This is a genomic window from Anoxybacillus suryakundensis (genome assembly GCF_001418025.1).
GTDB lineage: Bacteria > Bacillota > Bacilli > Bacillales > Anoxybacillaceae > Anoxybacillus > Anoxybacillus tengchongensis.
This window is the reverse complement of record NZ_LIOK01000017.1, coordinates 1-52066: the sequence shown is the minus strand read 5'-3', so window position 1 is coordinate 52066 and position 52066 is coordinate 1. Positions and strand designations below refer to the sequence as shown.

52 protein-coding genes are annotated in these 52066 nt (G+C 40.6%); 22 read left to right on the top strand and 30 right to left on the bottom strand.

Annotation, left to right across the window (positions count from 1 at the left end; genetic code table 11):
* Positions 1-401: 401 nt before the first annotated feature.
* The 4 genes from ASC42_RS11065 to ASC42_RS11050 all read right to left on the bottom strand — a co-directional run bounded on the left by ASC42_RS11065 (position 402) and on the right by ASC42_RS11050 (position 2774).
* The gene (locus ASC42_RS11065; protein ID WP_055441800.1) at positions 402-590 is read right to left on the bottom strand and encodes a YgaP family membrane protein; all 189 of its coding nucleotides are present in this window, start codon (positions 588-590) and stop codon (positions 402-404) included.
* A gap of 68 nt (positions 591-658) precedes the next feature.
* Entirely contained in the window at positions 659-1264 is a 606-nt protein-coding gene (locus tag ASC42_RS11060) for a Crp/Fnr family transcriptional regulator (protein ID WP_280790535.1), read from the bottom strand.
* An 87-nt stretch (positions 1265-1351) separates the two neighbouring features.
* Positions 1352-2446 (bottom strand): KamA family radical SAM protein, encoded by a 1095-nt coding sequence (locus tag ASC42_RS11055; RefSeq protein WP_055441806.1) that lies wholly within the window; start codon positions 2444-2446, stop codon positions 1352-1354.
* Position 2447: 1 nt separating this feature from the next.
* Positions 2448-2774 (bottom strand): alpha-helical endospore appendage domain-containing protein, encoded by a 327-nt coding sequence (locus ASC42_RS11050; protein ID WP_055441798.1) that lies wholly within the window; start codon positions 2772-2774, stop codon positions 2448-2450.
* 138 nt (positions 2775-2912) lie between these two features.
* On the opposite strand from ASC42_RS11050, the gene ASC42_RS11045 reads away from it, so the two are divergent.
* Entirely contained in the window at positions 2913-5591 is a 2679-nt protein-coding gene (locus tag ASC42_RS11045) for a YheC/YheD family endospore coat-associated protein (RefSeq protein ID WP_055441797.1), read from the top strand.
* A gap of 27 nt (positions 5592-5618) precedes the next feature.
* Here ASC42_RS11045 and ASC42_RS11040 read toward each other — a convergent pair whose 3' ends face one another.
* Entirely contained in the window at positions 5619-7061 is a 1443-nt protein-coding gene (locus ASC42_RS11040; protein WP_055441796.1) for a protein adenylyltransferase SelO, read from the bottom strand.
* 285 nt (positions 7062-7346) lie between these two features.
* Between ASC42_RS11040 and ASC42_RS11035 the strand changes: the two genes are divergently transcribed.
* Positions 7347-10484, top strand: a complete 3138-nt coding sequence (locus tag ASC42_RS11035) for a DUF3427 domain-containing protein (protein ID WP_055441795.1) — start codon at positions 7347-7349, stop codon at positions 10482-10484.
* On the opposite strand, the gene ASC42_RS11030 is transcribed toward ASC42_RS11035, so the two are convergent.
* The 6 genes from ASC42_RS11030 to ASC42_RS11005 form a co-directional block, all read right to left on the bottom strand.
* A complete protein-coding gene (locus ASC42_RS11030) occupies positions 10461-10865 on the bottom strand; it encodes a (deoxy)nucleoside triphosphate pyrophosphohydrolase (protein WP_055441794.1) in 405 nt (134 codons plus the stop codon). The genes ASC42_RS11035 and ASC42_RS11030 overlap by 24 nt on opposite strands.
* Positions 10866-10950: 85 nt before the next feature.
* On the bottom strand, positions 10951-12312 hold the full coding sequence (gene rlmD, locus ASC42_RS11025) for a 23S rRNA (uracil(1939)-C(5))-methyltransferase RlmD (RefSeq protein WP_055441793.1): 1362 nt from the start codon (positions 12310-12312) through the stop codon (positions 10951-10953).
* 11 nt (positions 12313-12323) lie between these two features.
* Positions 12324-13190, bottom strand: coding sequence for a DNA-3-methyladenine glycosylase family protein (locus ASC42_RS11020; RefSeq protein ID WP_055441792.1), 867 nt, complete (start codon positions 13188-13190; stop codon positions 12324-12326).
* A gap of 56 nt (positions 13191-13246) precedes the next feature.
* Positions 13247-14017, bottom strand: a complete 771-nt coding sequence (gene pdaA / locus ASC42_RS11015; protein ID WP_141653527.1) for a delta-lactam-biosynthetic de-N-acetylase — start codon at positions 14015-14017, stop codon at positions 13247-13249.
* Positions 14018-14114: 97 nt separating this feature from the next.
* Positions 14115-15638 (bottom strand): fumarate hydratase, encoded by a 1524-nt coding sequence (locus ASC42_RS11010; RefSeq protein WP_055441805.1) that lies wholly within the window; start codon positions 15636-15638, stop codon positions 14115-14117.
* A 92-nt stretch (positions 15639-15730) separates the two neighbouring features.
* On the bottom strand, positions 15731-15925 hold the full coding sequence (locus tag ASC42_RS11005; RefSeq protein WP_032101026.1) for an SE1561 family protein: 195 nt from the start codon (positions 15923-15925) through the stop codon (positions 15731-15733).
* A 113-nt stretch (positions 15926-16038) separates the two neighbouring features.
* Between ASC42_RS11005 and yfkAB the strand changes: the two genes are divergently transcribed.
* Entirely contained in the window at positions 16039-17163 is a 1125-nt protein-coding gene (gene yfkAB / locus ASC42_RS11000; protein ID WP_055441790.1) for a radical SAM/CxCxxxxC motif protein YfkAB, read from the top strand.
* Positions 17164-17198: 35 nt separating this feature from the next.
* Here yfkAB and ASC42_RS10995 read toward each other — a convergent pair whose 3' ends face one another.
* Both ASC42_RS10995 and cax read right to left on the bottom strand, forming a co-directional pair.
* A complete protein-coding gene (locus tag ASC42_RS10995; protein ID WP_055441789.1) occupies positions 17199-17975 on the bottom strand; it encodes a YfkD famly protein in 777 nt (258 codons plus the stop codon).
* Positions 17976-18075: 100 nt separating this feature from the next.
* A complete protein-coding gene (gene cax, locus ASC42_RS10990; RefSeq protein WP_055441788.1) occupies positions 18076-19104 on the bottom strand; it encodes a calcium/proton exchanger in 1029 nt (342 codons plus the stop codon).
* A gap of 160 nt (positions 19105-19264) precedes the next feature.
* Here cax and ASC42_RS10985 point away from each other — a divergent pair, with 160 nt between their 5' ends.
* Both ASC42_RS10985 and ASC42_RS10980 read left to right on the top strand, forming a co-directional pair.
* Positions 19265-20437, top strand: a complete 1173-nt coding sequence (locus tag ASC42_RS10985; RefSeq protein ID WP_055441787.1) for an MFS transporter — start codon at positions 19265-19267, stop codon at positions 20435-20437.
* Positions 20438-20502: 65 nt separating this feature from the next.
* A complete protein-coding gene (locus ASC42_RS10980) occupies positions 20503-20649 on the top strand; it encodes a BH0509 family protein (RefSeq protein WP_032101078.1) in 147 nt (48 codons plus the stop codon).
* Between the two features lie 206 nt (positions 20650-20855).
* Here ASC42_RS10980 and ASC42_RS10975 read toward each other — a convergent pair whose 3' ends face one another.
* The 3 genes from ASC42_RS10975 to ASC42_RS10965 are packed head-to-tail and all read right to left on the bottom strand — an operon-like array spanning position 20856 to position 22457.
* Positions 20856-21689, bottom strand: coding sequence for a YihY/virulence factor BrkB family protein (locus ASC42_RS10975; RefSeq protein WP_055441786.1), 834 nt, complete (start codon positions 21687-21689; stop codon positions 20856-20858).
* A 20-nt stretch (positions 21690-21709) separates the two neighbouring features.
* The gene (locus tag ASC42_RS10970; RefSeq protein WP_032101020.1) at positions 21710-21973 is read right to left on the bottom strand and encodes a hypothetical protein; all 264 of its coding nucleotides are present in this window, start codon (positions 21971-21973) and stop codon (positions 21710-21712) included.
* Positions 21974-21986: 13 nt separating this feature from the next.
* Positions 21987-22457, bottom strand: coding sequence for a low molecular weight protein-tyrosine-phosphatase (locus ASC42_RS10965; protein WP_055441785.1), 471 nt, complete (start codon positions 22455-22457; stop codon positions 21987-21989).
* Positions 22458-22514: 57 nt separating this feature from the next.
* Here ASC42_RS10965 and ASC42_RS10960 point away from each other — a divergent pair, with 57 nt between their 5' ends.
* Positions 22515-22733, top strand: coding sequence for a DUF1128 domain-containing protein (locus ASC42_RS10960; RefSeq protein ID WP_032101018.1), 219 nt, complete (start codon positions 22515-22517; stop codon positions 22731-22733).
* On the opposite strand, the gene ASC42_RS10955 is transcribed toward ASC42_RS10960, so the two are convergent.
* On the bottom strand, positions 22728-23705 hold the full coding sequence (locus ASC42_RS10955) for an HD-GYP domain-containing protein (protein WP_055441783.1): 978 nt from the start codon (positions 23703-23705) through the stop codon (positions 22728-22730). The genes ASC42_RS10960 and ASC42_RS10955 overlap by 6 nt on opposite strands.
* Positions 23706-23886: 181 nt before the next feature.
* On the opposite strand from ASC42_RS10955, the gene ASC42_RS10950 reads away from it, so the two are divergent.
* The 7 genes from ASC42_RS10950 to ASC42_RS10920 are packed head-to-tail and all read left to right on the top strand — an operon-like array spanning position 23887 to position 29363.
* The gene (locus ASC42_RS10950) at positions 23887-24594 is read left to right on the top strand and encodes a phosphoadenylyl-sulfate reductase (protein WP_055441782.1); all 708 of its coding nucleotides are present in this window, start codon (positions 23887-23889) and stop codon (positions 24592-24594) included.
* A gap of 17 nt (positions 24595-24611) precedes the next feature.
* Positions 24612-25658, top strand: a complete 1047-nt coding sequence (locus tag ASC42_RS10945; RefSeq protein ID WP_082435725.1) for a sulfate permease — start codon at positions 24612-24614, stop codon at positions 25656-25658.
* Positions 25659-25702: 44 nt separating this feature from the next.
* The gene (sat, locus tag ASC42_RS10940) at positions 25703-26779 is read left to right on the top strand and encodes a sulfate adenylyltransferase (RefSeq protein WP_055441781.1); all 1077 of its coding nucleotides are present in this window, start codon (positions 25703-25705) and stop codon (positions 26777-26779) included.
* Entirely contained in the window at positions 26779-27366 is a 588-nt protein-coding gene (cysC, locus tag ASC42_RS10935; protein ID WP_055441780.1) for an adenylyl-sulfate kinase, read from the top strand. Before sat ends, cysC begins: the two co-directional genes overlap by 1 nt.
* 9 nt (positions 27367-27375) lie before the next feature.
* Positions 27376-28149 (top strand): uroporphyrinogen-III C-methyltransferase, encoded by a 774-nt coding sequence (cobA, locus tag ASC42_RS10930; protein ID WP_055441779.1) that lies wholly within the window; start codon positions 27376-27378, stop codon positions 28147-28149.
* A 4-nt stretch (positions 28150-28153) separates the two neighbouring features.
* Positions 28154-28861, top strand: coding sequence for a sirohydrochlorin chelatase (locus ASC42_RS10925; protein ID WP_055441778.1), 708 nt, complete (start codon positions 28154-28156; stop codon positions 28859-28861).
* Positions 28862-28865: 4 nt separating this feature from the next.
* Positions 28866-29363, top strand: coding sequence for an NAD(P)-dependent oxidoreductase (locus ASC42_RS10920; RefSeq protein ID WP_055441777.1), 498 nt, complete (start codon positions 28866-28868; stop codon positions 29361-29363).
* A 25-nt stretch (positions 29364-29388) separates the two neighbouring features.
* Here the strand turns inward: ASC42_RS10920 and ASC42_RS10915 are convergent, their stop codons facing one another.
* A complete protein-coding gene (locus ASC42_RS10915; protein ID WP_245191197.1) occupies positions 29389-30120 on the bottom strand; it encodes a DUF4397 domain-containing protein in 732 nt (243 codons plus the stop codon).
* 113 nt (positions 30121-30233) lie between these two features.
* On the opposite strand from ASC42_RS10915, the gene ASC42_RS10910 reads away from it, so the two are divergent.
* Positions 30234-30512, top strand: coding sequence for an acylphosphatase (locus ASC42_RS10910; RefSeq protein WP_032101009.1), 279 nt, complete (start codon positions 30234-30236; stop codon positions 30510-30512).
* 15 nt (positions 30513-30527) lie between these two features.
* On the opposite strand, the gene ASC42_RS10905 is transcribed toward ASC42_RS10910, so the two are convergent.
* From ASC42_RS10905 to ASC42_RS10890, 4 genes are all read right to left on the bottom strand, one after another.
* The gene (locus tag ASC42_RS10905) at positions 30528-30674 is read right to left on the bottom strand and encodes a FeoB-associated Cys-rich membrane protein (RefSeq protein ID WP_055441775.1); all 147 of its coding nucleotides are present in this window, start codon (positions 30672-30674) and stop codon (positions 30528-30530) included.
* A gap of 14 nt (positions 30675-30688) precedes the next feature.
* Positions 30689-32692, bottom strand: coding sequence for a ferrous iron transport protein B (feoB, locus tag ASC42_RS10900; protein WP_055441774.1), 2004 nt, complete (start codon positions 32690-32692; stop codon positions 30689-30691).
* Positions 32689-32919, bottom strand: a complete 231-nt coding sequence (locus ASC42_RS10895) for a FeoA family protein (RefSeq protein WP_032101006.1) — start codon at positions 32917-32919, stop codon at positions 32689-32691. Before ASC42_RS10895 ends, feoB begins: the two co-directional genes overlap by 4 nt.
* A gap of 97 nt (positions 32920-33016) precedes the next feature.
* Positions 33017-33733, bottom strand: coding sequence for an arginase family protein (locus ASC42_RS10890; RefSeq protein WP_055441773.1), 717 nt, complete (start codon positions 33731-33733; stop codon positions 33017-33019).
* A 179-nt stretch (positions 33734-33912) separates the two neighbouring features.
* Here ASC42_RS10890 and cdr point away from each other — a divergent pair, with 179 nt between their 5' ends.
* Entirely contained in the window at positions 33913-36354 is a 2442-nt protein-coding gene (gene cdr, locus ASC42_RS10885; protein ID WP_055441772.1) for a CoA-disulfide reductase, read from the top strand.
* 127 nt (positions 36355-36481) lie between these two features.
* On the opposite strand, the gene ASC42_RS10880 is transcribed toward cdr, so the two are convergent.
* Positions 36482-37171, bottom strand: coding sequence for a TerC family protein (locus ASC42_RS10880; RefSeq protein WP_055441771.1), 690 nt, complete (start codon positions 37169-37171; stop codon positions 36482-36484).
* Positions 37172-37396: 225 nt separating this feature from the next.
* On the opposite strand from ASC42_RS10880, the gene ASC42_RS10875 reads away from it, so the two are divergent.
* From ASC42_RS10875 to ASC42_RS10865, 3 genes are all read left to right on the top strand, one after another.
* Positions 37397-37846 (top strand): C40 family peptidase, encoded by a 450-nt coding sequence (locus tag ASC42_RS10875; protein WP_055441770.1) that lies wholly within the window; start codon positions 37397-37399, stop codon positions 37844-37846.
* A 166-nt stretch (positions 37847-38012) separates the two neighbouring features.
* Positions 38013-40139, top strand: a complete 2127-nt coding sequence (locus tag ASC42_RS10870; RefSeq protein WP_055441803.1) for a bifunctional diguanylate cyclase/phosphodiesterase — start codon at positions 38013-38015, stop codon at positions 40137-40139.
* Between the two features lie 16 nt (positions 40140-40155).
* Positions 40156-42054, top strand: a complete 1899-nt coding sequence (locus tag ASC42_RS10865) for a protoglobin domain-containing protein (RefSeq protein WP_055441769.1) — start codon at positions 40156-40158, stop codon at positions 42052-42054.
* 49 nt (positions 42055-42103) lie between these two features.
* Here the strand turns inward: ASC42_RS10865 and ASC42_RS10860 are convergent, their stop codons facing one another.
* Together ASC42_RS10860 and ASC42_RS10855 are read right to left on the bottom strand one after the other, a co-directional pair.
* Entirely contained in the window at positions 42104-43585 is a 1482-nt protein-coding gene (locus ASC42_RS10860) for a methyl-accepting chemotaxis protein (protein WP_055441768.1), read from the bottom strand.
* A gap of 116 nt (positions 43586-43701) precedes the next feature.
* On the bottom strand, positions 43702-44763 hold the full coding sequence (locus tag ASC42_RS10855; RefSeq protein WP_055441767.1) for a nitric oxide synthase oxygenase: 1062 nt from the start codon (positions 44761-44763) through the stop codon (positions 43702-43704).
* 227 nt (positions 44764-44990) lie between these two features.
* On the opposite strand from ASC42_RS10855, the gene ASC42_RS10850 reads away from it, so the two are divergent.
* On the top strand, positions 44991-45302 hold the full coding sequence (locus ASC42_RS10850) for a hypothetical protein (RefSeq protein WP_055441766.1): 312 nt from the start codon (positions 44991-44993) through the stop codon (positions 45300-45302).
* 18 nt (positions 45303-45320) lie between these two features.
* On the opposite strand, the gene ASC42_RS10845 is transcribed toward ASC42_RS10850, so the two are convergent.
* The 3 genes from ASC42_RS10845 to ASC42_RS10835 all read right to left on the bottom strand — a co-directional run bounded on the left by ASC42_RS10845 (position 45321) and on the right by ASC42_RS10835 (position 47710).
* Positions 45321-46478 carry an immunoglobulin-like domain-containing protein gene (locus ASC42_RS10845; RefSeq protein WP_055441765.1) on the bottom strand — a complete coding sequence of 386 codons (1158 nt, stop codon included), beginning with the start codon at positions 46476-46478 and terminating at the stop codon, positions 45321-45323.
* The gene (locus ASC42_RS10840; protein ID WP_082435724.1) at positions 46465-46950 is read right to left on the bottom strand and encodes a sigma-70 family RNA polymerase sigma factor; all 486 of its coding nucleotides are present in this window, start codon (positions 46948-46950) and stop codon (positions 46465-46467) included. Before ASC42_RS10840 ends, ASC42_RS10845 begins: the two co-directional genes overlap by 14 nt.
* A gap of 115 nt (positions 46951-47065) precedes the next feature.
* The gene (locus tag ASC42_RS10835; RefSeq protein ID WP_141653525.1) at positions 47066-47710 is read right to left on the bottom strand and encodes a peroxiredoxin; all 645 of its coding nucleotides are present in this window, start codon (positions 47708-47710) and stop codon (positions 47066-47068) included.
* 172 nt (positions 47711-47882) lie between these two features.
* Here ASC42_RS10835 and ASC42_RS10830 point away from each other — a divergent pair, with 172 nt between their 5' ends.
* Together ASC42_RS10830 and ASC42_RS10825 are read left to right on the top strand one after the other, a co-directional pair.
* Complete coding sequence (locus tag ASC42_RS10830) at positions 47883-48935, top strand: 4Fe-4S dicluster domain-containing protein (protein WP_032100996.1); 1053 nt, start codon at positions 47883-47885, stop codon at positions 48933-48935.
* Complete coding sequence (locus ASC42_RS10825; protein ID WP_055441763.1) at positions 48913-49593, top strand: formate dehydrogenase subunit gamma; 681 nt, start codon at positions 48913-48915, stop codon at positions 49591-49593. The genes ASC42_RS10830 and ASC42_RS10825 overlap by 23 nt, the downstream gene beginning before the upstream one ends.
* A 17-nt stretch (positions 49594-49610) precedes the next feature.
* Here ASC42_RS10825 and ASC42_RS10820 read toward each other — a convergent pair whose 3' ends face one another.
* Positions 49611-50465, bottom strand: a complete 855-nt coding sequence (locus ASC42_RS10820; protein WP_245191194.1) for a transcriptional regulator — start codon at positions 50463-50465, stop codon at positions 49611-49613.
* Positions 50466-50496: 31 nt separating this feature from the next.
* Positions 50497-51708: an MDR family MFS transporter gene (locus ASC42_RS10815; protein WP_055441762.1), complete on the bottom strand. Its 1212-nt coding sequence runs from the start codon at positions 51706-51708 to the stop codon at positions 50497-50499.
* Between the two features lie 114 nt (positions 51709-51822).
* On the opposite strand from ASC42_RS10815, the gene ASC42_RS10810 reads away from it, so the two are divergent.
* Positions 51823-52066, top strand: a 244-nt coding sequence (locus ASC42_RS10810) for a DUF6444 domain-containing protein (RefSeq protein ID WP_245191193.1), incomplete at its 3' end; no start/stop codon positions are given.

The following is a 52066-nucleotide window of genomic DNA, read 5'->3' as shown; positions in this document are numbered from 1 at the left end:
TGAAGTTGAGCATGCAAAAACAAAAGTAAATACGCTTTTGTGGTTAATTTTTTCGTATATTTATCTTGTTTCATCTCTTCAATTCTTTGTGTAAATTTAACAGAATTGAGAGGAGTGACCCATTTACCAAATGAAGAAAATAGTGTATCCTTGTCCATAGGCTTCATCCTTTATATTGGATTTGGACAGGGACCACCTGTACCATCCATTATAAAGGATTTTTTTATGGACTTTTTTCAATTCGGAATTTTCAAATTAAATTAATGCAACGCTAGTGATCGTCAATATATAACAAACGAAATTTACCTTTAACAAAAATATTTTATGTTCTATTAATAAGCGAGCATCTATGGGCGGCTTTTTTCAGTTCAACGAAAAAATAGCCCAAGCATTTGCCTAGGCTATTTTTTCGTTGTGTTGATTCGAAACGGTACATAGAGCGGACAAAATCTTATAAATGCCGTAGCGATAAGAACGATTCCTAAAATGCCAACATATTTGATATTTCCTTCGAGGAAAAATAATCCTAATAACGCAATACCTAATATGAAACGAATCATGCGATCAACTGAACCAACATTGGCTTTCATTTTCTCTTCCTCCCCTCACCTTTCTATCTTTATCATAGAGGAAAAAAGCGAATCGCTCCGTGATAAAATCACATTGTCGCAAATTTGTCACATAGTCTCTCTTTGTCCACAATCTTTACTTTTCCACGCGCGAGTTGAACATATCCTTCTCGCTCGAGCTGTTTTAAAATGCGGCTGACAACTTCACGCGCTGTTCCAAGCTCGATCGCAATGTGCTCATGCGTCATCTCGATCATATTTGTTTTATTTTTCTTGCATCTGTCAAGCAAAAATTCAATGAGACGCTTATCCATTTTTTCAAATACGATATGCTCGATCATTTGCATCATCGCCATAAACCGATTCATCATCATATCATAAACAAACGTTTGTAGCTGTGTGTTTGTTGCCATCATCGTTGCAAACGTATCTTTTGGAACGATTATCGCTTCCGCATCTTCTTCCACAATTGCAGTCGCTGGAAAAGGTGAATGCGACAATACACTTGAAATGGTCAACACGCATGACTCTCCACGACAAACACGATATAAATTGACTTCTTTTCCGTTTTCTCCAATCTTTGCTACTCGGATGACGCCAGAAACGATGAATGCTACATGTTCACACATATCCCCCTCCCGAAAAACAACGGTTCCTTTCGGGAGCTTTACGTTTATGTATAAGTTATCGTACAAAAATGGAAACAATATTTCTCCCCTCTCCTTTCTTAATAATATTACAACGTATCAACCGCCCTTTCCATAAGAAAAGGGACGGTTTTTTTACTTAACATACTGATCACTTCCTGGTAAATCGTCAAACCATGTCGCATCATCTGGACAATCAAGAATAAAAAACTTTCCGTCATGTCCATACCGACTTTGATGGTATTTTAAATACGCCTTGTTATTCTCAATCGCCAATATTTCAATTTTTCCTGAAGCATGGCTCATGACAAGTTTTACTCGTTTTCCTAGTCCTGATGTTTTTGCCTTTGCTTCTTCAACAATGCGATACACCTCATGTAATGGAAGCACAAACGATTTATTTCCTGCCACAGGACGATTAACAAAAAAGTAATACGGTGTGACCCCCATCCATGACAGTTCATCTAAAAGATGCGCCAACACATCAGGATCATCGTTAATTCCTTTTAAAACAGGGGTTTGATTCACAATGATCGCTCCAGCATCATGCAATGCTTCAAATGCTTTTTTCGCCTCTTTTGTTAATTCCCGTGGATGGTCGACATGAGCCATCACATATATGCGTTTGTTAATAGTTGAAAATTTTCGGATCGTACGTAGCAGTTCTTCATCTTCATAAATTCGCATCGGATGAAATAGAGGCATCTTCGTGCCGATACGAATAATTTGAACGTGTTCAATGTTTCGGAGAGATTCAATAATAGTGGCAAGTTTTTTCGTAGAAAGTGCGAGTGGATCTCCTCCGGTAAGAAGTACGTTATTAATATGCGGCGTTTTTTCAATATAATCTATACCTTCACGAACATCGAGTAACGCCTCCTTCACATCATCGCGAAATAACCGTTTCCGAAAACAGTAACGACAATACGCTCCACATACTTCGGAAACGAGCAATAACGCTGTTGTTGCGTATTTATGTTGACAACCCGGTACAACATAGTTACTTTTCTCATCTGAAGCATCCCATGTTCCATATTCATCTAATTCTTCTGCCATCGGTATAACAATACGACGAATCGGATCATGCGGATCGGACCAGTCAATTAAACTTAAATAATAGTCATTTATCCGAAACACGTACGTTTGAGCAACTTTTTTTAGTGCCTCCTTTTCACCTTCCGAAAGTTGAGAAAGACGGTCGATGTTTGTTATATACTTTGGTTTATACATATCATCCTTCATCGTCATCCTCCTCTTCATATCCCATGACGTCTAACACATTTTCTTGCTTAAACTGCAACAACATTTCTTCTTTAATCACATTTCGTAATACACTATTAACACTACGGTTCACTTTTAATAAATCATCGATGACATGTTCCTTCATTTTTCGCCGTTGTAATGCCTCCAGAGCAAATTGAATTTTCTCTCCTTCTGCATTTAAAATGTGGGCTAAACTTAGCTCTTCTAAAGCGATTGACATAAGCAATAAATCAAACGCATCATCTCGGTCAACATGAATTTCCGGTTTAATATGTGGGACATTTGGAAAGCCCATCGCTTTCCCCTCCTTTTCTCGCACTTACTTTCATCGTATGACTCATATCTCTTTTTGTTTCAACAAATGACTTGCCTAAACAATAAAATGGCAACAAACATATGTTGTAAAGAAAACAACGAAATAGGAGTGAAAAAGATGATTGTAAAGTTAAAAAAACAATCGTACGTGCCTACAAATGTTTGTTATTTATCAAAACGAATATATGAGCAACTCAATTTACAGCCAACAACGATGTATCACATCGCATTTGGACAAACGAGCGAGCGAGCATATATTCATCCAACCGATGACGATGCATTTATTATTCATCATGCGCTTTTTCCTCATTGTTCGATAGAATACAAACTTCACATATGGAAAACAAATGGTACGTTGCACGTTGGCCCAATGGTAGGAGTGTTTTTAAACACTGCCTATATTGCTGACTTTTCCACCGACTATGTCGAACCGTTTATCCACAATCACGCAATCGCAAGCGAACACGCACATTGTTTAAGTTACTTTTTCAGCATTTTTGATATTGATTGGGAGAAACAAACGATTAACGGCTATGTATACGTGAACGGCCAATTCGAACGACGATCATTTCCTTTCCCTCACGTCATATACGACCGCGGCGCCTCATTTCAGCCAGAACAAAAGCCGCTCGTCCAACATATCCGTACAACTATGCGCAGTAATCCTAACATCAAATTGATTAATGAGCTTGATTATTTGGGAAAATGGGAAGTGTATGAACGTTTACGTAATGTCCCTACTATTCGTCACCATTTGCCAGAGACGGTCAAATATAAAACATTTACAGACGTGTTAACAATGATCGATCAACACAACTATGTGTTCGTCAAATCGTTTTATGGAAGCCGTGCGAGAGAAGTGATGTCAATTAGAAAAAAACGCGATACATTTGAAGTGATGTTCGTGCAAAACGACGAACTAATGATTGAACAAATGGGGATTGAACAGTTAAAAGAACATGTACAATCATTTACAAAGCATAAGCCTTTTCTTGTACAACAAGGCGTCTCGCTTATGACGTTTCAACAACGTCCATTCGATATTCGCATACTTATGTTAAAAAATGGGGAAGGGCGTTGGGAACCGATTTACGACCTTATTAACTTAGCAGAAGAACACTCATCTATTACAACCGTCCGCGACAATCACGAATATGATTTCAAAACGATTTACTCTTCACTTTGTGAAACGTATCGTTCCGTCCCATCCATTACACGTTTGCATACATTTGCTAAACATGTCTGTGAAGCCATTGAAAAAAAATTCGGATACTTTGCGGAAATTGGTTTAGATGTAGGAATCGATGAAGCAGGACATATATGGCTCATTGAAGCAAACTCAAAACCGGAGAAATATCCCGGGCCAAATTTGCCGTTGTATGCAAAACAACCTGCACGCTCTTTTTTAACAACGCTCGATTACGCCACATATATCACTATACCACATGAACAACAATCGTCTGCTACGCTAAAACGAGGAAACTACAGCCATATGACGCTACCAAAACATATGCACGCACAACTAGCCAATCCTGAACATACGCACGTAAAAATCGGCGCTTTTTCTTTTGTAGCGAAATGTGAAGCAAATGATTTCACCGATATCGTTGAACTGCCTGCACATGTGTTTGAACAGTTTGATGGGCTACTCGATATCGAAACAAATATAAAAATCAAAGGGAATACCGTACATCTCGGCCCTGTCATAGCGATGTTTATTAGCAACGGCCAAATTCGCAAATTGAAGCGGCAACAACCGAAATTTCGCCAAGTGGAATACGCATACGCGAATAAAAAAGCGAAAACGATTCTCTACTTTTTCTCTGTTCACGATGTTAACTTCATTCATCAAAAAATTTACGGAACATTTTTTCATGAACAAGAAAACATATGGAAACAGCGGGCATTCCCGCTCCCTGACGTATTATACGATCGCGGCGGTGGCGTTTTACAAAAACAAATAGTGCAATCAGACTACATTCGCCAACAGCTGCAAGCAATCAATGGCATAAAAAAAATAAATCCACAACATTATTTTGACAAATGGGAAACACATAAAAAGTTACAAAAGATTGGAGACATGCAACGATATTTACCAAAAGCTACACTTTATAAAGATATCAAAACCGTCCAACATATGTTTCATTCATGCGATACCCTTTATTTAAAAGATTGTCACGGCAGTAACGGACACGGTGTCGTTCGCATCGTAAAACAGAGCGAACAAAATTTTATATATAGCTACGTCAAAGATCGGCAGCTATATGAAGCGAACGTCACAAGCTGGGAAGCGCTTCACGAAGCGATTGCCTCTTTTTTTCATCATAAAAAGATCATCGTTCAACAAGCAATCGATGTCATCACATGGAACGAAAGAAATATCGATTTGCGCGCTACCGTACAACGAACGCCGGACGGCAAACTTGATATTACGTCATACCCTGTTCGCATTGGCGGTCATCGTTCCCCAATTACAAGTTCGCAAACAGGATCGGAAATTTACCGATTCGAATATTTTTTCAAAACATACTTTCACTATACGGACGAACAAATCGAAACATGGAAACGAAAGATAGACGAATTTTTACTTACGTGCTACAGAAGCATTGAGCGCATATACGGGACGTTTGGTGAAATCGGCATCGACTTTGCGATCGATAAACAAGGGAAACTATGGTTTATTGAATGTAATGCAAAACCTGGATACGATTGTATGTATAAGTCCTATGATCGCGAAACGATTGAACGAACGTTTTTCAATCCACTCGCATACGCGAAACATATCGCGGGATTTTAAAAAAGCTCAAGCGCCACTTGAGCTTTTTTACGTCCCACAAAACGTCCGATACGGTCGATCAGACGGTGCAGGGGGCTTGGCGTATTCTTCTTGCTCTTTCGTGTAGGCATAAGGGGCGGAAAGTGCATAAAGTAACCGTTCCATGACCGTATTGTCCCCATACTCGACCGCTGCCGCAAGCGCTTCTTCCACCCGATAGTTGCGCGGAATAATCGCAGGGTTGTGTTGCCGCATCCGTTCATACACTTTATCTTTCGTGATGTCTTGACGAGCGATTCTTTGTTGCCAACGTATATACCAGTCGAGCAATGCTTGTTCGCAAAAATGCCATTCATCTAGCGTCAGCGCGCGAAACGTATTCGTATAGTCGAGGCGATATGTGTACATCAAATGAAGAAGCTCCCCAATGAGTTTTTTATCTTCCTCTTCTTCCGTGCAAAGTCCGAGCTTTGCGCGCATCCCTTGTAGCCAATACGTTTCATACCATGCTGGGAATTGTTCAATAATTTCTTGCGCAAGTTCGATGGCTTTTTCTTCTTCTTCGTGTAAAAGCGGCAAAAGACTTTCTGCAAGGCGGGCGATGTTCCATCCAGCCATATACGGCTGATTGCCGTACGCATATCGTCCTTGCGTATCAATCGAACTAAACACCGTCTTCGGATCGTACACATCCATAAATGCGCACGGTCCGTAATCAATCGTCTCGCCGCTAATCGTCATATTATCTGTATTCATCACCCCATGAACAAATCCAACCAATTGCCAATTCGCCACAAGCGCCGCCTGCTTTTTCATCACTTCTTCAAGTAAAAAAACATAGCGGTTGGATGCATGTTCACCGTTCGGATAATGGCGCTTTATCGCATAATCGGCTAATTGTTGCAATTCCTCTTTCGATAAAAAACGAGCCGCATATTGAAACGTCCCGACACGCAAATGACTCGCTGCCACGCGCGTCAAAACCGCACCTGGAAGTTCTGTTTCTCGAATCACAACTTCCCCTGTTGTCACAACGGCTAAACTGCGCGTCGTTGGAATATGAAGCGCATGCATCGCCTCGCTAATGATATACTCACGGAGCATCGGCCCAAGCGCTGCCCGACCATCCCCACCGCGCGAATACGGCGTCCGCCCCGAACCTTTCAGCTGAATATCGACTCGCTCTCCACTTGGCGTCACATGCTCCCCAAGCAAAATAGCGCGCCCATCACCAAGCATATTAAAATATCCGAACTGATGCCCCGCATACGCCTGCGCCAAAGGCTCTGCTCCTTCAGGCACACGATTTCCAGCAAACACCGCCACCCCTTCTTCACTCGCTAACGCCTCTGCATGTAGCCCAAGCTCCTCGGCAAGCGAACGATTGAGCATGACAAGTTCCGGGTCACTAACAGGCGTTGGTTGAAGCCTCGCAAAAAACCGCTCGGATAAACGAGCATAACTATTGTCAAAATTCCAATTTGCGTCCAATGTGCCGCCTCCCTTATCAAACGTTCAAATTAACGTTTTGGTTGTATGTATTAGTATATCCTATTTTCCTTAATAGTGCTGTGTAGGTGGATTGTCGTGCGAATATCATTGCGCCTATTTTGTTTGCTTAATTTAACAATAAAAAATTGAAACCGAGGCATGTGACAAAACGAGAATGAAAAGAAGATATAGAATGTTCCACTGTCATCATGTCATTTCAGCGATGGAAATGCTACACATATCATGGTAAAATTTTATAAAAAATGTGTTAGGTGGTTTTATTTCATGGACAAAAGTTTTTTTGAGGAACTGCAACTTCTTACAAAACAATATCCTGATACAAGTGTTATACAACGTCTATCACCGAAAGACTACATTGAGGTTCTCGTTCTTCATTCCGCTAAACAGCTCGCTCACAAACTAAAAAGTTTGGCAAAAGAGAATCGTTTTGATGAAATTATGCAACTAACTCAGCACATTTCTACATTAGTATCAGACAAAGAAGATTCTTTTTCTTTGCCGCTCTCCATGATTACATACACGTATGGACAACGGGAAATACCGATTATAGAAGATTTTTTCTTGTCTCGATTGCATTTACTATATAACGACAAACATACAATGAAAAACTTTTTCAAAACATTAAAATATGAAATGCTCACAGCCGACTCTGTTGATTTTATGGTTAGCTTTATCCGTATGTCAGGGCTACAATTATTGATTCGTCCTTTACTTATGCTTGAAAAAGAACGTATTCCTGTACGTATTATTACATCAACCTATTTAGGTATTACAGAAGCAAAAGCGCTTGAAAAACTCATGCAATTTTCGAACGTACAGGTAAAAATGATTGATACACAACAACAATCTTTTCATACGAAAGCGTACATGTTTCATCGACGTTCAGGATTGAATACAGTAATCATTGGCTCGTCAAACATTTCACACTCAGCCCTCATGAACGGACATGAACTAAATGTAAAGCTACCAGATACAAGCTTTTTACCAATTTATGAGCATACAAAAGAAATTTTCGAGAAAATATGGAACCATACAGATGCTATTTCTCTTGATCACGCGTTTATCCAAAAATACGAACAACAAACAATAAGAAAAGAAAACAAACCTTTAGCTGCTGAGTCGAAAGGAGAATATATCGTTACATCAAGTGTGACACCAAATGATATGCAAAAAAAAGCATTAAAAAACCTTGAACAAACAAGAAAAAGTGGTAACACAAAAGGAGTCATTATCGCTGCTACTGGAACTGGGAAAACATATTTAGCAGCTTTTGACGTCAAAGCATATGATCCAAAAAAGCTTTTATTTATCGCTCATCGTGAAGAATTGTTAGATAAGGCAATTGAAACATTTAAACATGTGATAGGAAATGACCATCTATTTGGTAAAATAACAGGAACTGTGAAACAATTCGATAAACCGTATTTATTTAGTACCGTTCAATCGCTCTCTAAAGACGAAACGTTGCAACATTTTGAGCAACATGAATTTGACTATATCATTATCGATGAATTTCATCATGCCGAAGCACCTACATATCAAAAAGTTATTCGTTATTTTCAGCCGAAATTTTTGCTTGGCTTGACAGCAACACCGGAAAGAATGGACGGTAGAGATGTTTTAGCAATTTGTGACCATAACGTTGTATATGAAATCCGTTTAAGAGAGGCGCTAGACGCACAGTTGCTTGCACCATTTCACTACTTTGGTATTTCAGATCGTACGGTAGACTATAGTCAGATTCCATTAAAAAACGGCATGTTTGATGAAGCATTGCTTGTGAAAGCTTTAAAAACAAACGAACGAACAGATTTTATTATTGAAATGATTCGCACGTATGGTTATGACGGCGATCGTATCGTTGGGCTCGCTTTTTGTGTAAATATCGAGCATGCAAAATATATGAGCGAACAATTTAATAAACGCGGATATTGCACAACATATTTAACTGGTGAACATAGCGTGGAATATCGTGAACAGATCATAAAGAGACTAGAAAATCTGGACGATCCACTTGAACTCATTTTCACCGTTAACATTTTTAACGAAGGAATTGATATCCCAAGTTTAAATCTTTTATTATTTTTAAGACCTACCGAATCATCGACTGTATTTATTCAACAATTAGGGAGAGGACTAAGAAAAGTAGAAGGAAAAGAGTTTGTGACGGTTTTGGACTTTGTAGGAAATTATCAAAAATCGTTTATGATTCCGCTCGCTCTAGCTGGGCAACTGAACGACAAGGCGTTCGATAAAGATTCCCTCCGTGTTGCGATTACACACGAATTTGCCGATCTATCAGGTGGCGCATATGTCGATTTAGACCCAGTAACGCAAAGGGAAATTTTAGATCGCATTGACTCCATTAAAATGAACTCGACAGATATGTTAAAAATGCTATATCAACAATTTAAAAATGAGCTTGGGCGCTCACCAGAAATATTAGATTTTTTATATTACGAGCAATCGCCAAGCTTAACGTTTTTCATATATAAGTATCGTTCATGGGTCAAAACAAAAGAAAAAATGAATGATATAAACGAGCTTGACCAAATGATTTTACAGCACCCATTGATGTGTGAGTGCGTTGAACGGATAGAAAATCAACTTCCGATTAAGTGGCCTTACGACTTCGTTATTTTGCAATTAGCTTTATTACAAAAAGCTGTGTCTTGTGAAGATGTCATAAAACAACTTGCCAGAAAGTTTGCCGTAGATGTGCAGTTAGAAAAACATGAAAAGATGATTATGCAATCGATGGACCGCCTCGCATCGACATATAAAAAACAAAAATGGTCGTTTGGACAACGAAATGGTCACCAGTTCATCTTGAATAGCGACATTCTTACTCTAACAGAGAATACGCAGTTCTTCAATTACATCAAAGACCGTATCGACTATGGACTTATTGAATTTAGGAGAACGTATCGTCCTGAAAAGTTTTTAGCTAAAGGAGAAAAGCTTACTCTTTATCAAAACTATACGCGAAACGATTTAATTTTCTTATTTGAAGCAGGAGTAAAAGGAGGATCGTGGCGAGAAGGAGTAAGTAAAGTTAGAAATCATTATTTACTGTTCGTCAATTTAAATAAGTCAGAAAGAGTAGAAGAACATTTACATTACAAAGATTATTTTCTCGATCAAAAACATTTTCATTGGCAAAGCCAAACTCAAACGTCTCATAACTCTTCGGTCGGACAAAATTTTATTCGTCATAAAGAGCTTGGAATCCATATTCATCTATTTGTTCGAAAATTTGAGGAAATGCACGGAATGACATTGCCTTTTACTTATCTCGGTGAAGTCGATTATGTATCGAGCTACGGTGATAAACCAATGAGCATCACATGGCGTCTACATCATCCCGTGCCGGAAGATTTATATATTGACTTGATTCGCTAATAAAGCTTCTACAGTCGGAATATCAGCGGGTGCCCACTCGAGCGATTTTAAATCCCCGAGTGGGACCCATCTTAATTCAGCATGTTCTTTCGCCTTCGGTTCTCCCTCAATAATTGTTGCTCTATATGTGAGTAAATGGACAATGACTTGAGGATATTCATAATGCACTTCTTCAATTTTTTCATGTACTTCGATCGTACATCCTAATTCCTCATAAATTTCTCTTACTAACGTTTCTTCTTCTTTTTCTCCCTCTTCAATTTTCCCACCCGGAAATTCCCAAAAATTAGGAAGTGCCATCGCATTCGACCGAAGTGCACACAACACACGATTTTTATCATCCAATATAACTGCCCCTACGACACGAACCGTTTTTTTCATTAATGTTTCCCCTCTACCTTCATTTTTTGTGAATACTTTCATTCTACAAAAAAGACTTTCTTTTTTCTATGTCCATAAATAAGACTTACCCCCTCCTCACCAACTTCGCCACACTTTCCACATGTGCCGTATGTGGGAAAAGGTCAAACGGTTGAATGTATTCGACGCGATATTGTTTTGCAAGTGTGTCGATGTCTCGAGCGAGGCTGGATGGGTTACAGGAGACGTACACGATCGTTTTCGGTTTGACTTGTAACATCGTTTTTAATAAAGCGTTGTCGCAGCCTGTTCGCGGTGGGTCGACGACGATGACGTCTGGTTTCCAGCCTTCTTTCACCCATTTTGGCAGCAATACTTCCGCTTTTCCGACCGCATAGGTGACGTTTGTAAAGCCGTGGCGTTCGGCGTTTTGGCGTGCATCGTCAATCGCTTCTGGAATCGTATCCATGCCGCGCACTTCTTTCGCCTCACGAGCAAGCCATAGACCGATGGTGCCGACGCCGCAATACGCATCGACAACTCGTTCGTTTTTCGTGAGCGCAGCCGCTTTTTTTACTTCATCATATAGCTTCACCGTTTGAATCGGATTGAGCTGGAAAAAAGCGCGGGCGGATAGTTCAAACGATAAGTCGCCAAGCGCTTCTTGAATGTACGGTTCACCGGCAAGCACTATAGTTTCATCGCCAAAAATAAGCGACGTTTTTTGTCCGTTTATGTTTTGGGCAATCGATTTCACTTCTGGCAATCGACGTTTCACTTCAGCTACAAATAACTCTTTACGTGGCAATTCTTTTGTCGCTGTCACAATGACAAGTTGCACATCGCCTGTAAAAAACCCGACGCGCGCTACAATCGTGCGCACGACACCTGTTTTTTTTCGCTCGTGATAAATCGGAATGCGCAAATGTTGTAAAATTGTTTTCACGACCGTTGTGACACGGTTTGTAGCGTCATGTTGAATGAAACAGAGGTCGATATCAATGAGCTCGTGCGAGTTCATGCTGTAAAGTCCAGCGATGACGCGCCCTTTTTTCACTCCCACTTGAAATTGACTTTTGTTGCGATAGTGCCACGGGTCATCCATGCCAATCGTCGGACGAATATGAAGTTCTTCTACATTGAATCGACTATGGCGTTCTAGCGCTTGAATGACGATATCACGCTTTGCTTCTAATTGCGCATGGTAGTCTAAATGTTGCAGCTGGCAACCGCCACATTTGTCATATACAGGGCAAAGCGGTTTGACGCGGTGCGGTGAGCGTTTTCGAATGCGTACGATTTTTCCTTCGGCATACGTCGGATACACATTCATCGCTTGAACGACGACTTCTTCTCCCGGAAGCGCTCCTGGAACAAATACGACTTGTTTTTTAAAATAGCCGACACCTTCTCCGTTAATACCTAATCGTTTAATGGTGAGTGGAAATTGCTGTCCTTGTTGTAACATTGCCATCTCTCCTATTCAATACTTCTCCATAAATATAGCGACGCGTAGCTTAAATACGACCCCCAGCGCTTGCTTAATGCCTCCATCTGCGCCATTGAAGGTTTCGTTTCTAACGAAAGCAGTTTTTGTACGGCTCGCTGTAAGCCAATATCCGCTTTTGGAAACAAGTTCGGACGACCGAGCCCAAACAACAGGAAGTTTTGCACCGTCCACGGTCCGATGCCGCGCAACGGAAGCAAGGTGTCCATCACTTCTTTATCCGTTGCCTCCGCCAGCTTGTCTAGTGCTAATTTTCCTTCGGCAACGAGCCGCGAAATATCGATAATATATTCCGACTTTTTTTGGCTAAATTGCAACGCTTTCAGCTCATCGTACGATAAGCGGGCGATTTGTTCAGGGCGTGGGTAAAACCAAATTCCATCTATTTCACGCCCAAACGTTTTCACAAACCGCTCGGTCATTTTGTACGCCACTTTCATATGTAGCTGCTGATGAATAATGCATTTGATTAAGCAAAAATATAAATCCGGTTCTAACACAAGCGGCGTTCCTTCATGTTCACGGAAAATTTCCCGCAATTCCGTTTGCAAAAAATGCTCGTGAATCGGCAAAAGGGAGCGATCCCAATGCAATATGTGAAACAGACGGGATAATATTGCTTCTTTTAATTGTTCGTACTGCGCTTCAACAAGAAAAGCCGGTGCTTGTTTTGTTCCGATACTGCGAACGAAAACAGCAACCGGAGTTTCATTTATATAAAGCGGGATCACTAGCTGTTGCTTTTCTATGTCTACTTTGGCTAACGGGTCTTGCGCTAACCGCTCTAATACACGTGAAAAATCGTATGGAGCTTCTACTTCGATTCGTTGTTGCCACATGTCTATTCCTACCTTTTTTCCTTCTATTATAACGAAACAAATCCCTTTGCACATCGTCAAAGGGAAAAAAGCCAAGTAGGAACATTCATTTTTTGCAGCATGAAATCGTCTAAGCTTTTAAAAACATATCCTTCTTTTCGCAAATCGTCAACAATTTTGGCAAGCGCATCGGCATTATCTTTTGACACCGTATGCAGCAGTATGATGGCGCCCGGATGAATTTGTTTCATGACGTTATTGTAAGCATATGACCATCCCTTTTGATCGTGAACGTGCCAATCGACGAACGCTAATGACCAAAAAACATGATAATAGCCGAGTTCGCGCGCAACTGCAAGCGTCCGTTCGTCAAAAACGCCGCGCGGTGGACGCACATAGCGCATATGCTTTTGTCCCGTCAACAGCTCTGTTTTTTTTCTGACCATTTCAAGCTCCCCACGCAACTTTTCATCGCTAATTGTCGTTAAATCGGGGTGGTGCCACGAGTGGTTGCCGACAATATGCCCTTCATTGACCATGCGTTTGACTAAATCAGGGGCAGATTGTAAATAATGACCGGTCACGAAAAACGTCGCAGGAACTTTTTTTTGTTTCAGCACGTCTAAAATTTGGGCAGTATAGCCATTTTCATATCCGTTATCAAACGTTAAGTAAATATATTTTTTCGTCGGGTCGCCTAAATAAAATGCATCGTATTTGGCAAGTAGTTCATCTAACTGTTTTCCCGCAGCAGGGGGAATGTGATTTTCACTTCGCTTAAATCCCCATGATATTGCCTCTACTTGACTAAGCGGCAAACATAACAGGAAGAAAAAGAAAATAACCATTTTTTTCACTTCTTACACCTCCCAATTCCTTTCCATGATAGGTTGTGCAAAATGGGACATAAAAAATCCGCCTAGCTACTCGCTAGACGGATTTTCGTTAAAATACACGCTCTTTAAATTGGGCTAATTTTTCAAGCGATGATTTTTCGACGTCTTCGTGCAAGCTGTTGCCATGTGAATCCATCGTGACGACGGCTGTAAAGTCTTTTACACGCAAATGCCACATCGCTTCTGGAATACCAAATTCTAAAAAGTCGACACCTTCAACGGATTGAATGCAATCCGCATAATATTGAGCTGCACCGCCGATAGCGTTTAAGTACACGCCGCCATGTTCTTTTAACGCTGCCAATGTTTTTGCACCCATGCCGCCTTTTCCAATGACCGCGCGAATGCCGAACTTTTTCATAATTTCCCCTTGGTAAGGTTCTTCGCGAATGCTCGTCGTCGGACCAGCTGCTTTCACGTGCCATTTTCCGTTTTCATCTTTTAACATCACCGGTCCACAGTGATAAATGATTTGACCGTTTAAATTAACAGGAGCGTCATGATCCATTAAATGTTTATGAATCGCATCGCGGCCTGTATAAATCATGCCGTTAATGCGAACGACATCCCCTACTTTTAGCGAACGAATTTGTTCTTCTGTAATTGGCGCCTCAAGTACAACTTCGCGCGCTTCTCCTACAACCTCTGTTTCTTCTTGTTGGAAGTCAACGTCATCTCCTTCTTGATATAACCATTCTTGAATGTCACCTGTATGCGGATCAATGGTTACACCTAAGCGGCGGAACGCCCAACAGTTGTATGCGACAGAAACGAAAAAGCTTGCCGGAATGCGGTGCATGACGCCAATTTTACAGCCGAGTAGCGTCGTTTCTCCGCCAAATCCCATCGTGCCGATGCCGAGTTTATTCGCTGCTTCCATAATGTATTCTTCTAATTTGCGCAAATCTTCGTTCGGGTTCACATCGTCAACAGGGCGGAATAGCTGCTCCTTTGCTAAGTCGTATCCAGCAGAACGGTCGCCACCGATACCAACGCCAATAAATCCCGCGCTACAGCCTTGTCCTTGCGCTTGATATACCGCATGTAAAACACATTTGCGAATGCCATCTAAATCGCGTCCTGCGCGACCAAGCCCTTCTAATTCACAAGGCAAGCTATATTGAATGTTTTTATTTTCACAGCCGCCACCTTTTAAAATTAAACGAACATCAATATAGTCTTTCTCCCATTGCTCAAATTTCATGACAGGCAGTCCAATTCCTAAATTATCACCGCTATTTTCCCCTGTTAACGAATCAACCGAATTTGGACGCAATTTGCCGTCTTTCGTTGCTTGAGCGATCGCTCGACGAATCGCCTCTTTCATCTCCATTTGGTTGACACCTACAGGCACTTTAATTTTAAATGTCGGCAAACCTGTATCTTGGCAAATTGGCGATACATTTTCATCTGCCATTTGAATGTTTTGCACGATCGTCGCGAGCGACATTGCTGCTCTCGTTCCTGCGTTTTCACGTAACTTTGCTTTCGCAATGGCACGTCGTACATCTTTTGGCAACTTCGTTGACGTTTCGACGATCAGCTTGTACATACTCTCTTGAAACTTTTCCATCACCATGCCCCTTCCCCTTTGCTCAATATGTAACAATTTTTTGAATTCTCCACTTGTATTATACATCTTTTTCAAATATGAAAAAAAGTCGCCTAGCGACTTTTTTCCCAATCTTTTTTAAACCGCTCGTATTTCATTTCTAAGTCGTCAATCATTTGAATGAGCCGGTCGATGTCTTCTAATTCAGCTGTTTCCGGATCAAGCGCCTCAAGCACTTCAAGAAACATATTTAAGCGCGTTTTTAAATAGGATAGTTGTAGATTTTCATCTGATACTGCGTTGCCCAACGTCGTCACCTCGCTTTTTCTTTATCGTACACGATCGAAACATCATTGACAACGATTCACTTCACTTTGCATAATTATCGTTAGTCCGATTTTAAAATAAAAGGAGCTTGGTTATGGGAACTTTATTACGTCAAGCGATCACCCCTACATTTGATCCGTGGGAAGCATATATGGATGTTGAACAGTACGGAAGCATGCAGTTGACGAATATCGAGTTTACGACAACGACGCTTTGCAATATGCGTTGTGAGCATTGCGCCGTCGGTTATACGTTACGCACAAAAGATCCTGAGGCGCTTCCGCTTGAACTTCTTCTTCGCCGCCTCGATGAAATTCCGTATTTGCGCTCGTTAAGCATTACAGGTGGCGAGCCGATGCTTTCACTTAAGTCTGTCGAACAATACGTCGTGCCGTTGTTAAAATACGCGCATGAGCGTGGCGTACGCACACAAATTAACTCCAACTTAACGCTCGATTTAGAACGATACGAAAAAATTATTCCTTATTTAGACGTTTTGCATATTTCGCATAACTGGGGCACAATTGATGATTTCGTTGAAGGTGGCTTTGCAATGATGGAAAAAAAACCAACCGTCGCACAGCGTGAACGTTATTTTATACGCATGATCGAAAATGCACGTGCCATTTCGAAAACGGGCGTCATCGTATCTGCAGAAACGATGTTAAATAAACGGACGCGTCCACATTTAGAAACGATTCATCGCCAAATTGTAAACGAAATGGGTTGTAAACGCCACGAAGTACATCCGATGTATCCGAGCGACTTCGCTAGTAGCCTAGAAACATTAACATTAGATGAACTGCGCGAAACGATTCATCATTTGCTTGATATACGAGATGAAAATGTTTGGATGTTATTCGGTACGTTACCATTTTATCCATGTAGTGACAACGAAGAAGATTTAGCTCTCTTAAAACGCTTATATGCAAGTAAAAATGTTACAGTACGAAACGATCCAGATGGACGTTCAAGGCTAAATGTCAACATCTTTACTGGTGACATTATTGTTACTGATTTCGGTGATGAACCGACGCTCGGAAACATTCAAACCGACTCGCTTCTTTCTGCTTATGACAAATGGATGAAATCCGATTTAGCAAAATCGCTAAACTGCCATTGTCCGTCCGTCAAATGTTTAGGACCAAACGTGCTTGTAAAAAACCGTTATTATCCGAATGTCGATTTTACAACAAGAAAAACAAAAATTGAGCGATAAAAGAGCTTGTCGAACATCTCGACAAGCTTCTCTTGTCATCGTGGTACGTCGCTTGCGACAAAAGCGAATGAGATCCGGTCTTGTACAGGAATCCAGGCACCGATGCCTTGCGATGTGACGTTTTTCACGACAATGCTTTTTTTCTTGCCTTTTAAGACGATATATACTTCCCCGTATGTCACTTTCCCTTTTTCATTGACCGCAGGGGCATAGGCATATAAGTATCCTAATTTTTTCGGTGGGACGTTATATGCTTGCTCTTTTTTTGTTCCCATGCCGATCCACGTGCTAAAAGAAAGTGGCAAGTTTGTCTTTTTCATCGCTGTTAAAAGCATCATTTTTTTCACATCTTCTTCATTCGGAATGCTTGCGGTTAATCCGCCCCGAACTTGTTTTTGCATCTCTTGCCGATAAGTTAGCCGCACCGTTGTTTTTCCGCCCCGATTGTCAATAAAGTTTGTATTCACTTTTTGATACTCCCAATTTGTCGATGTTTCTGTCGATTCATAATTTAGCGGCCACTGTCCTAAATAAATCGTCGCTTCATAACCGATCGCAAACGGTGTGCTTGAAATCGACGATTCGTTTAAAAGACGAATTAATTCCGGATTTTCAATTTTAACATTCGCCGACTGAAGCAGTTGCTTAGCTAGTTCGCTTGGTTGCAAATACGGTAAGTTTTGCGTCGGATTTGGATACGTATTTTCTTTTGAAATATCGATGACCGATGATGGAAGTTTGACCGTCGCTTCACTAATCGTTGGCATACATAAGAAAACGAACATGATGCTTAAAGCAAACCATCTTTTCATGCGCAGACTCCTTTCTTTTTGCGTCGTTCATCGTTATTTTTTTCAAAAGTGAACAATTTATCCTCTTTACAAAAAAAATCCGTCAGCCATTCCTGACGGATTACAGCAAATAAAATCCGATTCCCATAATCATATATGCTCCAAGCAATGTCGCTCCTTCAAACCAGTTCGTATCTCCATCGTTAGAAAGCACAATTGTTAACAATACCGCTGTCACCATTGCAACAAGTTCTGGGAGTGTAAAGACGAGCGCCATTTTCGTTGGAAACAAAAGTGATATAAGTACTAAAACAGGTGCAACAAACATCGCAATTTGAAGCGTTGAGCCGACAGCAATTTCAACAGCGACGTTCATTTTATTTTTATATGCCATAATAATGGCGGAAGCATGTTCAGCGGCATTTCCGACAATCGCGACAATAATGACACCAATAAACAATTCGCTCCAACCAAATGAATGAGCAACGACTTCAAACGTATGAACTAAGCTTTCTGATACATATGCGACAGCTACAGTAGCAAGCGCTAAAATAAGCATCGCTTTTCCTTTTGACCATTCGGGCTCTTCATGTTCTTCCACATCTTCTTTATGTTGATATACACCGCGATGCGTAACGAGTTTAAAATATAACGCTGCTAAGTAAAGAGCAATCATAATGACTGAAATGCCTACGCTTAACGACAGCGTCTTTTGTTCATTCATCGTCATCGAAAATACTTCTGGGATAACGAAAGCAACTAAAATAGCAAATTTTAGTAAACCTGAATTATGACGCGCATCATATACGTTAAATGATTGTCGTTTATATTTCAGACCGCCAACAAAAAACGATAATCCTGCCACAAGCAATAAGTTGCCAAGCACGGAACCCGTCAACGACGCCAACACGACACTCACTAAGCCAGCTTTGAGCGCAAAAATGGATATAATCAATTCTACTGCATTGCCAAATGTCGCATTTAACAAACCGCCAATGCGTGGCCCAGCTACGATAGCTAAGCTTTCTGTCGCTCGTCCCATATAACTAGCGAGCGCAATAATTGTGACACAATAAACGACAAACATCGGCGTTGCAGGCCAATGAAGCAAACTTCCTGCAACAGAAAGCGGCACACCAATCGTCGTCAATAAAAAAAGATGCGTTCCATCGAATCGTCCCCTTTTTCATTTGTGGAATATTAACCATATTTTACACAAACTCATTTCCGTTTTCATCTTTCTTTTTTATTGCTTCTTTTCATCAAACATTTTAACATCGAACATAGTGAACACGTTACAGGAGGAAACTATGCGACAACGTCACTTTTTCATTTTAGTTAGCATTGTCATGATTTCAGGTCTTTCTCAAGGACTATTGTTGCCTCTTATTTCTGTCATTTTTGAGCAGAGCGGTGTGCATTCCTCGCTTAGTGGCATACATGCGACAGCGATGTATATCGGAGTTCTAATCGTTTCTCCATTTTTAGAACGTCCGCTTCGTCGCTACGGATTTAAACGTTTCATTATGATCGGCGGGGCGATCGTCATCGTTTCTTTAGCGATGTTTCCGATGTCATCATCGCTATCGTTTTGGTTTGTCCTTCGTTTGTTAATCGGAATTGGCGATCATATTCTTCATTTCGGTTCGCAAACGTGGATTACATATGCCTCCCCTATTCATCGACGCGGTCGCAACATTTCGTTGTATGGTTTATCGTTTGGCGTTGGTTTTATGATCGGACCGCTTCTCGTTCCGCTCGTTCACATGCACGAAGCGTTACCGTTTATCGTTTCATCATTGCTTAGCTTATGTGGATGGATATTATTATTTTTCCTACCACATACGTATCCACAAACGAGCGAGGCCGAGAAAATCGGAGCAGTTCGCTTTTTTCATGCTTGGAAACAAGCATGGCCCGCATTGTTGTTGCCGTTTGGCTATGGCTTTTTAGAGGCATCACTTCATAGCATGTTTCCTGTGTATGCGTTGCGACACGGCCTAAACATTGAGACGGTCGCCATGATACTTCCAGCGTTTGCGCTTGGCGGGATCGCTTTTCAACTTCCGCTCGGCACGTTAAGCGATCGTTTTTCACGAAAAACGATCATTGTCGTTTCGTTAACCATTGGAGCCATTTGTTTTATGATTGCACAGTGGCTCACTTCCCCTGTGCAACTGACAACAACCTTTTTTATCGCTGGCATGTTTGTCGGTTCGCTTTTTTCACTAGGCATGGCGTATATGACAGACTTATTGCCAAAATCGCTTCTTCCTGTCGGCAACATTTTGTGCGGAATGTTATACAGCGTTGGCAGCATATGTGGCCCTGCCATTGGCGGTGTTGTACTACAACATCAAGACCAACTATTTTTCATTAGCGTCAGCTGTCTTCTACTTCTTTTATTATTTGCACAACGCCCGTTCACAAAATTTTCGAAATATTTTTCTGAAAAAAACGAAAAAAACATTGACGCTTTTTAACCCTCTGTTATATAATACAATTAAACAAAACAAACTGTTTTAAAACAGAGGGGAGAGCGATGATAATGAGCAGAGAAGAAAGAAAAAATATGATTGAATTTATTACAAAATTGCGCAGCTTTAATCAAGAACAACTCATCTATATGACAGATGCAGAAATCGAGCATATTTACAACCAAACATACTACCATTACGAAGAAATCGCAGAATGAAGAGGGATGTGCAACACATCCCTCTTCTTTTTAATGGTATCCGTTTTGTCCGTTTGCGCTACTGCTTGTTTTATGTTTCGGACGACTTTTTCCTTTTTGCTTTGTGCCGCCGTCTTTTTTCGTTTTTTTCGTCACATATATGCCCCCTTCATAACCGCCTTCACTTTTAATGTGGTTTGCACAACTTTTTTTATGTGAGGAAATGACTACCGCATGCGCATTTTCCCTTCTCGTTTACAACAAAAAATGGCATTCAACTCTCCGCCTAATACAATCATCATTCCTGATAAATAAAACCAAACCATCAATGCAATAATGCCACCGAGGCTACCATACATGGCGGAATAGTTACCAAATTGGTTCACATAGTAAGAAAAAGCAAGCGAAACAATCATCCAACCAACCGTCGCAAATAGTGATCCACTCCACACGTCACGAAATCGAACATATTTGCTCGGCGCAAAAACGTATAACACAGAAAGGACAAAAAATAAAATGACAAAGCTCACAAACCAACGAATTGTTTCCCATACGTGCAAAAACACGTCGGAGAACCCAAACGATGAAAAAAGAAATGTGCCAATCATTTTACCGAATACAGGAAAAACAAGGGCGACGATAATGACAAAAATCATCGCAAATGTAAGTAAAATTGAAACGCCACGCGAAACGAAAAAAGAACGCGTTTCTTTCACATCGTATGCACGGTTTAAAGCGCGAATAATGGCCGACATGCCATTTGATGCAGCCCACACCGTTGCGAGAACGCTAAAGGACAACCATTTTCCACTTTGCGATTCCATCAGCTGTTTCACGTTTGTCTCGATTAAATGTGCCGTTTCGCTTGGGGCATATTGACTTAAAAAGGCGATCACATCTTCATGTGGAATCGGCAAATACGATAAAAATGTCAATAGAAACAGTAAAAATGGAAATAAAGAAAGCAAAAAGAAATATGCCAACTCAGCGGATAAGTCAAAAACTTCATCTTCATCAAACCGTTTCATTAGTTCGCGAACAACAGAAAAGCTGATAACCATCTTTCTCACCACCTCGCTCCTTATGTGGAGCGTTTGCGAATTAGCTCTCCAATCCACTCCATCACTTGCGGTGTTGTTTCTTTTACTTCACTTAGTTTATTCACAATAAACTGCAAATCATTCATCATTTCGTCCACATGTTGTCTCGTTTGATGAACGGTCTCTTTTATTTCTTCTACGCTATCCATCCACTCACGACACGTTTCTTTAACGAATTGTCTTGTTTTTTTATCAGCTAACAACAAAGCTATGCCTGCTAATGCAATCCATTTCCCCTTCCCCATCGCTGTTACCTCCTTATAACGAATGATCCCGTTTTATTCGCTCCAATATATGCTTACATCCTTCTTCGACTAATTCGTACACCTCTTCAAAATTTCCTGTAAAGTACGGATCAGGGACATCGTCTATACGACGGTTTGGCACAAAATCCATAAAACGGGCAATCATAGCTTGTGACGGATCGCCGACAAGGCGACGAAGGTGAGCGATATTGTCGCTATCCATGCCAATGATATAATCAAATGTATGGAAATCTTCCTTTGAAATTTGACGTGCTTTTAACCCTGTAAAATCAATTTGTTTTTCCTTTAAAATGCGCTGAGTCCCATGATGTGGTGGTTTCCCCACATGCCAATTTCCTGTTCCTGCCGAATCAACGGAAATGACTTGATCAAGCCCCTCCTGTTTTACAAGATGACGAAATACAGCTTCCGCCATCGGAGAACGACAAATATTTCCTAAACAAACGAATAGTACGCGAATCATTTCACTTCACCTCACATATAAAACAATGATACAATGAACGAAATTACTCATGAAAGGATGACGAATGTGCATTTATCGGTTGAACAAATGATCGAGCAAATAAAAGAAAAGTTAAAAGTATTAAATTTTGATGCCATTAAACCAGACCATTTTGATGAACAACTATACGACGAATTAAAAGATATATACGATATGGTGATGAGAAAGCAATCATTTAGTCCAAGCGAAATGCAAGCGATCGCTGAAGAGCTTGGAAACTTGCGAAAAAAATTATAAAATTGTTTGTCCGACAATGAGTAGCGACGGATGATCTGCCAGCGCAATTTCTTCATGCGTATCCGTATATCGTATATATGGACGTTGCATATGTTCAATAATTTTTGTCACGATGGCGTTTCTTCCGTCGCTCATTTTCACCATCGTCCCTGGTAAATATGCAGGAATCGTCTCAACGAATAGCCGTACAAGCTGCTGGCTATAACGAATGCCGCTTCGTGCCATAATAATTTCCAAAGCTTCGTGCGGTGGCACAAATTCAACCGAAATTAAGTTTTCATATTCATCGGCGATGGCACAAATTTGAGCGTACAAATGAATGCTTGTTTCTGTTAACCCGCGCGGCGTACCCGAACCATTCACATGTTCGTGATGTTGGTATGCTACATGCGCACATAACAAACTTAGTTCACGTTCCTTCCGTAAATATTCAAATCCTTTGACCGTATGATGTTCTTCTCCTTCTAGCGCTTTCCCAATGTCATGAAGCAACGCGCCAAGCGCTAAATCGCGCAGCTGCAAATCGTTACAATTCATCTTTTTTCCTAGCTGCAACGACAATAACGCAACGTTCACCGCATGGGCATACGGCTGTACCTCCATGGCGATGGATGTTGCAGGAATAACGGCTAACACTTTTCTTTTTTTCACTTCATCAACGAGTTTTACCGCTAGTTTAAACAACGAACGAAGCGGTAATTCTTCTCCCTTTCGTACAGCATCAAACGCTTGCTGAACAACTTCAATCGCATCCATCCACGATGGCATATCGAGCAACTCTTCCAACGTGATCCCTTCGGATACCGCATCTTCTACAAATACGTAACAAATATCCATCTGTTTTAGTCGTTCAACATATTTTGGATGAATTTTTCTTCCTGCTGCTAATAACACGCGACGATGGCGATCATAAATCGGGCGTGCCAATTCCATCGTTCGTTCATCGTATTCTTCTAATAAAATGAGTCGCAAACATATTCCACTCCCTTCAACGTCTCCCATACAAACAGTATAATCATGTTTTTTTTCATTTGCCATGACGTTTTATAAAAAATAAATTCCGATAGAAAAACTAGGATTGACATTCGGGTGAATTGTGTTAAAATTTAAAACAATCAAACATTATAGGTGGTATGGGAAAGGAAGATAACACATGATTACGTATGAAACATGGGATAGTGAACAAAAACCTACTTTTCCAATAGATAATGACGAAAAAGGGGCATTACACGTGCTCACATGGGCTTATGAACATTACGGTAAAGACCTTTTATATGCGTGCAGTTTCGGGATCGAAGGGATCGTGTTAATCGATCTTATTTCCCAAGTGCGTGACGATGCTGAAATTGTGTTTCTCGATACAAACTTACATTTTTCTGAAACGTATGAAACAATCGAACGCGTAAAAGAGGCATACCCACGTTTACGTATTCATTTACAAACACCTACGTTATCGCTTGAGGAACAAGAACAACAATTCGGCGCTGAACTTTGGAAAATGAATCCAAACAAATGTTGTGAACTAAGAAAAATTATCCCCCTTCGTCAAGCGATGGCAGAAAAAAAAGCATGGATTTCGGGACTGCGCCGTGAGCAATCGCCAACGCGACAACATGTTGAATTCATTAATCTCGATAAAAAGTTTCACAACATTAAAGTTTGCCCGCTTATTCATTGGACATGGAAAGACGTTTGGCGCTACGTGCATCGCCACAATCTTTCTTACAATCCGCTTCATGATCGCGGATATCCAAGCATCGGTTGTGCACCATGTACATCCCCCGCCTATACGGAAGAAGATTTACGTTCTGGCCGATGGGCTGGGCTAGGGAAAACAGAATGCGGCTTGCATGAGTCGTAAACAAAGGGGGGAATGCGTTGGTTACAGTGGCTTTTATTATCGCTTTTTTCTTTGCGATGAACATTGGAGGAAGCGGTGCTGCGGCAACAATGGGTGCTGCTTACGGATCAGGCACATTGTCAAATAAGCGAATCGCCCTATTCATATGTGCCGTTGCCATTTTTCTCGGCAGCTTAAGCGGAGGAGAAGTCGTTAAGACGATCGGTTCCGGCATTGTTCCTACATCGATTTTGAAAACAGATCTTGTCGTCATCGTTTTAGCAGCAGCAACCATTTCGTTATTCGCCGCGAACGTGCTCGGCATTCCGTTATCAACAAGCGAAATTACAGTCGGAGCGGTCGTTGGCGCAGGCATTGCGTACCAAAGTTTGTACATCAGCAAGCTTCTCTGGATCGTATCATTTTGGCTCATTACACCACTTGCTGCGTTTTCTTTCGCTTTTTTCATTAGCAAATGGCTAAAAGGAAAAACATTGAAACAAAACAAATGGGTCGGCTTTTTACTTATTATCGCTGGATTTTTTGAGGCATTTTCGGCAGGAATGAACAATGTTGCCAACGCCGTCGGTCCTCTCGTTGGAGCCGGTTTATTATCTGTCAAACATGGCATCATTTTTGGCGGGTTGTTCGTTGCACTTGGGGCGCTTTTACTTGGAAGTCGCGTGTTAGAGACGAACGGAAAAAAAATTACAACCTTCTCTCAATTGGAAGGATGTGTTATTTCAGGAATCGGGGCAACGCTCGTTATCGTTTCATCTATTTTTGGTCTCCCCGTTCCGTTAACACAAATTACGACATCAGCCATTATCGGTATCGGCACAACGAAAAGCGGTTTTTCGATTTGGCAAAAACAAATTGTTATTCAAGTGTTGAAAGTATGGGTAGTCTCTCCTATTTTTTCCTTAGCAGTTTCATATAGTTTAATTAAATTATTGCTTCATAGCGATGTTTACACAGCAATTGCAATCGTTAGCGTTTGCTTCGCCACACTCGGCACGATTAGTTTAAAAAAGACGATTACAGAGGAACGTCGTTCATTTCACGAGCATGGTGGCGGCATTTAATCCTAGTTATTTTATAAGTATAATAAGTTTAGGGGGCATAAAAAATGAAACAAATTGTATTAAGTAAAGCAGAATTAAGTGACCTTGAATTACTTGCGATTGGTGGCTATGCACCGCTTACTGGTTTTTTAGGAAAAGACGATTATGAGTCAGTTGTTGAAACGATGCGGCTAAAAAGCGGAGCCATCTGGAGCATCCCTATTACACTTGCGGTAACCGAACAACAAGCGAAACAGCTGTCGCTCGGGGATGAAGTCGAGCTCGTTTTTAATCAAACGGTATACGGCACAATAGAAGTGCAAGATATATATCGACCAGATAAACGAAAAGAAGCGCTGCTTGTTTACCAGACGGAAGATTTGGCACACCCTGGCGTCAAAAAATTATTTGAAAAACCAAATGTATATGTTGCTGGACGTGTGGCGCTCGTACGTGAAACAGACAAAGGAGTTTTTTCGCCATTCTTTTTCACCCCTAAAGAAACAAAACAACGATTTGCAGAGCTTGGTTGGAAAACAATCGTTGGATTTCAAACACGCAATCCGGTTCATCGTGCTCATGAATACATTCAAAAATGCGCACTTGAAATTGTCGATGGTCTTTATTTAAATCCTCTCGTTGGCGAAACAAAAGATGACGACATCCCTGCAGACATTCGTCTAAAAAGTTATCAAGTATTGCTCGAACATTATTATCCAAGAGATCGTGTCTTTCTTGGAGTATTTACAGCTGCCATGCGTTATGCCGGGCCACGTGAAGCCATCTTTCACGCACTCGTACGTAAAAACTTCGGCTGCACACATTTTATTGTCGGTCGCGATCACGCGGGAGTTGGCAACTATTACGGCACATACGATGCCCAAAAAATTTTCTTGCAGTTTACAAACGAAGAACTCGGCATTACTCCTCTCTTTTTCGAGCATAGCTTTTACTGCACAAAATGCGAAGCGATGGCGTCAACAAAAACGTGCCCGCATGATGCGACAGCTCATATCGTCCTTTCCGGCACAAAAGTACGAGAGATGTTGCGCGCTGGTGACATGCCGCCAAGTACATTTAGCCGACCTGAAGTGGTGCGTGTGCTCATGGATGGTTTACAAACGGTCGGAGGTGGGCGATGATGAACATTATTTGGCATAAAGAAAGTATAACAAAAGAAGATCGCCGAAAGAAAAATAACCATCATAGTTTTGTCCTTTGGTTTACGGGATTATCAGGATCCGGGAAATCCACGTTAGCAAACGCTGTCGCGAAAACGTTGTTTGAACAAAATATTCACTGTTACGTACTTGATGGGGATAACGTGCGTCACGGTTTAAATAGCGACTTAGGTTTCTCTGCGAAGGATCGCACCGAAAATATTCGTCGCATTGGCGAAGTCGCGAAATTGTTTGTAGATAGCGGTCAAATCGTGCTCACGGCCTTTATTTCTCCTTTCCGCCAAGATCGCCAACTCGTTCGTAGTAAACTCGAACAAGATGAATTTGTTGAAGTTTATGTCCGCTGTCCACTTGAAACGTGCGAACAACGCGATCCAAAAGGATTGTATAAAAAAGCACGAAATGGGGAAATTCGCGACTTCACCGGCATTGACTCACCATATGAGCCACCGTTGTCGCCAGATGTTGTCGTCGATACAGATCAATATTCAATTGACCAATGCGTTCAACAAATCATTTCTTACTTAAAAAATAAACAATGGATTTAGGTGAAGACAATGGGAAAAGTATATTTAGTCGGCGCTGGTCCTGGGGATCCTGAACTTATTACGGTAAAAGGATTAAGATGTATTCAACAAGCAGATGTCATTTTATATGACCGCCTTATTAACGAACAGCTTTTATCGTTTGCGAAACATGATGCCGATTTAATTTATTGTGGGAAGCTACCAAATTACCATACAATGAAACAAGAGACGATTCATCATTTTTTAGTCAAGTATGCAAAAAAAGGTAAAATTGTAACAAGATTAAAAGGTGGAGATCCTTTTCTATTCGGACGTGGCGGTGAAGAAGCACAAGCGCTTATGAAACACGACATCCCTTTTGAAATCGTTCCGGGTGTCACATCCGGTATTGCTGTTCCAGCGTATGCTGGAATCCCTGTGACTCATCGTGATTTTAGCGGAAGCGTTGCATTTGTCACAGGTCATCGCCGAATCGACGCCACAGACGCCGTACAATGGGAACATTTAGCGAAAGGCGTAGATACACTCGTCATTTATATGGGTGTTAAACATCTTTCATCGATTTGTAAACAGTTACAGCGATACGGAAAACGACCGCAAACTCCTGTTGCGATTATTCAATGGGGAACGCTCCCTGAACAAAAAACAGTTGTAGCAACGTTACAGACGATTGTAGATGTTGTAAAGAAACAGCCGATCTCGAATCCGAGTATCATTATTGTCGGAGAAGTTGTTCAGCTACATGAGCACCTGCAATGGTTTGAAACGATGTTAGAAGAAAAAATGGTACATGGAATGAGGTAACGTTATGAAAGCTGTATTATATATTTGTCATGGAAGTCGTTCAGTAGAAGGGCAAAAAGAGGCGATCGCTTTTGTTGAACGCCTCTCCTCTTCAATTTCAATACCGATTCAACATGTATGCTTTTTAGAATTATGTGAACCGAATATTGTCACAGGAGTGGAACGTTGTGTTCGCGACGGAGCAACAACGATCTTAGCTGTTCCGCTTTTACTATTGTCAGCGAATCATGCCAAACGCGACATTCCGTATGAATTAGAAAAAGCAAAAGAGATGTTTCCTTCTGTGAAGATTACATACGGAAAGCCATTCGGTGTACAATATGATATCGTTTCTGCTCTGTCCGCGACGATCGAACAGGCTGATGCCATTGTACTCGTTGGTCGCGGAAGTAGCGATACTGAGGCACAAGCGGATTTTAGACAGATCGCACATTTACTACAACATGAGACAAACATCACTGTATATCCGTGCTATTTAGCGGCTGCCTTCCCTTCTTTTTCCGACGTTATCACTTCGCTTGCTCAAACAACAAAGCGTAAGCGAGTGGCTGTTGTTCCGTACATTTTATTTTTTGGCCAGTTGCTTGACTACATTCATCAGACGTTGCAAGCAAACCAAACGAGCGAAGTGTCGTTTACGTTGTATCCTCCTATTCGAACATACGATGTTTTAGATCGCCTCGTTGAAAAACAAGTGAAGGAATGGGGATGAAAATATGCTCCCTTTTTTCGTACGCATGACAGGGAAAAAAGTTGTTATTGCTGGCGGGGGACAGATTGCGTATCGCCGCCTTCTCCCTCTTTTACATGAGGGAGCTTATATTACTGTCATTAGCCCAGAAGCGATCGATGCCATTGTTCATTTAGCCGAACAAAAACGAATTACGTGGCACCCCCGTCCCATTGAGCCAACCGATTATAGCGATGCTTTTTTGATTATTGCGGCGACAAACGACCCGCATGTCAATGAGCAAATCGCTACATATGCATCACCAAACCAACTTGTCAACGTAGCGAGCAACCATCTTCTCGGCAACGTTCATATTCCTGCATCTTTTTCGCGCGGAAGATTACAAATTGCCGTTACGACAGGTGGCGCAAACCCTGCACTAGCTAAACAAATTAAAAAACAACTCGAACAACAATTTGATGAATCGTTTGCTAAGTATGTAGACAAACAATACAAACAGCGCCAACAACGAAAAAAGCCTTGATCATTTCGATCAAAGCTCTTTTTGTTTACGACTCTAATACTATCACTTCTAATGAAGGAGTGCGGGATACGTAACCGACGGCAACGACCGTATAAGACTTATTTGGTTGGAAGCGCACATTGGGAATCGATAAAACCACTTGATTTGTTCCTGCGACCCGCACATCGACATGTAATTTTTCGTTGACTGGCGCCTCAATGTAATCGGTCACTTTTCCAAATGCAGCATGGCGAAATAGCACATCGCCATTGCGCAACGCAATATCTACCGGTGGGGCATCTGGGGAAAAGTGAGCAAAACGCACTTTCGCTTTTCCATACGGCGCATATGGTTGGTCGAGCATAGAAAGAAGTTGTAAACGATGCACATCACCGATCACCGCAAGCGTATACGTCGTTTTCGGCAATATTTGAATCGTTTGACTAAGAACTGGAGACGCCGTATGCCCTGCTGGATACACATCGATGCGATGCTCTCCTTTTGGCACTTTCATATATTGACTTAGTTGTTTATATCTCATATTTCGTAATATTTTTTGCCCATTGACATATACATCAACCGCAGGAGCATTAGGCGATGCATGAAATAAACGAACTCGTCCGGCGTCATCATCTCTATCTTCTTCGCGTGACTTCACGACTTTTTCTACATACTCCATATGTTTTCGCATATACTTTTCATACTGATCCCAATCTTTATATTGATAATAACGCGCCAACAAATCATACATAACTGCTTTTTGAATGTAACGATCCATTTCGTTCACAATCGTTCCTCCCTCGTAAATCTTTTTACGTATTCAACGTATGCAATACAAGGTAGGCTGTTGTATGATTTTTATAGAAAATTTTTAGCGAAGGAGATAAATAGATGGTCGTTCGTTATTCCATTGTTGTGCACGGTCGCGTACAAGGTGTAGGATTTCGTTACTTCGCCCAATATGAAGCAAGAAAACAAGGGTTAACTGGCTGGATAAAAAATTGTGAGGCTAACCATATGATCGAAATGGAAGTTCAAGGGGAAGTGGAGAAGGTTGAAGTGTTTGTTGATCAAATAAAACAAGGACCCCCGTTTGCGCATGTGGAACGCATAGAACAATACGCCATCCCTACCATCTCTCATGAGACAACGTTTCGCATAATATACTGAAAAAGCTGACCGAGGTCAGCTTTTTTCATGGCAACTAGTGCTGCACGAGCCTTTGACAGAACAAGCGGCACATGTACCACGTTTACTTTTTTGAATAAAACGAAAAATCGTCCATCCTGCATATCCGAAAATGATTGATCCAATGACAACATTTGCAATCATATATATCCCTTCCTTTAGAAGCCGAATAAGCCTCCGACTTGGTAAATGACAAACGAAACAATATATGCGAGCACGAGCGCATAACCAATCGAAAACATCGTCCATTTTCGTGAACCTGTTTCTTTATAAATCGTTGCGACAGTTGCTAAGCATGGGACATACAGTAAAACGAACACCATAAAACTAAACGCTGATAGCGGAGTAAAGTGCGTTGCCATCAACCCTTGGAGCGATTCGACATCCGGTACATGATAAATAATGTTCATCGTTGATACAACGACTTCTTTTGCTAAAAATCCAGTTAGTAGCGCCGCACCTGCTTGCCACGTTCCAAATCCAAGCGGAGCAAGAAGCGGTGCAAGTACACCACCAATTAATGCTAAAAAGCTGTCGTCCATATTTACGTTCATACCGTTCGGACCTGCATACGATAATAACCAAATAGCAACGGAACCACCAAAAATAAACGTCCCTGCTTTTTTGACGAATCCTTTCCCTTTATCCCACGTGCTACGCCATAGCGCTTGCCATTGCGGCATACGGTATGGCGGTAATTCAACAACAAATACGGACGCTTCTTCTTTTAAAATTGTCAATGAAAATAGTTTCGCAAGTATAAGTGCAAGTGAAACACCAAGAATGTATAAAGAAAGAACGACAAGCGCCTGATTTGCCGCAAAAAACGCACCGACAAACAAAGCATATACCGGCAAACGGGCCGAACAAGACATGAGCGGCGTTAACAACATTGTCACTAGACGCTCTCGCGGCTGTTCGATCGTTCGCGCCGCCATGACACCTGGAACATTGCAACCAAATCCAATAATGAGTGGAATAAACGCTTTTCCGTTCAATCCAACTGCTTCCATTAGTCGATCCATGACAAGCGCTACGCGCGCCATATACCCTGAATCTTCTAAAAATGAAATAAAGAAAAATAAAATAAAAATTTGCGGAACAAACACAAGTACACCGCCTACTCCTGCAATCACGCCGTCAACAACGAGCGCACGAATAAATTCAGAAGCGCCGATCGATTCTAACAGCGCTGTCACCGAATCGGTTAATGGCCCAGCGAAAAAGGCATCAAGCAAATCGGAAAGCGGTGCTCCGAGCCAATCAAATGTAAGTTGAAATAAAATATACATAGCTAATAAAAAAAGCGGAATACCGATATATTTATTCGTTACAACTGCATCGATGCGATCTGTCAGCGTTACTTGTCCGATTTCTGTGCGTTGCACAACTTGTTCGATGACCTCTTTTACAAATGAACGTCGTTTTTCATAAATAAACTGAGCAAGCGACATTTGTTCCGCATGCTGAACTTCTTTTTCTGCTTGTTCATATAATGAACGCCATGTTGCCTCTGGCCATTTTTCTGCAACATAATCACGGACGTAGCTATTTCCTTCATAAAATTGAATGGCTAACCAGCGAACTGGGAATTGTTCCTCTGTGCCCCATGACGCGATAAATCGTTCGATCGCTCGTTCCATCGCCTCACCGTAAAAAAGGGTGAAAAGCTCTGTTTGCTCTGCTACTTTTTCAAGTAGCGTGCGCTCTACTTTATCACATCCTTTTCCTGTTCGGGCAATGACAGGAACAACGGGGACGCGTAACGCTTCAGCCAATTTTGTTTGATCAATGAATATGCCTCGTCTTTCTGCCACATCTACCATATTTAAAGCAATCACCAACGGTTTCCCGAATTCTAATAACTGCACAGTTAACAATAAATTTCGTTCCAATTGCGACGCATCGACAATATTTAAAATTTTATCGAATGACTCGGTCAGTAAAAATTGCGTCACGACACGCTCATCGCGAGAAAGTGGATGAAGCGAATATACGCCGGGCAAATCAATCATTTTTGCTTTTTTGCTGCGCAAAACACCCACTTTTTTTTCAACGGTAACGCCACTCCAGTTTCCCACATACTCGTACGTTCCTGTTAATTGATTAAACAATGAGGTTTTCCCTGTATTTGGGTTACCTACAAGAGCAATATGCATCATAACGGCTTCACCTGAATGTTCATCGCCTCATGACGGCGGATGCCGACACATTGTCCACAATTTTCAATCATAAATGGGCCACCAAGCGGCATTGTACATTTCAAACAAATTTCTGCCCCTTCTGTTACCCCCATATCTAACAATCTCCTTTTTACTAAATCGCTTACTTGCGATAAATCAACAATTTTTGCACGTTCCCCAACTCGTAATTGCGTCATCGCAACCATACGTAATCCCCCAATTAATAATGATAACCTTTTTCATTAATCATTATAGTACGAGTAAACAAAAACATCTATCTTTTTTTATTGTGTTCACAAAATATTACGATGCGGAGGACACAGGCATATGTTTGAAACATGCACGTATAATCATTTCATTCGCTTTTTCATTTTTTGCGCCAAACAAACGATCTTCACCACATATGTCAACACCGAGCACATGCTTAAATCGGAAAAGGTAGTCAACGTAAGTGATAAGTGAGCGTAGCGACATTGTCCCTTGATCCCAATTTGTTTGTGCATCTTGAGGGCGAAGCACATCTTTATCAATGCTAATGTATATATGTTTTGTCGGAATCGCGCGCACAATCGTCATTGGCGCGTACATGAAATTGCTTTTTGGAAAGATCGTAACATGTGAAAATGTTTGTGAAGTTGCAGAACCGATGATGACAACATGTTTTAATGTCGGAACGTGTTTTTGAGCATATAATACCCATGAGCCACATGAAAGAAGTGGAAACAACGTTTGCTCGTTCATGTCTGTATGATGATCAAACAATACGAGCGTAAACGGCTCACGAAACTGCTTAAGTAATGCATATGAAACGTAATGATAGTTCCCGCTTCCGATCAACGTTATCCCTCTTGTATGACGGCATGCTAGTCGTTTTTCAATTTCTTGCATCGCACCGTCATCGCAATATAAGTTCGTTCCTTTAATGTCATCCATCTCGATCCATTCATGAGGAAAATGAAGAAGATTTCTTTGCCACGTATAGGTATAATCGAAGTTTAAAAACGTTACACTTGGATGCATACTTCCCCCCACCCTCGTGCAAGTTTTTTCTTCAATCAAATTATACAAACATCCTAATCATACGTACAACGATGTTTTTCGTGAAATAATTCACATATTCGTCAAAAAACAAATACTAGTACCCCTTTATCTATATATGTTCTTGTGATACAATTCACAATATAAGGAGGCTGATCAAGATGAACAAAAAAATCGTGATAGTTGGTGGCGTAGCTGGTGGCGCAACGACAGCTGCTCGCTTACGTCGTTTAGATGAACAAGCAGAAATCGTGATGTTTGAACGTGGAGAATATATTTCATTTGCAAACTGTGGTCTTCCATATTATATCGGTGGTGCGATTGCAGAGCGTGATGCTTTACTTGTACAAACGGTTGAAGGAATGGCAGAAAAATTTAATCTTGACATTCGCATTCAAAGCGAAGTCATTGCCATTAACCGTGACCGTAAAACGGTAACTGTAAAACATTTTCCAACCGAAAAAACGTATGAAGAAAACTATGATTATCTCGTTTTATCCCCAGGGGCAAGCCCAATAAAACCAAACATCCCAGGCATTGAAGAAGCGAACGATTTATTTACATTGCGCAACATCCCAGATACAGATCGGATCAAAGCATATGTAGATGAAAAGAAACCGAAAAAAGCGGTCGTCATCGGTGGCGGGTTTATCGGTGTGGAAATGGCGGAAAACTTATGGGAACGCGGCATAGACGTGACACTTGTTGAAATGGCGAAACAAATTATGGCACCTGTCGATTACGAAATGGCGGCGATTCTCCATCAGCATATGAGAGATAAAGGCGTGCGACTCATTTTAGAAGATGGTGTCGCAGCATTTGAAAAGCAAGGAAAAATCGTTCGCTTACAAAGCGGAACAACACTTGATACGGACATGATCGTATTAGCAATTGGCGTAAAACCAGAAAATGAATTAGCCAAACAAGCAGGATTAGCTATTGGGGAACGTGGAGGCATTCAAGTCAATGAATATTTACAAACATCTGATCCATCGATTTATGCCATTGGCGATGCGATCGAAGTGATGGACTATATTAACGGCAAACCGACCCACATTCCGCTCGCGTGGCCAGCAAATCGGCAAGGACGAATTGTTGCTGACCATATCAATGGCCGAAACACAAACTACAAAGGAACGCTCGGCACAGCGATCGCGAAAGTATTTGATATGACGGTAGCGGCAACAGGAAACAATGAAAAAACGTTACAACGTCTCGGCATACAATATGAAGTGATACACATTCATCCAAATTCACATGCAAGCTATTATCCAGGTGCATTTCCAATTGCTCTAAAACTATTATTTGATCGACAAACAGGTCGCATATTTGGGGCACAAGCAGTTGGTTATGACGGTGTCGATAAACGAATTGACGTCATTGCGACAGCAATCAAGGGCGGAATCACCGTGTTTGACTTACCAGATTTAGAATTAGCGTACGCACCGCCATATTCATCTGCTAAAGACCCAGTGAATATGGCTGGTTATGTCGCAACAAATATCATTGAAGATATGGTTGAAACGATTCAATGGCATGAAGTCAATGAATTAGTGAAGAGCGGAGCATGTCTTGTTGATGTTCGTGAGGAAATAGAACGCGACATGGGCTTTATTCCAAGCTCAATAAATATTCCACTTGGACAACTACGCAAACGACTTCATGAATTGCCTAAAGATGAAACGATCTACGTATATTGCCAAGTGGGACTACGTGGTTATTTAGCTGCACGTATATTAAGTCAGCACGGCTTCCGCGTGAAAAACTTAGATGGCGGATATAAAACATATGCAGCTGTTTATAGCGAACAACAAGAGCAACGAAAAGAGGAACAAACAGAAAAACAAGTGGAGCGTGTAAACGTCATGAACGTTCAAGCAACAACAACATTAGACGCATGTGGACTCCAATGCCCTGGACCAATTATGAAAGTATATCAAACGATGGAACGGTTAAAAGATGGAGATGTACTAGAAGTAAAAGCAACGGACCCAGGGTTTGCACGCGATATTCAATCATGGTGCAAAAAAACAGGGAATACGCTGTTAAAAACAACTTTTGAAAATAAAATGTTTATTGCCTACATTCAAAAAGGAACGAATAAAATCACTTTACCTGAAAAAGAAACAAGAAAAGACGGCGCAACACTTGTTGTTTTCAGCGGAGATTTAGATAAAGCGATCGCATCATTTATTATCGCATCAGGGGCTGCTGCAATGGGCAAAAAAGTAACGATGTTCTTTACATTCTGGGGGCTCAATATTTTACGAAAACAAGATGCTCCTCCCGTACAAAAAGATATGCTTGAAAAAATGTTCGGCATGATGATGCCAAAAGGTGTTCACGATCTTCCATTATCAAAAATGAATATGGCTGGCATGGGTCCGAAAATGATTCAATACGTCATGGAGAAGAAACATGTCGACGATATTGAAACATTGATGAAAAACGCCATGGCTGCAGGAGTTAAACTTGTCGCTTGCTCGATGTCAATGGACATTATGGGCATTAAAAAAGAAGAATTAATTGACGGAATCGAAATTGGCGGTGTCGCCACATATTTAGGCGATGCTGAAGAAGCAGGATTAAACTTGTTTATTTAAAAAAATCGGGCTATCTCGCTACGGAGATAGCCCTTTCAAGTATATTCACAGGGGGATCGGGGGAATACACTTAGCATTATTCATTATGACCGTTCTTTTTTGTTTTATACATATGTTCATAAAATTTTTATGCCATTTTTCGTTTATCTATTTTTTTATTTTTTACATATCCCGCTAGTAAAATAGAAGCTGTCACAACAATAAGGAATACGAGCGATTGTGAATCTTTGGAAAAAATCATCCATTTTTTTATTTGTTCATCCTTTAATAACATCTCCCCCGCTGTCCACGCTAAAATACCTGATCCAACATAAGGAATCCATTTATACTTCTCCATCACCAATACAATAGCCTTCGACCCAAAAATCATAATCGGAATGCTAATGGCGACACCGAAAGCGATCATGCCAATATGCCCGCCTGACGCCCCTGCAATCGCCACGACATTATCTAAACTCATGACAGCATCGGCTACAATAATTGTCCAAATCGCCTTCCATAAACGATCGGCAGCTTGTACGTTCGCTTCTTCCTCTTCATTGATCAACACTTTATATGCGATCCAAAGGAGCAATAACCCTCCAAAGAAATGAACAAATGGGATTTGCAATAAAAAGACAATCACCGCAGCAAACAAAACACGCAAAATGACTGCCCCAGCCGTACCGAATACAATAGCGCGATTTCGTTGTTTTTCCGGCAATCGACGTGTAGCCATCGCAATCACAATCGCGTTATCTCCAGAAAGAATAATATCAATCGCAATAATTTTTAACAAAGCAAGCAGCGCTTCTGATGAAATCATCCAATCACCCATTACAGTTCCCCTTTTTCACTGTACTTCTCCCCTATCTTATCGTGAAGCCCGTCTACATTCAACTTTTGTGTTCCGACATATATGTTAAATTCTCTCTTTATTTTTACAAAAAACGATCGTTGTAATGTATTTGTAACATAATTTAATGGCTATGTAACAATTTTTCGACATCTTTTTTGCTATAATGTAGTCGTCCATGGAACAAGTCTTTTGGAGGTTCAAGCAATGAAAAAAGCTCTAGCCACTACCGCTCTCTTCATGTTGCTATGTTTCACGTATTTTGCAAACCCTTTCAAAACAGAGGCTGCCTTTTCAGCAAATACGCTCATCGCTGAAGCGCATAAAGTCATTGGCACACCGTATCGTGCAGGAGGAACGACGCCAAAAGGATTTGACTGTTCCGGTTTTGTTAGCTATACATATAAGAAAGTAGGAGTTTCGCTTCCGCATTCTTCGAGTGCAATGTATGCGAAAGGGAAGCCTGTTTCTCTTAACCAATTAGCACCAGGAGATTTACTATTTTTCAAAACGTCGAAACATAAAGGGATTTCCCACGTAGCGATCTATATCGGCGATGGTCGTATGATTCATGCGACATCATCAAAAGGCGTTCAAGTAAACTCCATCCACCAAGCTTATTGGAAACAACGTTTTGTAGGTGCAAAACGATTATAATGCGAAGGCAAGCACTTCATGCCGAACGTCTTTTCGACGCGAAGTGCTTGCTCTCGACGAAAAGCAGGGAATGTCCCCTGCTTTTTTCATTATTTTTTCATTTCCTCTCCCGTTTTTCCGATATATAATGTATGTAACATGGGGATGGTGGAGGGACATAACATTGATGACAAAAAAAGAGAAGCGAACGGTGACCATAACTGTTTTTGCTTTCATTTGTTTTTTAGGCATTTTACTGTTTAGCTCATCGTTAACAATGACATTTGAGCGGAACCATTTTTTATCGGTTCATACATTACTTGAGTTTTTCAGTATTACGGTAGCCATGGCCATTGCGTTTCAAGGGTGGATTTCATTTCCCCAAGCATTGTCACGCCGTCGTTTACGTATTGCAACAACATTTTTAACTGTTGCTTTTCTCGATTTATTGCATACGCTTACATATAAACAAATGCCTGGCATTATCGTTGCCGATAGCTCGGTTCAACTTTCAACTTCTTTCTGGCTAGCTGCCCGTATGACCCAAGCCATATTTTTATTGCTCGCTTTCTTACTCCCTGACGGTCCGATTCATGAAAAAGATAAGTTTCTTGCTTTCTTCGTTCCATTCCTATATATCGGGCTAGTGTCGGTGGGAATTGTGCACGCTGCAGATTCGCTTCCTCCGCTTGTCATCGAAGGGGTAGGAACAACACCATTTAAAAATGGGATAGAATATATCATTACAACGTTGCATGTTATCACAATCGTTTTACTCATCCGCCACTATAAAGAAAAACGATTAGCACCGACGCTTGATGTCACTGCTGGTTTCGTCTTTTTATTTTTAAGCGAGCTTATTTTTACGTTATATCGTAACGTTTATGATGTGCTAAACATCTTCGGACATATATATAAAGTGATCGGCTTTTCTTACTTTTTACGTGGCTTATACTTGGCATCATTTAAAGAACCGTTTCAGGCAAGAGAGCGCGCTGAACAAGCGCTCGCTAAAAGTCGGGAACAGCTAAGAAAACAGGCGTTATTCGATGAACTAACGAATTTACCAAATCGTCGTTATTTTATCGATACACTTCGTGAACGATTGGAAATAGCGAAAGTAAAAAACGAAACAGTAGCGCTTTTTTTCCTAGATTTAGACAATTTCAAAAACATTAATGATTCACTCGGGCATGCGGCTGGTGATCTTTTATTACAGTCTGTCGCTAAACGTTTAACTCATTTGCACGACCATTTTGTCGCCCGACTTGGAGGAGATGAATTTGCAGTTATTGTTGTTGATGTTCCTTCGTTTGAGCAAGTCGCACAACAAATGATTCATATACTAGGTGAACCTTTTTACGTCCGTCAAAAAGAGTTGTTTATTACAACAAGTCTTGGCATAAGCATATATCCGACGCACGGTGAAGATGAAATGACGTTAATTCAACATGCGGATATGGCAATGTATGAAGCAAAGAAAAAAGGAAAAAATCAATGGGCGATGTACGATCCAACGTTTGAAAAAGAACGGATGCGAAAATCGCTCATTCGTCAGCGACTACACGTTGCGCTAGAGCAACGTGCCATTTCTGTATATTACCAACCAATTATCGATATGAAACAAAATCGGCTTGTTGGCATAGAAGCACTCGCCCGCTGGAAAGACGAAAAACTCGGATTTATTCCACCAGATGAATTTATTAGTATCGCTGAAGAAGACGGTTTTATTATTCCGCTTGGAGAATATATTTTCCAAACAGCTGTATTAGATTTAAAACGGCTACATGAACAAGGCATGTCTCACATATATGTAAGCATTAACTTATCGCTTCGTCAGTTAAAAAATGAGCAGTTCTTTTCTTTTGTACAACAGCTATTAGAACAAACTTGTCTACAACCACAATATATTGAACTAGAAATTACAGAAAATGTCGCTTTAAGCGATGAAAAACAAGTCATTGAAACGATCCGGGCACTGAAACAAATAGGCATTCGCATCGCAATTGACGATTTCGGAAGCGGCTACTCATCCATTGCCTATTTACGCCATATTTCAGTTGACACACTAAAAATTGATAAATCGTTTATTTTCGAAGTCATTACAAACGAACATACCGCAAAATTAACAGAAGCGATTATCGCACTTGCCCATCGTTTGCAGCTTCACATTGTCGCTGAAGGAGTAGAAACAGATCGACACGTATCGTTTTTACAATCCACTCATTGCGACAAAGCGCAAGGTTATTTATTTAGTCCACCTGTTCCTTTTGAACAAGTGGTAAAACAGTTACAAACAGCTCATATACGATAAGGGGAGTACTTGGGGGATGAAACATATACAAGTAACAGACCAAAAGCGACTACAACAGTTAAGTTACACGGGGGTAACAGAAGGAAAGCTACAATCAATTTATAATCATCGCGATGTATTGCAACCGTTAGTCAAAGGGATTGTTGAAGACTTATATAAAGAGATATTATCTATCCCTACTTTGCGTAAGTTAATTGAAGAACATTCAACATTACAGCAATTAAAAAAGACACAGATCACATATTTAAGAGAATGCTTTAACGGAATCATCGACGATGCGTATATTCAAAAACGATATAACATTGGTAAAGTGCATTCAGAAATCGGGCTCGATTTAAAATGGTATTTGGCTACGTATACAAAATACATTGAAATTATCCATAAACACATATCATCTGTTTTACCAAACGAGACAATAAACATTTTATTAGCCATTCATGCGTTGTTTTCATTTGATATGCAATTGACTATTGAAGCATATGAAATGGCCGAAATCGAGAAAGCAGCGCATCCACTTCGTTATGAATTACACAAACTACAACAAGTAAATGGATTTACAGAACAAGATTTGCAACATCTCGATCAATTTAGCGGCTATATTTCATTTCGTGTTGAGGCAATTATGGATGCGTTTCGCCAATCGTTTTCCCAACGTTTCTGGGAAGATTACTCATACAGTTTTTTTGAACGCGAAAAGTTTTTTAATTACGTCAAAAACTTTTTACTACAATTTTTTCAAGAAAAAATTTATTATGAGATGGAAGCGTACTTTCGTATTATTCGCGACTGGAGTCGACTAATTATTGATCAAAAATATCACGAAAGTTTTTTCCATATTACGACAGAATCTATTTGTGAAGCGATAAAAAAGGTATTTTTAACAAAAGAATATTTGCATGATCCATATGTTGTCCAATATATTCATTCATTCGAACGATTTTCTAAATTCACGCTTGCGATTATGCAAGAAATTATTCGACCATACTTATTTTTACGTGATTTCGATTTTCTTGACATTTATGCTTATGAAATTAGTACAATTGATTTTGGACGTATTACATGGATTGATGAAAAAACAAAACGATTATTGCACACAATGGGTATAAAGGAAGAACATCCAATCGGTCGACGATGTTATGAGCTTTTTCACCAACGCACCGTACCTTGTTCAGGATGTCCAGCACTAGAAGAAAAAACGGAGCCAATGCTTGCGACATTTGAAAATGAAAACGGTCCACACTATTATAAAGTTCGGCTTTTGCCACAAAACAAAATTTTCGAGCTGTCACGTGCCCTTCTCGTCATTCAAGACGTGACGAAAGAAGCTAAAGTCATGTTTGATACGCTTGAACGACTGCTTCAGCTTGCTGAATATCGGGATGACGATACGAAAAACCATGTGCATCGCATTGGTATTCTTTCTAGCATGCTTGCTCGTTTGGCTGGATGTGATGAACAATTTGTTGCGAACATTCAAGTCGCTGCTAAATTTCATGACATTGGAAAAGTAGGCATTCCTGATTACATCTTAAACAAACCAGGGAAACTAACGAAAGAAGAATGGGAGTCCATGAAGACGCACGTGCTCATCGGTCATCAAATTTTAGCTAATCTCGATTTACCAGTCATTCAAATGGCGGCGAACATCGCCCAAACCCATCATGAATGGTGGAATGGACAAGGATATCCGAACGGCTTGAAAGGAGAAGAAATTCCGCTAGAAGGACGAATTGTTGCAATCGTTGACGTATTTGATGCGTTGTTATCAAAACGCATTTATAAAGACGCATTTCCTCCAGAAAAAGTAAAAGAAATTTTGCTTGATGGTCGCGGAAAACAATTTGATCCGAAACTCATTGACTTGTTCCTTACAATGTGGAACGATTTTCTTGAGACAAGAGAACAGTTGTCATAAATTTTTTCCAACAGAAAAGCACCTCCAATTTTTCGGGGTGCTTTTCCTTTTATATCATTTGTTGTTGAATGACTGCAGCGCGTTGGGCGGTTTCTGTCACATATGCTGCCATTTTTTCATTTGCATCTTTTAAATGTTCAACTGTCGCACTTACTTCTTCAAGCGATGCGCTCGACTGCTGAATAAAGACAGAAAAATCGCCAATGGAACGATCCATCTTCTCCCCTTGCTTCTCTAGCTTTTCACTAATGATAAAAAAGTAAGATAATTGTTCTTGCAAATGATTTAACGACCCATACAATTTTTCAAAATACACATTCACTTCATCCGTTAACGTCTCATTTTTCGTTAATTGCTCACTCGTTTCATTCATTCTCTCTAATAGTTCATTGTTGCTTTCGTTGACTTCCGCTAAATTACGAACGATGTGTTGTGTCGTTTCTTCCGTCAATACAGCCAATTTGCGAATTTCTTCAGCAACAACCGCAAATCCTTTCCCATACTCTCCTGCTCGCGCTGCCTCAATCGTTGCATTTAAAGCCAATAAATTCGTCTGATTTGTAATTTGTTTAATTTGTTTCGTTAACTCATTTGTATTGGCAATTTTACTTGTTAGAGCATGTAATGTTGCTTTTGTAGCATGAATCGCCTCGTGAAATTTTTCTGTATGTGTTAATAAAAGATGCATTTTTTGTATACCCGCTTGTGCCATTTCGCTTGATTGCGATGAGTGCTCGTTTAATTGTTTAGAAGTCTCGTAAATCTGCTCACTCATTGCTTTCGCTTCCGCTACTTCATCGTGAATATCAATGACTTGTTCACTTTGCGCTTGACCTGCTACCGCTGCTTGCCGAATCGCTTCTTTCATTTCTTCTTGTGCTTGTACATTTTGAAGTACTTGTTGATGAATATGTTCAACATTTTCAATAATATGCTTTAACTGGTCTTCAAGTTCATGTCTTCTTGCCGTTTGCTTTTCTTTTTCGGCATGCGTCTGCCCCACATGTTCAACGAGTTGGTGAAATTGCTTACGACTTAAATGCAATAACACAGAAAGGGCAATACCAATCATCACATAAACAATAAAAACCGTATGTCCTGTTTTTTGAAATACTTGCTGAAAAGAAGAAGGAACAAGCGCACCGACAACTAAAATAATAATTCCAAGCAAAAGTCCTGTTACAAACAACGTGCGATTTAAATGCAATACGGATAATACAACTAAGCAAAAAGCGAGCGCAATCGTTCCTAAGCTCCCTCCAGTCGTAAACAGGCTGACTAAAGTGGCCAAAAATAATATAAAAATAATAAAGTATGGGTAAATCAGCTCGTACTTTTTCATTTTTCTTAAAGCTACATAAACGCATACATTCAGAGCCAAACTCCCTCCATAGATGGCGATCTTCTCTACTCTCTCTCCAATCAAAATAAGCCCGATCACACCCGTTATTGCGCTAAATGTGTAAATAAGGAACAAGAAAAAATTTTTCCTTCGCATTTCTTCCATTTTGAGCCGCTCAATAAAATCCACCCGAGCTCCCCCCTTTTCCTTTTTTCTATACTATATCAAAAAAACAAGAGATTAGTAAATAATATTCTGAAAATTAAAGATATATTCATATAAAAAACACCGCGTCAATAGCGGTGTTACTCATATGGACGTTGTTGATAAAAATAATTCGGTTTGACGATTGTATTATCATAATGTTGGTGAAAAATGTGCGTCGTTGCAGGAGAAAGTGGGGGAATGAGCCACGTCCAACTGCCTGTTACTTTCCTTCCTGCTTCTTGCTCTTGCTGTTCGAACCGCTTAAACTGCTGTGCAGCGGTATGATGATCGACAATACTTACCCCTGCTTTTTTATATGAGTATAAAACAGCGATATTTAATTCAATAAGCGCTTGATCTTTCCATAATGTACTATTTCTTGACGTATCGAGTCCCATGCATGAAGCAATTTTCGGAAGCATGTTATAGCGGTAATCATCGGCAAAATTGCGCGCACCAATTTCTGTTCCCATATACCAGCCGTTAAACGGGGCTGCTGTATAACGTATGCCTCCGATTTCTAAACACATATCTGAAATAATCGGCACCGCATACCATTTTAATTGTAAATCGCGAAACCATGAAAACGTCGGATGTTCAATCGGCACTTCCAGCACAATATCTTTTGGAATCGGAAACAATTTCGGCTTGCGCCCATCCACTTGAATGACAAGAGGCAAGATGTCAAAATGCGTTCGTTCCCCTTTCCAACCTAACTGCTCACATGCTTTCGTAAACGATATGGACGATGAGTCCCCAATCGTTCCATGCTCTGTTTCATAACCCGCATAGCGAATTAGTTGATGATTCCAGATGCGTACCCGCTCAGGACGAAAAATAGTAATGGTCGGACGAATTTTCCCACCGTTTGTCGCAAATTCAATGTGATAAAACAGTCGCTCAGCGATATCCTCTTCCCGCTCAATCATACGCGCATCAAACACATGAAGCGTTTGCCAAAATAGACGCCCGATACAACGATTGCTGTTGCGCCATGCCATACGCGCTCCGTGCTCAAGTTCTTCATACGTATGTTCATACGTCCCCTTTTGTTCAATCTCACGCTCAATTTGTTGCAAACGTTCATGAATGTCATCATCGCTTTTTCCTAACTCTTTATAACATAATGTAATAAATCGCTCTGCTTCTTTCCATAACATATGCCATCACTCCATGTTCGTATCTTCTTATACAATACATCATGTATGAAGAAAATGAAAAGAAAGAGCATATCGTTTCCTGTTCCGCTCTTCATTCTTATCATTTATAATAAGAATGGGGAACGGTCTTCATCTGTACTGCCACATCAAACAAAGCCTCTTTTCAACGTACGACATGCCACACAACTGTTTCCCTCTCTACTTTTCCAAACGAAAGGAGGGTACGTATGGAGCATATGCTACAACGCATTTTGGACAAGCTTGAAAACATGGAAGTAGAACTGGCAGAAGTCAAAGCTAACATGGCAACAAAACAAGAACTTGCGGAACTCAAAACAGAACTTGAAGAAGTTAAAGCGAATATGGCCACAAAGCAAGACTTAGCGCTTGTCCAGCAAGCGGTGCTTGAAACAAATGAGATCGTCAAAAAACTAGAAAGCAAAATCGACAACCATGAGCAACTGTTAACTCTTCTTTCACACCGCTCTCTTGAGCATGAGGCTTCCATTTCTAGCATTCGTTTCATTTTAAAGAAATAAACGAGGGGCTCCCCTCGTTTATTCTATATGGTGTAACATATATTCATCTCCTTGTCGAACGATAACGACATAAAATGTACCAATGGATTCGTTTGTACGTGCGTTGATTACTGTCACTTTCACTTTGACTTCCTCTTTTTTACTTTCTTCCTTCGGTTCCCAAAAAACAATCGATGGTTCAACGTTAACACGCTCACCATTTAAAAACAATACTTTCGGTCCTACGTATCCTTCCATCCCCTCCACTTGTCCGCTGTCAGGTGGCATGGAGTCAGCAATGATTTGTTCATCGGACGATACCGATTGCTCCGCTCCGTGAATAGTTGTCGCATCGTCGACCATTTTGTCCGTAAATAACGTGCCATCGCTAGCTTCCATCGAGAAATTTACCTGTTCGTTTCCTTCATACATCGGATATATGTGCAGTCCTTGACGACCTGTTCTTGTTGAGACAAGTCCGTTATGAGCACTATACAGAGAAAAGCGCGGGTCTTTTTCCCATGTTAATTTCACATCTTTACTTTCGCTCGTTTCAGTCGGTTTCATCTCAATATACGTGTGAAAGTTCAACAACTTTTGATCGACAACGTCAAATTCAATGTAACCTGTTAAATGAGCCGCATCAGCATAATACGTGCGCACGATGCGATACTTTCCATTTGCTAACGGCTGTTTTAACAATGAAAAATCAATCATATCTTTCACAGTCTGTCCTTTATCAATTAACGCAAGCATTTCGATAAATGCGAGATCATTCGTTAACGTTGTTGGTTGCCATGTTTGCTTTGTCTCATCATATCGCTCGATTGTATATGCATACCCAAATGAAATGACAGCATCACTTTTATTCGTTACCGAGAAAGTTAGTTTTCGAGTGTTTGCATCATATGTGACATCATGAATAGCCATATTTGAGTCGGCTACTTCCATTTTTAACATATCCTCTCCTTGCATGTTCTCTCTCATGATTTCCTCTTTCTCTTTAGTCGGGATTGTCGGATGCAAGCTAATTGCCAATAATACACTTGCCGCAACAACGGCAACATATGCAGGACGAAATGACTTTCGCTTCGGTTGTTTTTCTCTTTTTTCAATCTGGGCGATCACTTTATTTTTCAATTCTTGTGTCACGACAATGTGTTCCATCTCTTTTTTATATCGCTCACGCAAAATCATAATCCCCTTTCAATTTGTTTTTTAACATTTCTCTCGCACGAGAAAGCAACGAACGAACCGTACTTTCACGCTTTTTCAACAAATGGGCGATTTCTTTCGTTTGATACCCTTCATAATAAAATAAATGGACAACCTCTCGATATTTTGTCGGGAGCGATGTGACTGCTAATATGACTTCAAAGCTATCGTTGTTATCAATATAAGGAGAATGAGCCCCATCTTCATATGCATCCATTTTTCGATATACAAACGATTTCAGTTTGTTTTTGCATATATTGATAGTAACGCGAATCAACCACGCCTTCATATGCTCTTCACTTTGCATTCGATCCATATGTTCATATAACTTAATAAATACATCTTGAAATACATCTTCCGCATCATGTTGATTGCTCATATACGTATACGCTAAACGTAATACCATATTCCCATATTCATCCATAGCACGTTTAATTTGTTCTTTTGGGCACAACGAAACGACCTCCTTTCACTCCATATACAACTGAACAGCTGAAAATGTTGCGACCGATCAAAATTTTTTATCCTAAGTATACAAAAAGACAGCGAATCATGCGCTCGCCGTCTTTTCATCTTTGTTTCGTACAAAACCACCAATCAAAACAATCCATTTCCCCTTGTTTTGCTTTATTTAATCGTTCCTCTGCTTGTTGAATGGTGCGCGGTGGCGGCATAATAAGCCGATCTGCTACTAGTTCATTATGTGGCCAATTCGCTGGTGTTGCTGCTTTATACGCATCCGCTGTCTGCAACGCTTTCACCGCTCTCACAATTTCGTATATGTTTCTTCCGACTGATTCAGGGTACGTTAACATGAGACGAATCGTTCCTTCGTGGTCGACAACATATACGCTGCGCACCGTTCTTGTCCCTTTCGTTGGATGAATCATCCCGAGCTGTTTCGCCACATATCCAAGTTCATCTGCAATAATCGGAAACGAAATGCGAACACGAAGCTTTTCACGAATCCATTCGATCCATTTCATATGAGAAAACACTTGTTCAACTGACAGGCCGATTAACTCTGTATTCATCTCGTCAAATTGTGGCTTCATTTTCTCAAACGCCACAAACTCTGTCGTGCAAACCGGGGTAAAATCAGCTGGATGACTAAAGAGGACAAACCAACGCCCAGCATAATCATCTGGCAATGTGATCGTTCCAACAGTCGTCACTACCGTCATCGTTGGAAAACGGTCTGAAATAAATGGCATGCTCATCCCTCCATACGTTTTACCGTTTCAGCTTATGCATCTCCCCATAGGCATGAACATTGTCCTCACTTTGTCATAATTTTGTCACAAAAAAAATACATTTCATCTTTTCAAAGCATTTCATTTTAATTAAAATACCCATATATGTATATGCGTGAGGAGGGATAGCTCTATGAGTGAAAAAATAAGTCGTCGAACGTTTTTAAAACGTTCAACAGTTGCTGGTGCAACAGCTGGGATGTTGCTTGCGACAAAAACACCGGGATACGCACAAACTGACAAATCAGACGAAAACACGTTAATCGGCTCACTTATTGACTTAACAAAATGTGATGGTTGCGCAGCTTATGACACACCATTATGTGTGACAGCTTGTAGACAAAAAAATGAACACCGTTTCCCACAGCCACAAAAACCAATCAAAGATTATTGGCCACAAAAAAAGCATGAAGACTGGTCCAACGAAAAAGACCGCACTGATCGCCTCACTCCTTACAACTGGACATACGTTGAAAAAGTGCAAGTAAATTGGAACGGTAAAACGAAAGATGTCGCTATACCAAGAAGATGTATGCATTGTCTTGATGCACCGTGTCAAAAACTTTGTCCGTTTGGAGTCATCGAAAAAACGAAACATGGAGCGGTGAAAATTGATGAAAACTTCTGCATGGGTGGGGCAAAGTGTCGTGCTGTTTGCCCTTGGGACATTCCACAACGTCAAGCAGGTGTCGGTTTATATATGAAGCTCGTTCCAGAATTAGCTGGAGGCGGTGTCATGTATAAATGCGACATGTGTGCAGATTTACTTGAAGAAGGAAAAAGCCCAGCATGTGAAACTGCCTGTCCGAGAGGAGCGATTGAATTCGGCCCGTACGAACAAATTCGAAAAAAAGCGTACGAACGAGCAAAAGAAATTGATGGCTTTATTTATGGGGATGTTGAAAATAGTGGAACGCTAACACTTTACGTTTCAGATGTACCATTCGATAAAATTGATGAAGCGATTGAAGCAAAGAAAAAAGAAGAAAATGATACTCGCTTCGGTCGTCCACATATGAAGCCTGAAGTTGAAAATATGCTAGAAACGACACACGGATATATGCTCGCCACGCTCATCGCTCCAATCGCTGGTGCAGCAGCCGCAGGCATTACGGCTTACAAAGTATTATCTGGGCAGAAGAAAAAGGAAGGGGAAAAACAACATGAGTCAAAAGAAGAAAAATAAAATTTACCGCCAACCGCTTCCGAATCGCTTCGTCCATTGGGGTGTTGCCATTTCAATCATCATGCTTATCATTACAGGGATCGGCCAAATGCCTGTATACGGTCGCTATTTAATCGTCCAGCCGTTCGGTACAAAATGGCTCACATCGTATGAGATTACGTTATTAGTGCATTACTTTTTCGCGGCAACACTCCTGTTCTTTACGACGTATCATATCGTTTATCACGTGATGAAAAAAGAGTTTGACATTTGGCCGAAAAAAGGAGACGTAAAAGGTTCTTATCTCATTATAAAGGCGATGATTTTAGGGCAAAAAGAACCACCAAGCGAAAAGTACTTACCTGAACAACGAATCGCCTACTTATATTTCGTTATTTCCATCGGTCTTGTCATCGTTACAGGCGTCATTAAAGTTATTAAAAATATTATGGGCGTTCAGCCGACAAATGGCATTTTGTTTTGGGGAGCGCAGTTGCACAATTTAGCGACAGTCATGGTCATCCTCGGTGTCGTTATGCATTTAGCGGCGTTTATCGTCAAAGAAAATCGCAAACTGTTGCCTGGTATGTTTACCGGTTATGTAGACGAAGAATATGTAAAAGAACGTCACTCGCTTTGGTATAAGGAATTAAAGAAAAGATACGAAAAGCAGTCCTAAGCAAGCGGACTGCTTTTTTATTCCTCTGTGCGTTTAATTTGATTTTCTTCAATCACATACTTTCTCATTTCGATTATCGTTCCATCTTCTTTCATCTTCCGAAAAACAACGACATCTCGTCCGTCATTTGCTTTACTTTGAGATGTTTCATACACATACCGAATTCCTTGTTCGATTACTTCACGCGTCCCAAGCCAATCTGGACACTCATTCAAAAATGGATCCCTACTACGCATTTGAAGAAAATAGTTCATTGCTTGTATAGAAATATTGAGCGGGTGTTTTTCCACATAAGATGTGATCACTTTTGCATCTCGACCAATCTTTTTTAAATACTCCTTTGCCTGTTTTTCTTGCTGCTTAACAAGTTCACCATAGTATTTCTCTGCATTTAATACCTTTGAGTCATATTTTTTCGGAAACATTTTCTTAATGGATTCAACATATTCTTCTCCATCAAGTGGCTCTTCGTATGCGACAAGTTTATACTGCCCATGCTCATCGATTGAAAATGTCATCACAGTCGGAATGGCTCCGCTGCCTGATACGATGGTAAATATACCGTCTTGAAATTCAAATACACCAACACTTGCGATCGTATATGCCTTCACTTCATTTTCTTTTCGTTCTGTACCGAGAATGATGTGTCCTTCCGTAATGTATTCTCCCTTTCCATACGTTTTCCCATGTTCTTTAATCGCTTCGCTTACTGCTTTTTCAACATTTGTGGCATCTTTTAGTTCATACGAACTGGAACCATTTTCATCAAGAATAGGCATGGCATCCTTTGCCTTAAAATCGTTCCCGGCATAAAAAAGCATCGCTACAATCATGGCTACAATAAGCAAACTAAAGATTGCAAATTTCCTCACCTCTCCACCCCCCCGTCGTACAAACAAACTGTTACAAACTATATTCCATATGCCGTTTCGTCGCCTTCATTAGACGACCAACATATAAGAAAACAGGAAAACCGATGGAAGTACATAAGGCTAACAAGCTAAAAATAAGTAGATGGTTGCCATAACCGAGGTGTTCAAGCATTAATCCTCCAATCCAAGGCCCAGCAGCATTCCCGATTGCCGTAAACCCCATAGAACCGAAATATAATCCCTTCATATGTTGAGGTGAGATTTGGTCAATAAATATTTCAACCATCGAAAACATCATCACTTCTCCGACGGTTAATACAAACATAGACGCAAATAACATCGGAACAGCAGTGAATAAACCAAATCCGAGAAGACCTAAAGCTACCGCACCAATGCCAAGCATAATCGATGTTAGTGCAGAATAATGCTTGCCAATTCTTGAAACAGGATACTGTATAGCGAGCACAGTAATGGCATTAAAGACGATTAAATAAGAAAAAAGCTGTACACCATCTTTATATTGCGACAAATATTGTGGAATCGTTGAATGAAATTGTGAATACCCAGTAACACCGAGAATCATTCCGATCACAGCGAATAAAAAAACGCGATCATTCCCTAATACGTTGACAGCGTTTTGAAGCGTTACACGTTCAGATGCATCGCTATGTTTTTCAATCGAATATTTTGAAAAAAGTACGATGAGTAAAATAAAATAAAGAAAATAAACAAAAGAAGTGATAAAAAAAGCGGCTGTTGATGACGAACTACCGATTTTTAACCCCACTAATGGACCAATTGCTGCCCCTACATTAATCGCAGCGTATCGCAAGTTAAACACGAGCAATTTATTTTCTTGGTTTGTCACTTGCGATAGCAATGATCGCGAAGACGGTTCAAAAAACGAGCGACATAATCCGTTTAATGCATTTAATAGAAAAAAAGTAAAAACGCTCTCAGCAGTCGCAAAACCAATAAAAACAAATCCCCACATAAAAAGCGACATTTTCATCACTTTTTCTTGTCCATATCGATCAGAAAAATACCCGCCAAAGAACCCGCCAAACAACCCAACAATCGAGCTGATCCCAATCATCGCTCCGGTTAATGAAGCGCTAACCCCTTTGACACTCGTTAAATAAATGGCTAAAAACGGAATGGTCATAAACATCGCCATTCTTGCAAATAATGTTCCGATAATAATCGTTATGCTGATCGGATGTAGTTTTTTTATGTTCCCCATAATTCCCCTTCTATCTTAAAAATGTAACTATTCAGCCACATGATCAAGTGAGCTGAATATTTTTTGCTTTTCCTGTCTATGATGTGAATATTGATAGACAAGGAGGTGAATCGCATGTTGACGGTACAACAAGCTGTATTTACAGTTGAGAGCTTAATCAGCAAAGTCCAACAACAGAAACAGCTCATTCATCAACTCGTTCAAGAAAATGAACATTTGCGTCACGAAATCAAACAGCTGCGCAAAGAAAATGAACAACTCAAGTATCGCGTTCAAGAGCTGGAAGCACGCACGAAAAAAAACAGCTCCAATAGCCATTTGCCCCCATCTTCTGACCGTTTTCACACCCATTCTTCTC

What these genes read in the sequence shown, in the direction of transcription:
- ASC42_RS11065 (WP_055441800.1), bottom strand. Translation starts at nt 590, where the DNA reads ATGAAAGCCAATGTTGGTTCAGTTGATCGCATGATTCGTTTCATATTA.
- ASC42_RS11055 (WP_055441806.1), bottom strand. Translation starts at nt 2,446, where the DNA reads ATGTATAAACCAAAGTATATAACAAACATCGACCGTCTTTCTCAACTT.
- ASC42_RS11050 (WP_055441798.1), bottom strand. Translation starts at nt 2,774, where the DNA reads ATGGGCTTTCCAAATGTCCCACATATTAAACCGGAAATTCATGTTGAC.
- ASC42_RS11045 (WP_055441797.1), top strand. Translation starts at nt 2,913, where the DNA reads ATGATTGTAAAGTTAAAAAAACAATCGTACGTGCCTACAAATGTTTGT.
- ASC42_RS11035 (WP_055441795.1), top strand. Translation starts at nt 7,347, where the DNA reads ATGGACAAAAGTTTTTTTGAGGAACTGCAACTTCTTACAAAACAATAT.
- ASC42_RS11030 (WP_055441794.1), bottom strand. Translation starts at nt 10,865, where the DNA reads ATGAAAAAAACGGTTCGTGTCGTAGGGGCAGTTATATTGGATGATAAA.
- rlmD (WP_055441793.1), bottom strand. Translation starts at nt 12,312, where the DNA reads ATGTTACAACAAGGACAGCAATTTCCACTCACCATTAAACGATTAGGT.
- ASC42_RS11020 (WP_055441792.1), bottom strand. Translation starts at nt 13,190, where the DNA reads ATGTGGCAACAACGAATCGAAGTAGAAGCTCCATACGATTTTTCACGT.
- pdaA (WP_141653527.1), bottom strand. Translation starts at nt 14,017, where the DNA reads ATGGTTATTTTCTTTTTCTTCCTGTTATGTTTGCCGCTTAGTCAAGTA.
- ASC42_RS11010 (WP_055441805.1), bottom strand. Translation starts at nt 15,638, where the DNA reads ATGGAAAAGTTTCAAGAGAGTATGTACAAGCTGATCGTCGAAACGTCA.
- yfkAB (WP_055441790.1), top strand. Translation starts at nt 16,039, where the DNA reads ATGGGAACTTTATTACGTCAAGCGATCACCCCTACATTTGATCCGTGG.
- ASC42_RS10995 (WP_055441789.1), bottom strand. Translation starts at nt 17,975, where the DNA reads ATGAAAAGATGGTTTGCTTTAAGCATCATGTTCGTTTTCTTATGTATG.
- ASC42_RS10985 (WP_055441787.1), top strand. Translation starts at nt 19,265, where the DNA reads ATGCGACAACGTCACTTTTTCATTTTAGTTAGCATTGTCATGATTTCA.
- ASC42_RS10980 (WP_032101078.1), top strand. Translation starts at nt 20,503, where the DNA reads ATGAGCAGAGAAGAAAGAAAAAATATGATTGAATTTATTACAAAATTG.
- ASC42_RS10975 (WP_055441786.1), bottom strand. Translation starts at nt 21,689, where the DNA reads ATGGTTATCAGCTTTTCTGTTGTTCGCGAACTAATGAAACGGTTTGAT.
- ASC42_RS10970 (WP_032101020.1), bottom strand. Translation starts at nt 21,973, where the DNA reads ATGGGGAAGGGGAAATGGATTGCATTAGCAGGCATAGCTTTGTTGTTA.
- ASC42_RS10965 (WP_055441785.1), bottom strand. Translation starts at nt 22,457, where the DNA reads ATGATTCGCGTACTATTCGTTTGTTTAGGAAATATTTGTCGTTCTCCG.
- ASC42_RS10960 (WP_032101018.1), top strand. Translation starts at nt 22,515, where the DNA reads ATGACGAATGTGCATTTATCGGTTGAACAAATGATCGAGCAAATAAAA.
- ASC42_RS10950 (WP_055441782.1), top strand. Translation starts at nt 23,887, where the DNA reads ATGATTACGTATGAAACATGGGATAGTGAACAAAAACCTACTTTTCCA.
- sat (WP_055441781.1), top strand. Translation starts at nt 25,703, where the DNA reads ATGAAACAAATTGTATTAAGTAAAGCAGAATTAAGTGACCTTGAATTA.
- cysC (WP_055441780.1), top strand. Translation starts at nt 26,779, where the DNA reads ATGAACATTATTTGGCATAAAGAAAGTATAACAAAAGAAGATCGCCGA.
- cobA (WP_055441779.1), top strand. Translation starts at nt 27,376, where the DNA reads ATGGGAAAAGTATATTTAGTCGGCGCTGGTCCTGGGGATCCTGAACTT.
- ASC42_RS10925 (WP_055441778.1), top strand. Translation starts at nt 28,154, where the DNA reads ATGAAAGCTGTATTATATATTTGTCATGGAAGTCGTTCAGTAGAAGGG.
- ASC42_RS10920 (WP_055441777.1), top strand. Translation starts at nt 28,866, where the DNA reads ATGCTCCCTTTTTTCGTACGCATGACAGGGAAAAAAGTTGTTATTGCT.
- ASC42_RS10915 (WP_245191197.1), bottom strand. Translation starts at nt 30,120, where the DNA reads ATGGATCGTTACATTCAAAAAGCAGTTATGTATGATTTGTTGGCGCGT.
- ASC42_RS10910 (WP_032101009.1), top strand. Translation starts at nt 30,234, where the DNA reads ATGGTCGTTCGTTATTCCATTGTTGTGCACGGTCGCGTACAAGGTGTA.
- ASC42_RS10905 (WP_055441775.1), bottom strand. Translation starts at nt 30,674, where the DNA reads ATGATTGCAAATGTTGTCATTGGATCAATCATTTTCGGATATGCAGGA.
- feoB (WP_055441774.1), bottom strand. Translation starts at nt 32,692, where the DNA reads ATGATGCATATTGCTCTTGTAGGTAACCCAAATACAGGGAAAACCTCA.
- ASC42_RS10895 (WP_032101006.1), bottom strand. Translation starts at nt 32,919, where the DNA reads ATGGTTGCGATGACGCAATTACGAGTTGGGGAACGTGCAAAAATTGTT.
- ASC42_RS10890 (WP_055441773.1), bottom strand. Translation starts at nt 33,733, where the DNA reads ATGCATCCAAGTGTAACGTTTTTAAACTTCGATTATACCTATACGTGG.
- cdr (WP_055441772.1), top strand. Translation starts at nt 33,913, where the DNA reads ATGAACAAAAAAATCGTGATAGTTGGTGGCGTAGCTGGTGGCGCAACG.
- ASC42_RS10880 (WP_055441771.1), bottom strand. Translation starts at nt 37,171, where the DNA reads ATGGGTGATTGGATGATTTCATCAGAAGCGCTGCTTGCTTTGTTAAAA.
- ASC42_RS10875 (WP_055441770.1), top strand. Translation starts at nt 37,397, where the DNA reads ATGAAAAAAGCTCTAGCCACTACCGCTCTCTTCATGTTGCTATGTTTC.
- ASC42_RS10870 (WP_055441803.1), top strand. Translation starts at nt 38,013, where the DNA reads ATGACAAAAAAAGAGAAGCGAACGGTGACCATAACTGTTTTTGCTTTC.
- ASC42_RS10865 (WP_055441769.1), top strand. Translation starts at nt 40,156, where the DNA reads ATGAAACATATACAAGTAACAGACCAAAAGCGACTACAACAGTTAAGT.
- ASC42_RS10855 (WP_055441767.1), bottom strand. Translation starts at nt 44,763, where the DNA reads ATGTTATGGAAAGAAGCAGAGCGATTTATTACATTATGTTATAAAGAG.
- ASC42_RS10850 (WP_055441766.1), top strand. Translation starts at nt 44,991, where the DNA reads ATGGAGCATATGCTACAACGCATTTTGGACAAGCTTGAAAACATGGAA.
- ASC42_RS10845 (WP_055441765.1), bottom strand. Translation starts at nt 46,478, where the DNA reads ATGATTTTGCGTGAGCGATATAAAAAAGAGATGGAACACATTGTCGTG.
- ASC42_RS10835 (WP_141653525.1), bottom strand. Translation starts at nt 47,710, where the DNA reads ATGCCATTTATTTCAGACCGTTTTCCAACGATGACGGTAGTGACGACT.
- ASC42_RS10830 (WP_032100996.1), top strand. Translation starts at nt 47,883, where the DNA reads ATGAGTGAAAAAATAAGTCGTCGAACGTTTTTAAAACGTTCAACAGTT.
- ASC42_RS10825 (WP_055441763.1), top strand. Translation starts at nt 48,913, where the DNA reads ATGAGTCAAAAGAAGAAAAATAAAATTTACCGCCAACCGCTTCCGAAT.
- ASC42_RS10815 (WP_055441762.1), bottom strand. Translation starts at nt 51,708, where the DNA reads ATGGGGAACATAAAAAAACTACATCCGATCAGCATAACGATTATTATC.